General features: G+C 68.3%; 51 protein-coding genes and 5 pseudogenes (1 of these 56 running past the window's edge). 26 read left to right on the forward strand and 30 right to left on the reverse strand.

Annotated elements, in window-relative coordinates:
• Positions 1-128, forward strand: a pseudogene (locus EPN51_RS22250) (hypothetical protein); the annotation flags it as partial.
• A 138-nt stretch (positions 129-266) separates the two neighbouring features.
• A pseudogene (locus EPN51_RS22255) lies at positions 267-1,337 on the forward strand (MFS transporter); the annotation flags it as partial.
• A 133-nt stretch (positions 1,338-1,470) separates the two neighbouring features.
• On the opposite strand, the gene EPN51_RS22260 reads toward EPN51_RS22255, so the two are convergent.
• Both EPN51_RS22260 and serA read right to left on the reverse strand, forming a co-directional pair.
• Positions 1,471-2,481: a 3-isopropylmalate dehydrogenase gene (locus tag EPN51_RS22260; RefSeq protein WP_293047008.1), complete on the reverse strand. Its 1,011-nt coding sequence runs from the start codon at positions 2,479-2,481 to the stop codon at positions 1,471-1,473.
• 34 nt (positions 2,482-2,515) lie between these two features.
• Complete coding sequence (serA, locus tag EPN51_RS22265) at positions 2,516-4,102, reverse strand: phosphoglycerate dehydrogenase (protein WP_293047010.1); 1,587 nt, start codon at positions 4,100-4,102, stop codon at positions 2,516-2,518.
• A gap of 29 nt (positions 4,103-4,131) precedes the next feature.
• Here serA and EPN51_RS22270 point away from each other — a divergent pair.
• Positions 4,132-4,248 (forward strand): annotated as a pseudogene (locus EPN51_RS22270) (FAD-dependent oxidoreductase); the annotation flags it as partial.
• A 19-nt stretch (positions 4,249-4,267) separates the two neighbouring features.
• Complete coding sequence (gene wrbA / locus EPN51_RS22275) at positions 4,268-4,870, forward strand: NAD(P)H:quinone oxidoreductase (RefSeq protein WP_293047012.1); 603 nt, start codon at positions 4,268-4,270, stop codon at positions 4,868-4,870.
• 74 nt (positions 4,871-4,944) lie between these two features.
• Here wrbA and ilvC read toward each other — a convergent pair whose 3' ends face one another.
• From ilvC to EPN51_RS22290, 3 genes are all read right to left on the reverse strand, one after another.
• Positions 4,945-5,946 (reverse strand): ketol-acid reductoisomerase, encoded by a 1,002-nt coding sequence (gene ilvC / locus EPN51_RS22280; protein WP_293047265.1) that lies wholly within the window; start codon positions 5,944-5,946, stop codon positions 4,945-4,947.
• 62 nt (positions 5,947-6,008) lie between these two features.
• Complete coding sequence (ilvN, locus tag EPN51_RS22285) at positions 6,009-6,515, reverse strand: acetolactate synthase small subunit (protein ID WP_293047014.1); 507 nt, start codon at positions 6,513-6,515, stop codon at positions 6,009-6,011.
• Positions 6,515-8,371, reverse strand: coding sequence for an acetolactate synthase large subunit (locus tag EPN51_RS22290; protein WP_293047016.1), 1,857 nt, complete (start codon positions 8,369-8,371; stop codon positions 6,515-6,517). The genes ilvN and EPN51_RS22290 overlap by 1 nt, the downstream gene beginning before the upstream one ends.
• A 348-nt stretch (positions 8,372-8,719) precedes the next feature.
• Between EPN51_RS22290 and EPN51_RS22295 the strand changes: the two genes are divergently transcribed.
• Positions 8,720-9,079, forward strand: coding sequence for a PH domain-containing protein (locus EPN51_RS22295; RefSeq protein ID WP_293047267.1), 360 nt, complete (start codon positions 8,720-8,722; stop codon positions 9,077-9,079).
• A gap of 13 nt (positions 9,080-9,092) precedes the next feature.
• Here the strand turns inward: EPN51_RS22295 and EPN51_RS22300 are convergent, their stop codons facing one another.
• Complete coding sequence (locus tag EPN51_RS22300; protein ID WP_293047018.1) at positions 9,093-9,953, reverse strand: DoxX family protein; 861 nt, start codon at positions 9,951-9,953, stop codon at positions 9,093-9,095.
• 252 nt (positions 9,954-10,205) lie between these two features.
• Between EPN51_RS22300 and EPN51_RS22305 the strand changes: the two genes are divergently transcribed.
• Positions 10,206-11,336: a PQQ-dependent sugar dehydrogenase gene (locus EPN51_RS22305; RefSeq protein ID WP_293047020.1), complete on the forward strand. Its 1,131-nt coding sequence runs from the start codon at positions 10,206-10,208 to the stop codon at positions 11,334-11,336.
• Between the two features lie 3 nt (positions 11,337-11,339).
• On the opposite strand, the gene gatB is transcribed toward EPN51_RS22305, so the two are convergent.
• From gatB to gatC, 8 genes and pseudogenes are all read right to left on the reverse strand, one after another.
• On the reverse strand, positions 11,340-12,851 hold the full coding sequence (gene gatB, locus EPN51_RS22310; protein ID WP_293047022.1) for an Asp-tRNA(Asn)/Glu-tRNA(Gln) amidotransferase subunit GatB: 1,512 nt from the start codon (positions 12,849-12,851) through the stop codon (positions 11,340-11,342).
• Between the two features lie 10 nt (positions 12,852-12,861).
• Positions 12,862-14,022, reverse strand: coding sequence for a MinD/ParA family protein (locus EPN51_RS22315; RefSeq protein WP_293047024.1), 1,161 nt, complete (start codon positions 14,020-14,022; stop codon positions 12,862-12,864).
• A gap of 130 nt (positions 14,023-14,152) precedes the next feature.
• A pseudogene (locus EPN51_RS22320) lies at positions 14,153-14,592 on the reverse strand (6-phosphofructokinase); the annotation flags it as partial.
• A gap of 109 nt (positions 14,593-14,701) precedes the next feature.
• On the reverse strand, positions 14,702-15,007 hold the full coding sequence (locus EPN51_RS22325; protein ID WP_366509469.1) for a hypothetical protein: 306 nt from the start codon (positions 15,005-15,007) through the stop codon (positions 14,702-14,704).
• Positions 15,008-15,035: 28 nt separating this feature from the next.
• Positions 15,036-16,388 carry a PPE family protein gene (locus EPN51_RS22330; RefSeq protein ID WP_293047026.1) on the reverse strand — a complete coding sequence of 451 codons (1,353 nt, stop codon included), beginning with the start codon at positions 16,386-16,388 and terminating at the stop codon, positions 15,036-15,038.
• Between the two features lie 174 nt (positions 16,389-16,562).
• The gene (locus EPN51_RS22335; protein WP_293047028.1) at positions 16,563-17,594 is read right to left on the reverse strand and encodes an ATP-dependent 6-phosphofructokinase; all 1,032 of its coding nucleotides are present in this window, start codon (positions 17,592-17,594) and stop codon (positions 16,563-16,565) included.
• Positions 17,595-17,679: 85 nt separating this feature from the next.
• Positions 17,680-19,161, reverse strand: coding sequence for an Asp-tRNA(Asn)/Glu-tRNA(Gln) amidotransferase subunit GatA (gatA, locus tag EPN51_RS22340; RefSeq protein WP_293047029.1), 1,482 nt, complete (start codon positions 19,159-19,161; stop codon positions 17,680-17,682).
• On the reverse strand, positions 19,158-19,457 hold the full coding sequence (gatC, locus tag EPN51_RS22345) for an Asp-tRNA(Asn)/Glu-tRNA(Gln) amidotransferase subunit GatC (RefSeq protein WP_293047031.1): 300 nt from the start codon (positions 19,455-19,457) through the stop codon (positions 19,158-19,160). The genes gatA and gatC overlap by 4 nt, the downstream gene beginning before the upstream one ends.
• Positions 19,458-19,612: 155 nt before the next feature.
• Here gatC and EPN51_RS22350 point away from each other — a divergent pair, with 155 nt between their 5' ends.
• Positions 19,613-20,269, forward strand: a complete 657-nt coding sequence (locus EPN51_RS22350) for an amino acid-binding protein (RefSeq protein ID WP_293047271.1) — start codon at positions 19,613-19,615, stop codon at positions 20,267-20,269.
• On the opposite strand, the gene EPN51_RS22355 is transcribed toward EPN51_RS22350, so the two are convergent.
• The 6 genes from EPN51_RS22355 to EPN51_RS22380 all read right to left on the reverse strand — a co-directional run bounded on the left by EPN51_RS22355 (position 20,266) and on the right by EPN51_RS22380 (position 28,709).
• Entirely contained in the window at positions 20,266-23,175 is a 2,910-nt protein-coding gene (locus EPN51_RS22355; protein WP_293047032.1) for an MMPL family transporter, read from the reverse strand. The two genes, EPN51_RS22350 and EPN51_RS22355, sit on opposite strands and share 4 nt — an antisense overlap.
• Complete coding sequence (locus EPN51_RS22360; protein WP_293047034.1) at positions 23,172-23,603, reverse strand: MmpS family transport accessory protein; 432 nt, start codon at positions 23,601-23,603, stop codon at positions 23,172-23,174. The genes EPN51_RS22355 and EPN51_RS22360 overlap by 4 nt, the downstream gene beginning before the upstream one ends.
• 184 nt (positions 23,604-23,787) lie before the next feature.
• Positions 23,788-24,384, reverse strand: coding sequence for a TetR/AcrR family transcriptional regulator (locus EPN51_RS22365; protein WP_293047036.1), 597 nt, complete (start codon positions 24,382-24,384; stop codon positions 23,788-23,790).
• 47 nt (positions 24,385-24,431) lie between these two features.
• Positions 24,432-25,544 carry a cystathionine gamma-lyase gene (locus tag EPN51_RS22370; RefSeq protein ID WP_293047038.1) on the reverse strand — a complete coding sequence of 371 codons (1,113 nt, stop codon included), beginning with the start codon at positions 25,542-25,544 and terminating at the stop codon, positions 24,432-24,434.
• A 4-nt stretch (positions 25,545-25,548) separates the two neighbouring features.
• Positions 25,549-27,630, reverse strand: coding sequence for an NAD-dependent DNA ligase LigA (ligA, locus tag EPN51_RS22375; protein ID WP_293047040.1), 2,082 nt, complete (start codon positions 27,628-27,630; stop codon positions 25,549-25,551).
• A gap of 50 nt (positions 27,631-27,680) precedes the next feature.
• A complete protein-coding gene (locus tag EPN51_RS22380; RefSeq protein WP_293047042.1) occupies positions 27,681-28,709 on the reverse strand; it encodes a methionine synthase in 1,029 nt (342 codons plus the stop codon).
• A gap of 99 nt (positions 28,710-28,808) precedes the next feature.
• Here EPN51_RS22380 and EPN51_RS22385 point away from each other — a divergent pair, with 99 nt between their 5' ends.
• Positions 28,809-29,453, forward strand: a complete 645-nt coding sequence (locus tag EPN51_RS22385) for a sensor domain-containing protein (protein WP_293047044.1) — start codon at positions 28,809-28,811, stop codon at positions 29,451-29,453.
• A 7-nt stretch (positions 29,454-29,460) separates the two neighbouring features.
• On the opposite strand, the gene mnmA is transcribed toward EPN51_RS22385, so the two are convergent.
• From mnmA to EPN51_RS22415, 6 genes are all read right to left on the reverse strand, one after another.
• Positions 29,461-30,537, reverse strand: coding sequence for a tRNA 2-thiouridine(34) synthase MnmA (mnmA, locus tag EPN51_RS22390; RefSeq protein ID WP_293047046.1), 1,077 nt, complete (start codon positions 30,535-30,537; stop codon positions 29,461-29,463).
• The gene (locus EPN51_RS22395) at positions 30,537-31,715 is read right to left on the reverse strand and encodes a cysteine desulfurase family protein (protein WP_293047048.1); all 1,179 of its coding nucleotides are present in this window, start codon (positions 31,713-31,715) and stop codon (positions 30,537-30,539) included. Before EPN51_RS22395 ends, mnmA begins: the two co-directional genes overlap by 1 nt.
• A 33-nt stretch (positions 31,716-31,748) precedes the next feature.
• On the reverse strand, positions 31,749-32,594 hold the full coding sequence (locus EPN51_RS22400; RefSeq protein WP_293047050.1) for a lysophospholipid acyltransferase family protein: 846 nt from the start codon (positions 32,592-32,594) through the stop codon (positions 31,749-31,751).
• Positions 32,591-33,466 (reverse strand): GNAT family N-acyltransferase, encoded by an 876-nt coding sequence (locus EPN51_RS22405; RefSeq protein ID WP_293047052.1) that lies wholly within the window; start codon positions 33,464-33,466, stop codon positions 32,591-32,593. Before EPN51_RS22405 ends, EPN51_RS22400 begins: the two co-directional genes overlap by 4 nt.
• Positions 33,467-33,728: 262 nt before the next feature.
• Positions 33,729-34,685, reverse strand: coding sequence for an electron transfer flavoprotein subunit alpha/FixB family protein (locus EPN51_RS22410; RefSeq protein WP_293047054.1), 957 nt, complete (start codon positions 34,683-34,685; stop codon positions 33,729-33,731).
• Between the two features lie 52 nt (positions 34,686-34,737).
• A complete protein-coding gene (locus EPN51_RS22415) occupies positions 34,738-35,538 on the reverse strand; it encodes an electron transfer flavoprotein subunit beta/FixA family protein (RefSeq protein WP_293047056.1) in 801 nt (266 codons plus the stop codon).
• A gap of 229 nt (positions 35,539-35,767) precedes the next feature.
• On the opposite strand from EPN51_RS22415, the gene EPN51_RS22420 reads away from it, so the two are divergent.
• From EPN51_RS22420 to EPN51_RS22435, 4 genes are read left to right on the forward strand one after another with little or no spacing between them, the layout of a single operon-like run.
• Positions 35,768-36,601: a class I SAM-dependent methyltransferase gene (locus tag EPN51_RS22420; protein ID WP_293047058.1), complete on the forward strand. Its 834-nt coding sequence runs from the start codon at positions 35,768-35,770 to the stop codon at positions 36,599-36,601.
• Complete coding sequence (locus EPN51_RS22425) at positions 36,598-38,190, forward strand: glycoside hydrolase family 57 protein (protein WP_293047060.1); 1,593 nt, start codon at positions 36,598-36,600, stop codon at positions 38,188-38,190. The genes EPN51_RS22420 and EPN51_RS22425 overlap by 4 nt, the downstream gene beginning before the upstream one ends.
• A gap of 13 nt (positions 38,191-38,203) precedes the next feature.
• On the forward strand, positions 38,204-39,448 hold the full coding sequence (locus EPN51_RS22430; RefSeq protein WP_293047273.1) for a glycosyltransferase family 4 protein: 1,245 nt from the start codon (positions 38,204-38,206) through the stop codon (positions 39,446-39,448).
• A 21-nt stretch (positions 39,449-39,469) separates the two neighbouring features.
• Positions 39,470-40,825: a TIGR01777 family oxidoreductase gene (locus EPN51_RS22435; RefSeq protein WP_293047061.1), complete on the forward strand. Its 1,356-nt coding sequence runs from the start codon at positions 39,470-39,472 to the stop codon at positions 40,823-40,825.
• 3 nt (positions 40,826-40,828) lie between these two features.
• Here the strand turns inward: EPN51_RS22435 and EPN51_RS22440 are convergent, their stop codons facing one another.
• Entirely contained in the window at positions 40,829-41,512 is a 684-nt protein-coding gene (locus EPN51_RS22440; protein WP_293047063.1) for a phosphodiesterase, read from the reverse strand.
• A gap of 437 nt (positions 41,513-41,949) precedes the next feature.
• Here EPN51_RS22440 and EPN51_RS22445 point away from each other — a divergent pair, with 437 nt between their 5' ends.
• From EPN51_RS22445 to EPN51_RS22490, 10 genes are all read left to right on the forward strand, one after another.
• Positions 41,950-43,074 carry a polyprenyl synthetase family protein gene (locus tag EPN51_RS22445; protein WP_293047065.1) on the forward strand — a complete coding sequence of 375 codons (1,125 nt, stop codon included), beginning with the start codon at positions 41,950-41,952 and terminating at the stop codon, positions 43,072-43,074.
• A gap of 28 nt (positions 43,075-43,102) precedes the next feature.
• Positions 43,103-44,623, forward strand: coding sequence for a phytoene desaturase family protein (crtI, locus tag EPN51_RS22450; RefSeq protein ID WP_293047067.1), 1,521 nt, complete (start codon positions 43,103-43,105; stop codon positions 44,621-44,623).
• On the forward strand, positions 44,623-45,573 hold the full coding sequence (locus EPN51_RS22455) for a phytoene/squalene synthase family protein (RefSeq protein WP_293047069.1): 951 nt from the start codon (positions 44,623-44,625) through the stop codon (positions 45,571-45,573). The genes crtI and EPN51_RS22455 overlap by 1 nt, the downstream gene beginning before the upstream one ends.
• Complete coding sequence (locus tag EPN51_RS22460; protein ID WP_293047071.1) at positions 45,570-45,893, forward strand: lycopene cyclase domain-containing protein; 324 nt, start codon at positions 45,570-45,572, stop codon at positions 45,891-45,893. Before EPN51_RS22455 ends, EPN51_RS22460 begins: the two co-directional genes overlap by 4 nt.
• Positions 45,890-46,201, forward strand: coding sequence for a lycopene cyclase domain-containing protein (locus EPN51_RS22465; protein WP_293047073.1), 312 nt, complete (start codon positions 45,890-45,892; stop codon positions 46,199-46,201). Before EPN51_RS22460 ends, EPN51_RS22465 begins: the two co-directional genes overlap by 4 nt.
• Positions 46,188-46,907, forward strand: a complete 720-nt coding sequence (locus EPN51_RS22470; protein ID WP_293047075.1) for a class I SAM-dependent methyltransferase — start codon at positions 46,188-46,190, stop codon at positions 46,905-46,907. Before EPN51_RS22465 ends, EPN51_RS22470 begins: the two co-directional genes overlap by 14 nt.
• Positions 46,904-48,430 (forward strand): FAD-dependent oxidoreductase, encoded by a 1,527-nt coding sequence (locus EPN51_RS22475; RefSeq protein ID WP_293047077.1) that lies wholly within the window; start codon positions 46,904-46,906, stop codon positions 48,428-48,430. Before EPN51_RS22470 ends, EPN51_RS22475 begins: the two co-directional genes overlap by 4 nt.
• Complete coding sequence (locus EPN51_RS22480) at positions 48,427-49,437, forward strand: DUF5914 domain-containing protein (RefSeq protein ID WP_293047079.1); 1,011 nt, start codon at positions 48,427-48,429, stop codon at positions 49,435-49,437. Before EPN51_RS22475 ends, EPN51_RS22480 begins: the two co-directional genes overlap by 4 nt.
• 378 nt (positions 49,438-49,815) lie before the next feature.
• Complete coding sequence (locus EPN51_RS22485; protein ID WP_293047081.1) at positions 49,816-50,001, forward strand: hypothetical protein; 186 nt, start codon at positions 49,816-49,818, stop codon at positions 49,999-50,001.
• Between the two features lie 94 nt (positions 50,002-50,095).
• A complete protein-coding gene (locus tag EPN51_RS22490; protein ID WP_293047083.1) occupies positions 50,096-50,668 on the forward strand; it encodes a MarR family transcriptional regulator in 573 nt (190 codons plus the stop codon).
• On the opposite strand, the pseudogene EPN51_RS22495 reads toward EPN51_RS22490, so the two are convergent.
• Positions 50,665-50,883, reverse strand: a pseudogene (locus tag EPN51_RS22495) (glycosyltransferase); the annotation flags it as partial. The gene EPN51_RS22490 and the pseudogene EPN51_RS22495 sit on opposite strands and share 4 nt — an antisense overlap.
• Before the next feature lie 152 nt (positions 50,884-51,035).
• Positions 51,036-52,058: a type 2 isopentenyl-diphosphate Delta-isomerase gene (fni, locus tag EPN51_RS22500; RefSeq protein ID WP_293047275.1), complete on the reverse strand. Its 1,023-nt coding sequence runs from the start codon at positions 52,056-52,058 to the stop codon at positions 51,036-51,038.
• 142 nt (positions 52,059-52,200) lie between these two features.
• On the opposite strand from fni, the gene EPN51_RS22505 reads away from it, so the two are divergent.
• From EPN51_RS22505 to EPN51_RS22515, 3 genes are read left to right on the forward strand one after another with little or no spacing between them, the layout of a single operon-like run.
• Positions 52,201-54,309 (forward strand): MMPL family transporter, encoded by a 2,109-nt coding sequence (locus tag EPN51_RS22505; protein WP_293047085.1) that lies wholly within the window; start codon positions 52,201-52,203, stop codon positions 54,307-54,309.
• A complete protein-coding gene (locus EPN51_RS22510) occupies positions 54,306-54,785 on the forward strand; it encodes a TspO/MBR family protein (protein WP_293047086.1) in 480 nt (159 codons plus the stop codon). The genes EPN51_RS22505 and EPN51_RS22510 overlap by 4 nt, the downstream gene beginning before the upstream one ends.
• A gap of 12 nt (positions 54,786-54,797) precedes the next feature.
• Positions 54,798-56,126, forward strand: coding sequence for a deoxyribodipyrimidine photo-lyase (locus EPN51_RS22515; RefSeq protein WP_293047088.1), 1,329 nt, complete (start codon positions 54,798-54,800; stop codon positions 56,124-56,126).
• Positions 56,127-56,296: 170 nt separating this feature from the next.
• On the opposite strand, the gene EPN51_RS22520 is transcribed toward EPN51_RS22515, so the two are convergent.
• The gene (locus tag EPN51_RS22520; protein WP_293047090.1) at positions 56,297-57,034 is read right to left on the reverse strand and encodes an acetyltransferase; all 738 of its coding nucleotides are present in this window, start codon (positions 57,032-57,034) and stop codon (positions 56,297-56,299) included.
• A gap of 273 nt (positions 57,035-57,307) precedes the next feature.
• Between EPN51_RS22520 and EPN51_RS22525 the strand changes: the two genes are divergently transcribed.
• Positions 57,308-57,671, forward strand: the beginning of a protein-coding gene (locus tag EPN51_RS22525; protein WP_293047092.1) for a PQQ-binding-like beta-propeller repeat protein. The gene runs 914 nt beyond the window's last position; 364 of the gene's 1,278 nt are visible here — the first part of the coding sequence; the start codon lies at positions 57,308-57,310; its stop codon lies beyond the right edge, outside the window.

The raw sequence follows: 57,671 nt of genomic DNA on the forward strand, positions 1-57,671 counted from the left end.
CGCGGCGGGCCGTCACCATCAGACCCCGTGACGGTCGCGAGCGCGGCGCAGCCGGGCGCGGCGGGCCGTCACCATCAGACCCCGTGACGGTCGCGAGCGCGGCGCAGCCGGGCGCGGCGGACCGTCACCATCAGACCCCGTGACGGTCGCGAGCGCGGCGCAGCCGGGCGCGGCGGACCGAAACTGCCCGAGCAGGAAGCCAGGCATTCACCGGTAGCGGCACAAGTCCTACCACGAAATTTCCCGGCGGTATGCAAGCATGGGGAATGCAGACCGACCCGGCCGCTACGCCCGAAATCGGCGAGGGCGTGCGCTGGTGGATCATGGTCGTTTCGCTGCTGACAACGGCAAGTTCGTTCCTCTTCATCAACGGCGTCGCGTTTTTGATCCCGTCGCTGCAAGCCTCACGCGGCATCCGGCTGGACGAAGCCGGTCTGCTGGCCTCGATGCCCAGCTGGGGCATGGTGGTGACGCTGGTGCTGTGGGGCTATGTACTGGACCGGGTGGGCGAACGGGTGGTGATGGCCACGGGCTCGGCACTGACCGCGGGAGCGGCCTACGCTGCGGCGTCGGCGCATTCGATGGTGCTGATCGCCATGTATCTGTTTTTCGGTGGTATGGCCGCCGCCAGTTGCAACACTGCGGGCGGGCGGCTGGTGTCCTCCTGGTTTCCGCCCCACCAGCGCGGTCTTGCCATGGGTATCCGCCAGACCGCGCAACCGCTGGGAATCGCCGTGGGCGCCATGGTGATTCCCGAGCTCGCCGAACACGGACCGCAGAACGGACTCAAATTCACCGCGCTGGCATGCACGGTCGGGGCGATAGCGAGCGTGGTCGGAATCGTCGATCCGCCGCGGAAACCGCGCGCGAGTGCAAGCCATCAGGAACTCGCCAGCCCGTATCGAAGGTCGTTGACGCTGTGGCGGATTCATGCGGTGGCGGGCCTGATGATGATGCCCCAGACGGTGACGGTGACGTTCATGCTGGTATGGCTGATCAGGAACCTGCACTGGTCGGTTGCGGCCGCCGGCGGGTTGGTCACGCTTTCACAGCTGCTGGGCGCGCTCGGCCGGGTCGCCGTGGGCCGCTTGTCCGATCGGCTCGGCTCACGGATGCGGCCCGTCCGCTACCTCGCGGCCGCCGCCGTGTTGGCGCTTCTCTTGCTGGCGTGGGCCGATTACTCGAATTCGCGGTGGCAGGCGTGGCTCATGGTCGCCGTCGCGGTGATCGCAGTGCTCGACAACGGGCTGGAGGCCACTGCCATCACCGAATTCGCCGGGCCTTACTGGAGCGGACGCGCCCTGGGCATCCAGAACACCACCCAGCGCATGATGGCGGCCGCCGGCCCCCCGCTGTTCGGTGCCTTGATTTCGGCCGCGAAATATCCATCGGCATGGCTGCTGTGCGCTTTGTTCCCGCTGGCGGCGATGCCGCTGGTGCCGACGCGGTTGCTCCCGCCCGGCTTGGAGACTAAAGCCCGGCGGCAATCCGTTCGCCGACTTCGCTGGTGGCGAGCCGTCCGTTCCCACGCGTCGCCAGATGCCGCTCGACGGCACGGTCCACCCGGGCGGCGGCAGCGTCCTCACCGAGATGGGCGAGCAGCAACGCCACCGACATGATCGCCGCCGTCGGATCCGCGATGCCCTGCCCGGCGATATCCGGCGCGCTACCGTGAACGGGCTCGAACATCGAGGGATTGGCCCGGGTGGCGTCGATATTTCCACTGGCGGCCAAGCCAATTCCGCCACATACCGCCGCTGAGAGGTCGGTGATGATGTCGCCGAACAGGTTGTCGGTGACGATCACATCGAAGCGGCCCGGGTCGGTGACCATGAAGATGGTGGCCGCGTCGATGTGTTGATACGCCACCTCGACGTCCGGATAGTCCTGGCCGACCTCGGCCACGATGCGCGACCACAACCTGCCGGCGAAGGTCAACACGTTGGTTTTGTGCACCAGTGTCAGGTGCTTTCGGCGCCGCCGAGCGCGCTCGAACGCGTCGGCGACCACGCGGCGCACACCGAAAGCGGTGTTCTGGCTTACCTCGGTGGCGACTTCGTTGGGCGTCCCGACGCGGATGGCGCCGCCGGTGCCGGTGTAGGGACCTTCCGTCCCCTCGCGCACCACCACGAAGTCGATCTCGGGATTGCCGGCCAGTGGGCTGTTCACTCCCGGATACAGGCGGCCGGGCCGCAAGTTGATGTGATGATCCAGCTCGAAACGCAGGCGCAGCAACAAACCTCGCTCCAGTACCCCGCTGGGCACCGACGGGTCACCGATGGCCCCGAGCAGGATGGCGTCATGCGCCCGCAACTCGTCGACCACCGAGTCCGGTAGGAGCTCACCGGTGGCGTGGTAGCGTCGCGCACCCAGGTCGTAGCTGGTCTTCTCCACGCCGGGCAGCACCGCATCCAAGACTTTGACGGCCTCGGACACGACTTCCGGCCCGATACCGTCGCCCTCGATCACCGCCAGCTTCATCGGCGTCGCTCCTCCTCATCGCGTTGCTCTGCGGTCACGAGAGATCAACCACCTCAAGCTTGTTGGCGCCGACGGCTGCGCCGATTTCCGAGCGCACCTCGCCCGGCACGTCTCGGTCCAGCCGCAGCAGGATCGTCGCACCCGGGCCCTCGGCGTCCTCGGAGAGTTGCGCGGCTTGGATATTCACCCCAGCCGAGCCCAGCAGCGTGCCGATCTTGCCCAGCGCGCCCGGCTGGTCGGCGTAGTTGATCACCAGGTTGATGCCCTGGGCGCGCAGGTCGAAGTTGCGGCCGTTGATCTGGACGATCTTTTCGACCAGTTGCGGCTCGGTCAGCGTGCCCGCGACGTTGACGACCGTGCCGTCCGCACCGACGGCACGCACGTCGACCACACTACGGTGGCTGGGGCTTTCCGAAGCCGTGCTGATTTCGGCGGTGATGCCGCGTTCCTCGGCCAGCGCCGGCGCGTTGACGAACGTCACCGGACCCTCGACGACGGCCGAGAACAACCCGCGTAGAGCCGAAAGTTTCAGCACCCCAACATCTTCGGAGGCCAGCTCGCCGCGCACCTGCACCGACAGCGACACCGGCGGGCCGTCGGACAGCGTGGCGGCCAGCACGCCGAGCTTGCGCACCAGATCCAGCCACGGCGCCACCTCTTCGTTGACCGCCCCGCCGCCGACGTTGACGGCGTCGGGAACGAATTCCCCGGCCAGGGCGAGCTTCACGCTTGCCGCGACGTCGGTGCCGGCCCGGTCCTGCGCCTCCTCGGTGGATGCGCCCAGATGCGGTGTGACCACCACCTGCGACAGGTCGAACAGCGGGCTGTCGGTGCACGGCTCGGTGGCGAACACATCGATACCGGCGGCCCGGACGTGGCCGCTGGTGATGGCTTCGGCCAGCGCCGCCTCGTCCACCAGGCCGCCGCGGGCGGCGTTGACGATGATGACGCCCGGTTTGGTCTTGGCCAGCGTCTCCTTGCCGATAAGGCCCGCTGTCTCGGGTGTTTTGGGCAGATGCACCGAGATGAAGTCGGCGCGGCCCAGCAGGTCGTCGAGGGACAGCAGCTCGATACCCAGCTGAGCGGCCCGCGCCGGCACCACGTACGGGTCGTAGGCAATGACGTGGGCGCCGAAAGCGGCCAGCCGCTGGGCGACCAGTTGCCCGATCCGGCCCAGCCCCACCACCCCGACGGTATGCCCGAAGATCTCCGTGCCGGAGAACGACGAGCGCTTCCACTCGTGGGCATGCAGCGAGGCGTCGGCCACGGTGATCTGGCGGGCCGCGGCCAGCAGCAGCGCGATCGCGTGTTCGGCGGCGCTGTGAATGTTCGACGTCGGCGCGTTGACCACCAGCACACCGCGCTCGGTGGCGGCGTTCACGTCGACGTTGTCCAGGCCCACCCCGGCGCGGGCGACGATCTTCAGCTTGGTCGCCGCTGCCAGCACCTCGGCGTCGACGGTGGTGGCCGAGCGCACCAGCAGCGCGTCGGCCTCCGGCACGGCCGCCAGCAGCTTCTCCCGGTCGGGCCCGTCCACCCAGCGCACCTCGACCTGGTCGCCCAGGGCCGCGACGGTTGATTCGGAGAGTTTGTCGGCAATGAGTACCACAGGCAGATTCACCCGGCCAGCCTATCGGCTGCCATTGAGGCGTCGACGTCACCGTCGTCGGCGGCGGCCTCAGCGGGTTGACCGCTGCGATCGTCTGCGCCCGGGCCGGCCTGAAAGTGCAGGTCGCCGAGGCTCAACCGGCCTTTGGGGCCCGCACTCGGGACCTACGATGACGTCGTGACCAAACTTGCGATCATCTATTATTCGGCCACCGGCCATGGCACCACGATGGCGCGGCGCGTCGCCGCCGCGGCCGAGTCGGCGGGGGCCGAAGTCCGCCTGCGCCACGTCGCCGAAACCCATGACGCCGAATCGTTCGCCCACAATCCGGCCTGGACGGCGAACTATGAGGCGACGAAGGATCTTCCGGCGGCAACCGGTGACGACATCGTCTGGGCCGACGCGGTGATCTTCGGCTCACCGACTCGGTTCGGCTGTCCGGCAGCGCAATTGCGCACGTTCCTCGACTCGCTGGGCGGGCTGTGGGCGCAAGGCAAGCTCGCCGACAAGGTGTATGCGGCGTTCACGTCGTCCAACACCGTGCACGGCGGTCAGGAAACCACCCTGGTCTCGCTGTACATCACGCTGATGCATTTCGGCGGCATCATCGTGCCCCCGGGATATACGGATCCGTGCAAATTCGTCGACGGCAATCCGTACGGGGTCAGCCTGGTCAGCACCCACGACAACATCACCGAATTCGACGAGCCCACCGAAAACGCGCTGGAGCACCTGGCCCGCCGGGTGGTCGCCACGGCGGAGCGCCTCGCGGCGTCCTGAGCCACCGAACGTGCACTCACCACTTGACAATGCCGCGGAAAGTTCGCCCTGAGTACACGTTCGGCGCGAAGGAGCTATGCCGTCTCGGTGATCGGCCGGTCGACCCAGCTCATCAGGTCGCGCAGCTTCTTGCCGGTGACCTCGATGGGGTGCTCGGCGTTCTCCTTGCGCAGCTGCTCGAGCTGTTTGTTGCCGCCCTCGACGTTGGCGACCAGCTTCTTGACGAAGTCACCGTTCTGGATGTCACGCAGGATCTCACGCATCCGCTCCTTGGTGCCGGCGTCGATGACGCGCGGCCCCGACAGGTACCCGCCGAACTCGGCGGTGTCGGACACCGAGTAGTTCATCCGGGCGATGCCACCCTCATACATCAGGTCGACGATCAGCTTGAGTTCGTGCAGCACCTCGAAGTACGCCATCTCCGGCGGGTAGCCCGCCTCGACCATCACGTCGAAACCGGTCTTCACCAGTTCCTCTGTGCCACCGCACAAGACGGCCTGCTCACCGAAGAGGTCGGTTTCGGTCTCGTCCTTGAAGGTGGTCTTGATGACGCCGGCCCGGGTGCCGCCGATGGCCTTGGCGTACGACAGCGCCAGCGCCTCGCCGTTCCCGGTCGGGTCCTGGTCGACGGCGATCAGACACGGCACACCCTTGCCGTCGACGAACTGCCGGCGCACCAGATGGCCGGGGCCCTTGGGGGCGACCATCGCGACGGTGACGTCGGCTGGCGGTTTGATCAGGTCGAAGTGGATGTTGAGCCCGTGACCGAAAAACAAAGCGTCACCGGGCTTCAGGTTGGGCTCGATGTCGTTCTTGAAGATGTCGGCCTGCGCGGTGTCGGGCGCCAGCAGCATGATGACGTCGGCCCACTTGGCGACCTCGGCCGGGGTGTCGACGTCCAGGCCCTGCTCGGAAACCTTGGCGCGGGACTTCGACCCCTCCTGCAGCCCCACCTTCACCTGCACGCCGGAGTCGCGCAGGCTCAGCGAGTGCGCGTGCCCTTGGCTGCCGTATCCGATGACCCCGACTTTGCGACCCTGGATGACGGTCAGGTCCGCATCGTCGTCGTAGAACATCGGCAATGTCTCCCCAGACGGGTTAGCCACTTCACTATCTCCTTCTCGTTTGCACTGAAAACTTACTTGGCCGTGCCGATTCCGCGCGGACCGCGGGACAACGACACCACTCCCGATTGAACGAGTTCACGGATACCGAACGGCTCCAGGACCCGCAGTAATGCCTCGATCTTGCCGCGGTCGCCCGTGGCCTCGATCGTCAGCGCTTCGGGTGAGACGTCAATCACCTTGGCGCGGAACAGGTTCACCGCTTCGATCACCTGACTGCGGATTCCGGCGTCGGCGCGCACCTTGATCAACGCCAATTCCCGCGACACCGAGTTGTCGTCGTCCAGTTCGACGATCTTGATGACATTGATCAGCTTGTTGAGCTGCTTGGTGATCTGTTCGAGCGGGGTCTCCTCGGCGGAGACCACGATGGTCATCCGCGACATGTCCTTCTGCTCGGTCGCGCCGACCGCCAGCGACTCGATGTTGAAGCCGCGCCGCGAGAACAGCGCCGCCACGCGGGCGAGCACACCGGGTTTGTCTTCGACCAGCACCGAGAGCGTGTGGGTTTGCGGACTCATCAGGCGTGCCCTTCACTCTCGTCGTCGAACAGCGGGCGGATCCCGCGGGCCGCCTGAATCTCGTCATTGCTGGTGCCGGCGGCCACCATCGGCCACACCTGCGCATCCGCGCCGACGATGAAGTCGATCACCACCGGACGGTCGTTGATCGCCCGCGCCGCATTGATCACGTCGGCGACGTCTTCCTCACGCTCGCAACGCAATCCGACGCAGCCCAGCGCCTCGGCCAGCTTCACGAAGTCCGGGATGCGATGCGAATGCGTGGCCAGATCCGTTTGCGAGTAGCGCTCTTGGTAGAACAGCGTCTGCCACTGGCGGACCATGCCCAGGTTGCCGTTGTTGATCAGGGCCACCTTGATCGGCACGCCTTCGACCGCGCAGGTGGCCAATTCCTGGTTGGTCATCTGGAAACAGCCGTCGCCGTCGATCGCCCACACCTCCGCGTCCGGGCGGCCCATCTTGGCGCCCATCGCGGCCGGAACGGCAAACCCCATGGTGCCCAGGCCGCCGGAGTTGAGCCAGGTGCGCGGCTTCTCGTAGGAGATGAATTGAGCCGCCCACATCTGGTGCTGGCCGACGCCGGCGACATACACGGCGTCCGGGCCGGCGATCTGACCCAGCTTCTCGATGACGTACTCCGGGCCGAGGCTGCCGTCGCTCTGCGGCCCGTAGCTCAACGGATAGGTGGACCGAACTTCTTCCAGGTAGGCCCACCACTCGGTCATATCGATCTTGCCGGGCACCCCGTCGTGCCGCAGCGTCTCGAGCAGCTCGACGATGACGGCCTTGACGTCGCCGACGATCGGCACGTCGGCATGGCGGTTCTTGCCGATCTCGGCCGGGTCGATATCGGCGTGGATGACCTTGGCTTCCGGCGCGAACGTGTCGAGCTTCCCGGTCACCCGGTCATCGAAGCGGGTTCCCAGCGCGATCAGCAGGTCGCTGCGCTGCAGCGCCCCCACCGCGGCGACGGTGCCGTGCATGCCGGGCATGCCCATGTGCTGACGATGGCTGTCCGGGAATGCGCCGCGCGCCATCAGGGTGGTCACCACCGGGATGCCGGTCAACTCGGCCAGCTCGCGCAGCTCCTCGGTCGCATCCCCGCGGATCACGCCACCGCCCACGTACAGCACCGGTTTGCGGGCGGCCGCGATCAGCTTGGCGGCCTCACGGATCTGCCGGTTGTGCGGCTTGGTGTTCGGCTTGTATCCGGGCAGATCGATGCGCGGCGGCCAGCTGAACGTGCACTGGCCCTGCAGCACGTCCTTGGGGATATCCACCAGCACGGCGCCGGGGCGGCCCGAGGAGGCGATGTGGAATGCCTCGGCGAGCACCTGCGGGATCTCGTTACCGGAGCGGACCAGGAAGTTGTGCTTGGTGATCGGCATCGTGATGCCCGAGATGTCGGCTTCCTGGAAGGCGTCGGTGCCGATCAGCGCGCGCCCGACCTGGCCGGTGACGGCGACAACGGGTATCGAGTCCATCTGGGCGTCGGCCAGGGCGGTGACCAGGTTGGTGGCTCCGGGGCCGGACGTCGCCATGCAGACACCGACCCTGCCGGTGGCGTGCGCGTAGCCGCTGGCGGCGTGGCCGGCGCCCTGCTCATGGCGGACCAGCACGTGGCGCAGCTTCTTCGAGTCGAACAGCGGGTCATAGACCGGCAGCACCGCGCCGCCGGGAATGCCGAAGATCACCTCGACGTCGAGTTCCTCCAGCGAACGGATCACCGACTGCGCGCCGGTAAGTTGCTCGGGCCCAATGCGTTTCGGCTTGCCGTTGGCAGACCTCGGGGCCGGGGTCGCCGCGTCGGCGGCGCCCGGTGTGTCGGGTGCGGGCGGCCTGGTGGGAGCGCTCACTGTCGATCAGTCCTTATTCACTCTGGGAGTCTCGCGGGGGCAACAAAAAACCCCCGACAGCTCATCTGCTGCACGAGGGTTGCGCGTTGGTGCTGGATTGCTTCAAATGCTGACGGGCAAGTCAGGCACCAACGCGCCTAATTACTACGAGCATCCCGGGCTTTCCGGCGGTATCCATAGCGTCCGACGGTAGTCTTCGCACAGCTCAGCAGTCAAATCCGTCACCGTCGGCACCCGGTCACCAGGTGGGTCGGGCGCTACGCCACCGCGAGGGCGCTCGAGGAATTGACCTGGCGTGCCGGGTGAAATGATGGTCGGGTGGCTACCGGTCCGTCTTCTCACACACCTCTGGTGATCAGGGTGTCCCCCGTCGCGCACCTGGCCGTCGGATTCTTGGTCTTGGGGTTGCTGATCCCGGTGCTGTTGTGGCCGCCGTCCGCACCACTGCTGATCCTCCCGGTGGTGCTGTCGGCGATGATCATCCGGTTACGCACCGTGGCCGACGACCGCGGCGTCACCGTTCGGACCCTGCTGGGCAGCCAGACGGTGCGCTGGGACGACATCGACGGGCTGCGTTTCCACCGCGGTTCCTGGGCGCGCGCGCACCTCAAGAGCGGCGCCGAGCTGCGATTGCCGGCGGTCACCTTCTCGACGCTGCCGGAGCTGACCGAAGCCAGCTCGGGGCGGATTCCCAACCCCTACCGGTGAAGGGGTCCCGGGTTCAGCCGATCGGGTTCACGCCGTTGAGCGCCGCCCATACCCCGACGCCGGCGGCGATGCCGGCCAGCAGGGCGACGAAGGACCCGATGAAGGGTCGATGAGCCCAGCCCCGGCGCGCATCGAGACCGTAGCGGCCGGGCCCGCACAAGATGACCGCGGCGGCCATGGCGATGAGGGTGATCTGGTATTCGTGCCCCTCGGGCAGGAAGAACGAGAAGTTGTGTGTGTGCGGCCGCACCGAGACGGTCGCCAGCAGGCCATTGATCAGGAACGCGAGCGCACCGGCCGCGGCCACCGGCGTGAACAAGCCCAGCACCAGCAGCACACCCGCCACGAGCTCACCACCGGCGCTCACGTAGGCGAGGATGTCGGCGTGCTGGTAGCCGACGTCGGACAGTGAGTTCCTGAATCCGGTCACCCCCGAGCCGCCCCACCAGCCGAACAGCTTCTGCAGCCCGTGGGCGCCGAGCACCACTCCGAGCCCGACCCGCAACACCAGCAATCCCAGATGCTGCGTTCCGCGCCGCCCGACGTCGTGCAACCGGTCGTCGCGTTCGTCCTCGTCGACCTCCGCGGACTCCGGCGCCGCGTGCCGGGCGACCGCATGCGGCTGGACATAGGGCAGGGGCTCCTGGTGCTCGAGCAGGTTGTACGCTGCGGCACCGGAGCCGGCCATCGCCGCGGCGGCGCCGTAGGGGATGACGGTGGTGGTCCCCGTGGACGGGTTGAAGTCGCCGGGGTATCCGACCGGCGTCAGATCGTCTTCGGGATCAACCAGGCGCGCCGAGGCCGGGCGTCCCGGGGCCGACTCCGGGGATTCTCCGGGGCGCTGCCAATCTGCGTCATTCGGTTGACTGGTCACGGGTGTCAGGGTAAGGGCAGTTGGCCCCGAATTGGGGATTTGAGCGGCGCTTTCGCCAGGCAATCGGTGGTTTGCGCGCCGAACACGCCCGGATCGGTCCCAAATCGGCCCGCGCGCCGGTTCGGGAGGCCCGCAACGGACATCCCGGGCCCGCCGGGCCCCGGACGGGAAGTGGCCCCGGTCGAGTTTTCGGCGGCGGGCAAGCGGGACGTGTGTGGCGGCGGCGCCGGCGGTGTCCGTAGCCTGACGGTCATGCGACTAGGGCGATCGGGGCGGTCGGTTCGACGCGGGCTCGCCGCGCTGTGTGCCCTCGCGCTGGTGACGAGCGGGTGCGCGCGCTTCAACGACACGCAATCGCAACCGTTCACCACCGCCCCGGAATTGAAGCCGCAGCCCAGCTCGACGCCTCCCCCGCCGCCACCGCTGCCGCCCACCCCATTCCCCAAGGCCTGCCCCGCTCCCGGGGTGATGCAGGGCTGCCTGGAGAGCACCAGCGGCCTGATCATGGGCCCCGACAGCAAAACCGCTCTGGTCGCCGAGCGCACCACCGGCGCGGTCAAGGAGATCTCGGTCAGCGCCGAGCCGAAGGTGAAGATGGTCATCCCGGTCGACCCGTCCGGGGATGGCGGGTTGATGGACATCGTGATGTCACCCACCTACACGCAGGACCGCCTGATGTACGCCTACGTCAGCACGCCGACCGACAACCGGGTCATCCGGATCGCCGACGGCGACATCCCGAAGGACATCCTGACCGGAATCCCCAAGGGCGCCACCGGCAACACCGGGGCGCTGGTCTTCACCAGCCCCACCACACTGGTCGTGCTGACCGGCGACGCGGGCAATCCGGCGATGGCCGCCGATCCCAAATCGCTGGCCGGCAAGGTGCTGCGCATCGAGCAGCCGACCACCCTCAATCAGGCGCCACCCACCACGGCGCTGTCCGGCGTGGGTTCGGGGGGCGGCCTGTGCATCGACCCGGTCGACGGCTCACTGTATGTCGCCGACCGGACCCCGACGGCGGATCGGTTGCAGCGCATCACCAAAACCTCGGACGTCACCACGGTGTGGACCTGGCCGGACAAACCCGGCGTGGCCGGATGCGCGGCAATGGACGGTACCGTGCTGGTCAACCTGATCAACACCAAGCTGACGGTTGCCCTCCGGCTGGCGCCGACCACCGGCGCGGTCACCGGTGAACCCGACGTCGTGCGCAAGGACACCCACGCGCACGCCTGGGCACTGCGCATGTCACCCGATGGAAACGTCTGGGGCGCAACCGTTAACAAGACGGCGGGTGACGCCGAGAAGCTTGACGACGTCGTGTTTCCGCTCTTCCCGCAGGGCGGCGGATTCCCGCGCAACAGCGACGACAAGACCTAACGGCTAGCCCTGGCCGCAGGAGGCCAGGACCAGTTCGCGCACCCGCGCGGCGTCGGCCTGCCCGCGGGTGGCCTTCATCACCGCCCCGACGATCGCGCCCGCCGCGGCCACCTTGCCGCCCCGAATCTTTTCTGCCACATCGGGATTGGCGGACAGCGCCTCGTCGACGGCGGCCTGGGTGACGGAGTCGTCACGCACCAGCGCCAGCCCGCGGGCGGTCATGACCGCCTCGGGTTCGCCCTCCCCGGCCAGCACACCCTCGACGACCTGGCGCGCCAGTTTGGTGGACAGCTTGCCCTCGTCGACCAACGCCACCACCGCGGCAACCTGCGCGGGCGTGATGGCCAGCTCATCCAGCGCGACGTTGGCCTCGTTGGCCTTCTGCATCAGGAAATTTCCCCACCAGGCGCGCGCCTGTTCGCTGGACGCGCCCTGTTCGACGGTGGCAGTGACCAATTCGATCGCGCCGGCGTTGACCAGGTCGCGCATCACCTCGTCGGAGATTCCCCACTCTTCCTGAATGCGCTTGCGGCTCAGCCACGGCAGCTCGGGGATCGTCTGCCGCAGCCGCTCGACCAGTTCGCGGCTGGGCGCGACGGGTTCCAGATCGGGCTCGGGGAAGTAGCGGTAATCCTCAGCGGTCTCTTTGACGCGCCCCGGGCTGGTGTGGCCCGCCTCGTGAAAGTGCCTGGTTTCCTGGGTGATCTGGCCGCCCGAGGCCAGGACAGCGGCCTGGCGCTGCATTTCGTAACGCACGGCCACCTCAACGCTTTTCAGCGAGTTGACGTTCTTGGTTTCGGTACGGGTTCCGAACTCGGCCCTGCCGGTCGGCTTCAGGGACACGTTGGTGTCACAGCGCATGGAACCCTGGTCCATCCGGACATCGGATACATCCAAGCCGCGCAACAGGTCCCGTAATGCCGTCACATACGCCCGGGCGATCGTCGGGGCCCGGTCCCCGGCCCCGACGATGGGCTTGGTGACGATCTCTATCAAGGGCACACCGGCGCGGTTGTAGTCGATCAACGACGTCGTCGCGCCATGAATGCGGCCGGTCTCACTGCCGATGTGGGTGAGCTTGCCGGTGTCCTCCTCCATGTGCGCGCGCTCGATCTCGACCCGCCAGGTGGTGCCATCTTCCAGTGGCGCCTCGAGGTAACCGTTGACGGCGATGGGCTCGTCGTACTGCGAAATCTGGTAGTTCTTCGGCATGTCCGGGTAGAAGTAGTTCTTCCGGGCGAAGCGGCACCACGGCACGATCTCGCAATTCAGCGCCAGCCCGATCCGGATGGCCGACTCCACTGCGGTCCGGTTGAGCACCGGCAGCGAGCCGGGCAGCCCCAGGCACACCGGGCACACCTGGGTGTTGGGTTCCGCGCCGAATACGGTGGTGCAGCCGCAGAACATCTTGGTGACGGTGGACAGCTCGACGTGTACCTCGAGGCCGAGTACCGGATCAAAACGCGCGATGACGTCGTCGTACTCCATAAGATCGGCGCTGGCGGCAACACTCATGCGCTCGATCCTAATGGTGGGGGCGGTCGCGCTCTCCTCCCCGGCCCGGGAACATCCCGGCCAGCACGGCGGCCATCTCCAGGTAGCTGCGCCGGCTCTCCTTGCTCATTCGGTCCAGCGCGATCTTGCGGCCCTGGTGCACGTGCCGGTCGAAGGGCAGCACCACCGTGGCGGCGACCCGGGCGGACAAGCGGTCGAGCTCCGTGACGGCCACACCTTCCACCTTGGCCGGCTCGATGTGGTTGACGGCGAGCACGGTCGACATCATCAGTCGTTGATACCCGTTGTGGCACAGCCACTCCAGGGTCGTCTGGGTCTTGCGTATCGCATCGATGGAGGTGCTCGTGACCACCACAAGGGCCCGCGACTCCGGCAGAACAGCCTCCATCACACTGGAATTGAGCGCCTTGACGCAATCGACCAGCACCACCGAATACTGATTTCTCAGCATCGAGAAAGCCCGCAGCACATCACGGCGCTCCAGCCGCCAGTCGGTGCGTGCGTATTCCGGCAATCCGAGCACTTCCAGCCCGAAACCGTTCATGTAGGTCAGCGCCCGGATGTCCTCATATTGCGTCGCCGGGTTGCCGTCGAGAAGGTCGGCCATGCTGTGCGGGTTATGGCGGCCGTGGCGCTCCGCCAGGTCCCCCGCGTCGATGTCGAGGGCGAGCACTCGGTCGTTGCGCACGGCGGCGAAGGTCGAGCCGAGGGCCTCGACCACCGCGGTCTTGCCGACGCCACCTTTGAGGTTGAGGACGGCGATGGGAAAGGCACCTCCCACGGCCGCGCGGATGCGATCCCGCAGCTCATTTTCGTAGGCGGTGTCTTTGCCGGGGCCCAGATCGATCCCGGTAACGCGATGGATCAGCCCTCGCCAGTTGAGCCTGGCGGAGTCGGCGTCGTGCTGGTCGAAGCGGTCCAGCGCCGTCTCGCCCAGCGGCGGCGCGGGGGGAGGCGGTGGCGGCACCCGCTGCGGCGGCCCCGGTGGCGGGGGCTGAGACGGTCCGGGCGGCCGACGACCGGGACCGTGGGGTTGCGGCACCGTGGTGCCCGCCGGGTCGACGCCGGCGTCCCACCCGGGTGGGCGCGGGTCGTGGTGCGGTGGGCCGGGCGGCCCCGCCGATCCCACGGATTGGCGGACGACTCCGCGACTCGCACCACGGTTGCGCATACCCCGGGTATAGCCGCTTTGTACGGGTTCGGAAACCACAAGATCCGGTGATCGCCCACCACATCAGCCATTTGCCGGCAAGTTCAGGCCGCGGTTGACTCCGAGCCACCGGATGTTTGCCCGGCCGGGCCTACCCGAAGAACGCGGCGGCGTCGTCAAGCGGCTGTCGGGCACCAACTTGAGCTGGCGTACCGCGTCTGCCAGCGGCACCCGGCCGATATCCTGGCCGCGCAGCGACACCATCTGGCCGTATTCGCCGGCATGCGCCGCGTCGGCGGCGTTCACGCCGAACCGGGTGGCCAGCACCCGGTCGTAGGCCGTCGGCGTGCCACCGCGCTGGACGTGGCCCAGCACGGTCACCCGGACATCCTTGTTGATACGCTTCTCCACTTCGGCGCCCAGCTGGGCGGCCACACCGGTGAATTTCTCATGGCCGAATTCGTCAATCCCGCCTTCCCGCAACGCAATCGAGCCGGGGACGGGTTTGGCACCCTCGGCGACCACGCAGATGAAGTGCGAATCTCCGCGCTGGAAGCGGCGTTTGACGAGCCGGCAGACTTCCTCGACATCTCCTCCATCGCAACCGAATTTAGCGCCTTGGGGCAGTCAACCAACACGATCGAATAGTGGTTGCGCGGAATCGAAAATGTTTTGACGACTAACTAGCGGTTACGTGCGCTTATGCCTTATCGCCGCATTTCGCGTCGTTGCCGCCTTTTTCGGCTGTGTTGTTCTCAGTGGCGCAAGTCGTTGCGCCGCACCCGTTCATCATTGCTATCAGCCCCTGTCCGAATGTGTGTCCATGTGGCCCATCCGCGGCGACCTGCGCGGTGGTGTTAGGGCGGGCAGTCGATGACCAACCCGCCATCGCCCCGGTCTGGGGTGCGCTCATTGCCCAGCTCGACGGCACCGACAACGACCCCAGCGAGCCCGCCGTGCCGACTTCCGCAGACACCACCCCCGCACCGATCACCGGGCCCTCCACCGCAGCACGTTTGACCGACGTCGCTACCTCAACCGGGCACCCCGACCAGGTTGGTGGCTACGCCATCAGCCCATTCCAACAGCAGATCCGCATTGAGCTGAGGCTGAATTCCCGAAGTACCCGCCAGACCGCCCGCCGCAGGCAATGCCGCTCCCCACCCGCTCGCGCTCGTGCTGGGAGTGGCGGCGGGGGGGAAGACGAAGCTGGAGCCGGCGGGGACGGAACCGAGGGTGCTGACGGTGCCGCTGTTGACCGCGGTGACCATGCCGCTGGCGTTGATGGAGACCATAGCGCCGCCGCTGCTGGGGGTGCCGGAGAAGCCCCCTAACACGGCAGTCCCCGCGGGAAGGGTCGGACTGACGTCCGGGATGACGAAAGGGGAGAGGGTTCCGGAGAAATGCACGGTGATGACGCCCTCGTAAAAGGAGCCCAAACCGAGGGTGCTCATGTTGTATGTTGCGGGACTAGGGAGTTCGATGTACGCCGCGGCGTTGAACGGGTTGGCGGTGGCCGGTAGGAAATAGGTCAGGCGGTCGACTTCGACGGTGGCTGCACCGCCTAAATACTGGAGGGGGAATCCGTTCAAATAGTTGTAGTTCGGCGGTCCCAGAAGGATATCGACGGTCACACCTGAGGCGACGTGAGCGCCACCGGGCGCTACGTTGGCGATCTGGTCATACGGTAAGTAAGGGTCGATGGTGGCGGTGGAGTTGAGGGTGTGCGCTATGGCATTGGTCGTGCTGGCCTGCTGAGTGGCTGTGGGTGAGCCCACCTGCACCAGGGATTGGGTGTGGGTGCTGGCGGTGTTGGCGGTGACCTGGGCCAGTGCATTGGCCTGGGTATCCTGCCCCACCGGGTTGGTGATCTGCGGCGGCGGGCTAAACGGGGTCAAGGTGCTCGCGGCCGCCGAGGCGGCAGCATAGCCATACATTGCGGCGGCGTCTTGGGCCCACATCTCCGTGTAGTGGGCTTCGGTGGCAGCGATCGCCGGGGTGTTCTGGCCAAAGAAATTGGTCGCCACCAATGCCGCCAACTGCGCCCGATTGGCGGCGATCACCGGCGGGGGCACCGTGGCCACGAACGCCGCCTCGTAGGCCGCCGCCGCCGCGTAGGCCTGAGCGGCGGTGTGCTGTGCCTGACCGGCCGTGGTAGCCAGCCACTGCACATAGGGCATCACCGCGGCCGTCATCAGCGCCGCAGTCGGGCCCGACCACACCTGCCCGGCCAGCCCGGAAACCACCGACGTGTAACCGCCCGCGGCGGACTCGAGCGCGACCGCTAGGGCTTGCCAGCCCGCCGCCGCTGCCAGCATCGGCCCCGCTCCAGGCCCGGTATACATCAGAGCGGAATTGACCTCCGGGGGCAGCGACGCAAAATCCATGGTCTTCCTTACCGTTGCAAATCCGCGATGGAGTTTTTACAATAGCAACTGGAAGAACTGAAAAACCATACGTAGAACGGCAATTGCCAACCGCGGCCCATTTCAGGTTAGCGACACGACGCTATCGCCGAGATCAATCCCCCCTCGCCCACATTCCATATCCGGAACAGCCGCCTACCCGAAGAACGCGGCGGCGTCGTCGTAGCGGCTTTCGGGCACCAGCTTGAGCTGGCGTACCGCATCGGCCAGCGGCACCCGGCCGATGTCCTGGCCACGTAGCGACACCATCTGGCCGTATTCGCCGGCATGCGCCGCGTCGGCGGCGTTCACGCCGAACCGAGTGGCCAGCACCCGGTCGTAGGCCGTCGGCGTGCCGCCCCGCTGGACGTGGCCCAGCACGGTCACCCGGACCTCCTTGTTGATCCGCTTCTCGACCTCGGCGCCCAGCTGCGCGGCGACGCCGGTGAACCGTTCGTGCCCGAACTCGTCAATCCCGCCCTCGCGCAACGCAATCGAACCGGGAACGGGTTTGGCACCCTCGGCGACCACGCAGATGAAGTGCGAATCTCCGCGCTGGAAGCGGCGTTTGACCAGCCTGCAGACTTCCTCGACGTCGAAGGGCTGCTCGGGGATCAGCGTCATGTGCGCACCCGAGGCCAGGCCCGCGTTCAGCGCGATCCAGCCCGCGTGCCGGCCCATCACCTCCACCAGCATCACGCGCTGGTGGGACTCGGCGGTGCTGTGCAATCGATCGATCGCCTCGGTGGCGACCGTCAATGCGGTGTCGTGACCGAAAGTCACGTCGGTGCAATCGATGTCGTTATCGATGGTCTTCGGCACGCCGACGATGGGAACGTTCTCCTCCGAGAGCCAGTGCGCGGCCGTCAGCGTGCCTTCCCCGCCGATGGGGATGAGGACGTCGATCCCGTTGTCGTCGAGGGTCTGCTTGACCTGGTTGAGCCCGGCCCGCAGTTTGTCGGGATTCACCCGGGCGGTGCCCAGCATCGTTCCGCCCTTGGCCAGCAGGCGGTCGTTGCGGTCGTCGTTCTGCAGCTGGACGCGCCGATTTTCCAGCAGCCCGCGCCACCCGTCCTGGAATCCGACCACCGAGGAGCCGTACCGGGAGTCGCATGTACGCACCACTGCCCGGATGACCGCGTTGAGCCCGGGGCAGTCGCCGCCTCCGGTGAGCACTCCGATCCGCATAGTCCCATCTTGCCGGGCGGCGGCCTACTGGCGCGAGCAGACACAGCATCGCATCAAACGGATGCGATGCTGTGTCTGCTCGCCGTCAGATCGCGCTCGGCAGCGGCCCGCGGGCCGCTTCGTAGGCGGCGCCGACCCGGTACAGGCGGTCGTCGGCCAGCGCGGGCGCCATGATCTGCAACCCGACCGGCAGGCCGTCGTCCGGCGACAGCCCGGCCGGCACCGACATGCCGCAGTGGCCGGCCAGGTTCAGCGGCAGCGTGCACAGGTCGAACAGGTACATCGCCAACGGGTCGTCGACCTTTTCACCGAGCGCGAACGCGGTGGTCGGGGTCGCCGGCGACACCACCACGTCCACCGATCGGTAAGCCTCGTCCAGATCGCGGGCGATCAGGGTGCGCACCTTCTGAGCCTGGTTGTAGTAGGCGTCGTAGTAGCCGGCCGAGAGCGCGTAGGTGCCGATCATGATGCGCCGCTTGACCTCCGGCCCGAAGCCGGCGGCGCGGGTCAGCGCCATGACTTCCTCGGCGCTGTGGCTACCGTCATCGCCGACGCGCAGCCCGTAGCGCATGGCGTCGAAGCGCGCCAGGTTGCTCGACACCTCCGACGGCAGGATCAGGTAGTAGGCGGCCAGCGCGTACTCGAAATGCGGGCAGTCGACTTCGCTCACCTCGGCGCCCAACGCGGTGAGCTGCTCGACGGCGGCCTCGAACGCGCTCAGCACTCCGGGCTGATATCCCTCGCCGCGCAGCTGCTTGACCACGCCGACGCGCACACCCTTGAGGTCGCCGGCCGCGCCGGACCTGGCCGCGCCGACGACGTCGGGCACCGCCGCGTCGACCGACGTGGAGTCGCAGGAGTCGTGTCCGGCGATCACCTGATGCAGTAGCGCGGTGTCCAGCACGGTGCGCGCGCACGGGCCGCCCTGATCCAGCGACGACGCGCACGCCACCAGGCCGTAGCGGGACACCGTGCCGTAGGTCGGCTTCACCCCCACGGTCGCGGTCAGCGCGGCCGGCTGCCGGATGGAGCCGCCGGTGTCGGTCCCGATGGCCAGCGGCGCCTGGAACGCCGCCAGGGCCGCCGCGCTGCCGCCGCCGGAGCCGCCGGGCACCCGGTCGATGTTCCACGGGTTGCGGGTGGGGCCGTAGGCGGAGTTCTCGGTGGAGGAGCCCATCGCGAACTCGTCCATGTTGGTCTTGCCCAGGATCGGGATGCCCGCGGCGCGCAACCGCGAGGTGACGGTGGCGTCGTAGGGGGAACGCCAGCCCTCGAGGATCTTGGACCCGCAGGTGGTGGGCATGTCGACCGTGGTGAAGACGTCCTTGAGCGCCAGCGGCACCCCGGCCAGCGGTGACGGCAGCCGCTCCCCCGCGGCCACGGCCTCGTCGACGACGGCGGCCGCACCCAGCGCCTCGTCGGCCGCCACGTGCAGGAACGCGTGGTAGCGATCGTCGGTGGCCGCGATCTGGTCCAGGCAGGCCTGGGTGACCTCGACCGACGACAGCTCCTTGGCGGCAATGCGGGCTGCCAGCGTCGCGGCGTCGGATCGGATGATCTCGTTCACTCGCTGTCTCCCAGGATCTGCGGGACCGCGAAGCGGCCGTCGACGGCGGCGGGCGCCTCGGCCAGCGCTTCGGCCTGCGTCAGGCAGGGTGCCGGCTCGTCGGGGCGGGTGACGTTCACATCCTTGAGCGGGTTGTCGGTCGGTTCGACGCCGGCGACATCGACCGCCTGCACCTGGCTGACGTGGGTCAGGATGGCGTCGAGTTGGCCGGCGAAGCTGTCGAGTTCGCCGTCGGTCAACGCCAGCCGGGACAACCGGGCCAGGTGCGCTACCTCGTCGCGGGAGATCTGGGGCACGACTGGCAAGCCTAGCCGCGAGTGTGCGGCCGGCTGCACGCCCGTTGCCGATCGTGCGGCGGGCTTCACATTCGCCAGTGATGAGCGGCCCCAACCGGGTCCAGCCGGGTCAAGCCGAAATGCCGCCGACACGTCGCTGTGCGACAGTGTTGGCCGTGCCCTCCTATCTGTTGCGCATCGAGCTGGCCGACCGTCCGGGCAGCCTGGGGTCGCTGGCGGTGGCGCTCGGTTCGGTGGGAGCCGACATCTTGTCGCTCGACGTCGTGGAGCGAAGCTCGGGTTATGCGATCGACGATCTGGTCATCGAGCTGCCGCCGGGAGCGATGCCGGACACGCTGATCACCGCCGCCGAGTCGCTGTCCGGGGTCCGGGTGGACAGCGTGCGTCCGCACACCGGTCTGCTGGAGGCGCATCGCGAGCTGGAGCTGCTCGACCACGTCGCCGCGGCCCGCGACACGGCCTCGAGGCTGCAGGTGCTGGCCGACGAGGCGCCCCGGGTCTTGCGCGTCAGCTGGTGTGCGGTGTTGCGCGGTTCGGGCGGCGAGCTACAGCGCCTGGCCCGCAGTCCAGGCGCCCCGGAGACCAAGGCCGACTCGGCCCCCTGGCTGCCGCTGGAACGCGCCGTGCCGCTGGACAGCAACGCCGAGTGGGTGCCGAAGGCGTGGCGCGACATGGACATGACGATGGTCGCGGCCCCGCTGGGAGACCCGCACACCGCGGTGGTGCTCGGCCGCCCGGGTCCCGAATTCCGTCCGTCGGAAGTCGCTCGGCTCGGCTACCTCGCCGGGATCGTCGCCACCATGCTGCGCTAGCGCGGGTGCGACTTCGCCCCGGACATCGCCACCGGGTCGTCGTCGTCCCACAGCAGCAGCTGACGCACCGCCGGGCGCGGACCGTAGGGCCGAAGCATCGTGCTGGCCGGACGCGGACGCACCCGCTGCGGCCACCAGAACCAGCGCCCGAGAATCCTTGCGACAGATGGCGTCATGAATGAACGCACGATCAGGGTGTCGAACAGCAAGCCGAGGCCGATCGTGGTGCCGATCTGACCGAGAACCTGAAAACCGCTGAACACGAACGCACACATGGTGACGGCGAAAACGATGCCGGCCGAGGTGACCACCGATCCGGAGCCCGCCATCGCCCGGATGATTCCGGTGTTCAAGCCGGCATGAATTTCTTCCTTGAACCGGGAGATCAACAGCAGGTTGTAGTCGGACCCCACCGCGAGAAGCAGGATTACGGCCAGTGCGAGCACCACCCAGTACAGCTGAATGCCGAATATGTACTGCCAGACCAGAACCGAGAGCCCGAACGAGGCGCCCAGCGACAGGGCCACCGTGCCCACGATGACCAGCGCGGCGATCAGGCTGCGCGTGATGATCATCATGATCAGCAGGATCAGGCTCAGCGCCGCGAACGCCACGATCATCAGGTCGTACTTGGCGCCGTCCTGGATGTCCTTGTAGGTCGCGGCGGTCCCGCCGAGATAGATTCCCGCGCCCGCCATCGGCGTACCCTTCAGGGCCTCGTGCGCGGCCTTGGCCATCGGATCGATGTGCGAAATGCCTTGGGGTGTCGCTGGATCGCCTTCGTGTGTGACGATCATGCGGGCGGCCTTACCGTCGGGTGAGAGGAACAATCTCAGCCCGCGCTTGAAGTCGGGGTTGTTGAAGACCTCGGGCGGTAGGTAAAAAGTGTCGTCGTTCTTGGCCGCGTCGAACGCCCGGCCCAGCGCCGTCGCGTTGTCGATCGCGGCCGCGGTCTGCGCGTAAATGCCGGACAGCGTGGCGTAATTGGCCAGCGTCAGATCGCGATTGGTCTGCTGACTGTCGATCTGCGGCGGTATCAGCGCCACCAGCTTTGGCTGCAGCGCGTCGAGTTTGTCCAGCGTCGCAACAAGGTCGGTGAACTTTTCGCTGAGCTGGTCGGTGGCGTCGAGGGCCTCGAAAGTGGACCGCATCGCATAGCAGGCGGGGATGTCGTAGCAATGCTTCTCCCAATAGAAGTAGCTGCGAACCGGCCGCAGGAAGTCATCGAGATTGGCGAGCTTGTCGCGCAGTTCGTTGATCGTGGTGATCGTGTCGTGAAAGCTCTGGGTCTCGCTGTGCGTGGCTTCGGCGAGCTGTTGCTGCAGCGCGTACTGCTGCTTCAAAATGTTGATCGTCTTGGTCAGTTCATTGGCCTGCTTGAGGGCATCGTCGGCCCGATCTCGTTGGTAGGTCAGGTTTTGCTGCTGCGCCGCGCTGGAATTGCTGACCACGAACGCCAGCGAGCTGTGCACGAGCGGGGTGCCCAACGGCCTGGTGATGGTCTGCACCTGCGCGACGCCGGGGACGTGAAACACCGCCTTGGCCACCTTGTCCAGGACGAGCATGCTCTCCGGGTTGCGCATGTCATGATCGGTTTCGACCATCAGTAATTCGGGCTCCAGCCGGGCCCGCGAGAAATGCTTCTCGGCGGCGGCGTACCCGATGTTGGCCGGCGCGCTGGCGGGCATGTAGGGACGGGTGTCGAAACTGGTCTTGTATCCGGGCAGGGCGAGCAGACCCACCAGCACCAGCGCGCAGGCCGCCGCGAGAACGGCCCCGGGCCAGCGGACGATGGCCGTGCCGATCCGCCGCCAACCGCGCGTTCTCATCGCACGTTTGGGGTCGAAGATGCCCACCTTGGCGCCCAGGGTGAGGATCGCGGGCCCCAGGGTCAACGCGGCGAACAGCGCGACGAGGACGCCCAATGCGGCTGGAATGCCCAGGCTTTGGAAGTAGGGCAGCCGGGTGAAGCTCAGACACGCCACCGCGCCGGCAACCGTGAGCCCGGAACCCAGCACGACGTGGGTGGTGCCGTGATACATGGTGTAGAAAGCTTTTTCGCGGTCCTCACCGGTCACACGCGCTTCTTGGTAGCGGCCCACGAAAAATATCGCGTAGTCCGTGCCCGCGGCGATCACCAGCAGCGTCAGGATATTCGTCGCATAGGTCGACAACCCGATGACCCCGGCGTTTCCGAGAAACGCGACAAGGCCTCGGGCGGCCGACATTTCGATCAATACCGTGGCGAGCACCAGCAGCGTGGTGAGTACCGATCGGTAGACGAAGAACAACATCAGCGCGATCACCCCGACGGTTATCCCGGTGACCTTGGCGGTCCCCTTGCTACCGACGTCGAACTGATCGGAAATCAGTGGCGCCGCGCCGGTCACATAGGCCCGGACACCCGGCGGTGGCTTCATGTGCTCGACAATGTCGCGCACGGCCCCGACGCCCTCGTTGGCCAACGCCGAGCCCTGATTACCCGCCAGGAACAGCTGGACGTAGGCGGCCTTGCCGTCGCCGCTTTGGGATCCCGCAGCGGTCAGGGTGTCGCCCCAGAAATCCTGAACGTGCTCGACGTGCTTTTTGTCCCGCTCGAGCTTTCCGACCATCTCGTCGTAGAACCGGTGGGCGTCGGCGCCGAGCGGCTTGTCACCTTCGAGCACGATCATGGCCGAGCTGTCGGTGTCGAACTCTGCGAACTTTTCGCCGATGCGCTTGATCGCCTTGAGCGACGGCGCGTCCGGAGAGTTCAGCGCCACATTGTGGGTCTTCCCAACCTCTTCCAGCTGCGGCACCGCGATGTTCGTGATGGCTGCCAGTGCCACCCAGAACAGCAGGATCGGCAGCGCGAACCGGCGGATGGTGCGCGGCGCAAAGGACCGCGGCTGTTGATCGTTGCTCATCCGGATTTATCCAGACAGAAGGTGTAGGCGTCGACTTTGTCAACCGTGCGTTGGTCTTTGACTTCACCGTTGACGATGATGCGGCAGCCGAGGGTGTCTCCGTTGCCCTGCGCCACGACGTTGCCGATGACCGCGGGCTCCGTGGTGGTGATGGTGAACGACCACGGCAACGGGGCGTCTTTGACTTGCTGCGGCTGGGCGTTGACGTCCAGGTAGTTGATGGTCGCCACCGCGCCCGGAGCGCCGAAGACCTCGAGCACCACCTGCTTGGGGTTGAAGGGGACGATCTCGCCCGCCAGACCGCTGTTGGCCGACGTGTTGTTGTGCGAGCCGAATATTCCGTGCAGGCGATAGATCCCAAATCCCGCGAACGTGAGGACGAGCACGGCGACGATCACCATCCACCCTCGCTTGACCAGAGATGCCATCGAAAAGCTTTTCACCCGTTAGCCTTTCGAATATCGGGCGACACGAACGCGCCCAAGCCGAGCGCGGCTGCCAACATCATAAGCGTCATCGACAGCTACGACAGTACGGTACGGGACCGTACTGTACAAGAGACGCGCGCGTACATATTTCCCAATCGCGGGTTAATTCGAAAGGCCGGCGTCGTTACCCGGTGGTCCTGGTCAGGCCCGGGATCAGGAACCCGTCCACGAACGCCTGCACGGTGGCGCGGGTGGGTGGGCGACCGGGGATGATCGACCGGAAGATGAGATAGCCGGGCAACAAGTCCCAGAGTTCGTCGGTGACGACGTCTTCGGCGATCTCGCCCCGGTCGACGGCCTGGTGCAGCACGTGCTGGATCATGGCTTTGCGCTGGTCGAGAAATTGATGCTGCATCGCCTCGTTGAGCGCGGGGTGGCGCGACACCTCGACCATCACCGCGCGGATGGTGCCGGCGTGCTGCCCGCACTCCTGGCTGATGATCTCCCCCAGGCTCAGCAGATCGCCGCGCAACGTACCGGTATTCGGCGGGACGGCCACCTGGCGGACGCCTTCGATGAACGCGGCCAACACGAGTTGGGCCTTGGACGGCCAGCGCCGGTACACCGTGGCCTTGCTGGCGCGGGCGGCGTTGGCCACCGCGTCCACCGTCAGCTGGTCATAGCCGTGTTCCTGCAACAGCCGCAGGGTCACCGCCAGGATCTCGGCCTCGCGCGGCGACCACGGCGATGCCTGCCCGCACTCCGCGGCCGTTTGGGTCATACAGCCCACGATAGAGCCGCCCGGTGCGTGCGGCGTCGGTATGTCCCTTATCGGGAGGTCATGAGCGCACGTTCGATATCGGCGACAAGGTCTTCGGTGTCTTCGATGCCCAGCGAGATGCGCGCGAACCCGTCGGCGACGGCGTCACCCCAGCGCGCCCGCCGGTCCACCGACGTGTGCAGGCCGCCGAAGCTGGTGGTCGCGATCAGCAGCTCGCTGGCGTCGACGAGTGCGTGCACCGCGGCGGCGTCCGCCAGTTCGACGGCGAGCAGGCCCCCGAAACGCCGCATCTGCGCCATGGCCACTGGATGGGCCGGGTCCTGTGCCAGCCCCGGGTAGCGCACGGCTCGCACCGCCGGATGGCGGGCCAGCATCGTCGCCACCGCCCGGGCGTTCTGGCATTGGCGCTCGAATCGCAGTCCGGCGGTTCCCAGGCTGCGCAACAGAAGCCAGGCCTCGAACCCGCCCAGGATCGCGCCGGCGAGCAGTCGTTGGCGCTGCGCGGCGGCGAGCAACTCGGGCCGATTGGTGGCGACGTAGCCGGCCAGCAGGTCGCTGTGGCCGGACAGGGACTTGGTGGCGCTGGCCACCACCGCATCGGCGCCCAACGACAGCGGCTGCTGCCCCAGCGGCGTGGCGGCGGTGTTGTCGACGACCAGACGGGCGCCGCGCGCGTGGCAGATGGTGGCCAGCCGGTGCAGGTCGACCACATCCAGCGCGGGATTGGTGGGGGTCTCGGCCAGCACCACGTCGGCTCCCGCCGCTGCGTCATAGATCTGCCCACTGGACGCCTCGATGACCGTCACCCCCGCGGGCGCCAGGTCGTCGGCGGCGTAGCGGCGCACTTGGTAATAACCGTCAGCCGGCACCACCACGGTCGACCCGGGTGTCACCGATGCCCGCAGCACGGCGCTGACGGCCGCCATCCCCGAGCCGAACACCAGCGCGCCGGCGGCGCCCTCCAGCTCGGCGAGCGCCGATTCCAGTTGCCGCCAGGTCGGATTCGAGATGCGGCCGTAGTCATCCAAGGCAGCGGATTCGTCGCTGGCGAGGTGGTACGTGGCGGCGAGCACCGCCTGAGGCGCGACCGGTTGACCCGAAACCGCTTGAGAATTAACGGCTTTGAGGCTGCGGGTGGAATCACCGTACCGACCGCTCATCGGCTTACTCCGCCGGAGTTTCCGGCGGTCCGTCGGCCAGCAGCGTCCGGAAGCCGCCCTCGTCGAGGACGGGCACGCCCAGCTCGACGGCCTTGTCGTACTTCGAACCCGGCGCATCCCCGGCCACGACATAGTCGGTCTTCTTCGACACCGACCCGGCGGCCTTTCCCCCGCGCGCCAGGATCGCCTCCTTGGCGTCGTCGCGGGAAAAGCCGGCGAGCGACCCGGTGACCACGACCGTCAACCCCTCCAGTGTGCGCGCCACGCTGGTGTCGCGTTCGTCGGCCATCCGCACGCCCGCGGCCCGCCACTTGTCGACGATCGCACGGTGCCAGTCGACGGTGAACCACTCGGTGAGCGCCGCGGCGATCGTCGGCCCCACACCCTCGACCGCGGCGAGCCGCTCGGTCGAGGCCGTCATGATCGCGTCCAGGTCGCCGAACTCGGTGGCCAGGGCACGCGCGGCGGTCGGCCCGACATGGCGGATCGACAACGCCACCAAAACCCGCCACAACCCCACCTTGGTGGCCTTGTCGAGGTTGTCGAGCAGCCGTTTGCCGTTGGCGGACAGGGCGCCCGCCTTCGTCCGGAAAAGCTCGGTGCGCAACAGGTCGTCCTCGGTCAGCGCGAACAGGTCGCCCTCGTCGGCAATCACCCCGGCCTTCAGCAGGGCGATGGCCGCCTCGTAGCCCAGCCCCTCGATGTCGAATGCGCCGCGGCCGGCGACGTGGAACACGCGCTCCCGCAGCTGAGCCGGGCAGGACCGCGCATTCGGGCAGCGGATGTCGGCGTCGCCTTCCTTGGCGGGTGCCAGCGGAGTGCCGCATTCGGGACACGTCGTGGGCATGACGAATTCGCGCTCGGAGCCGTCGCGTAGGTCAACGACCGGGCCCAGCACCTCCGGGATCACGTCGCCGGCCTTGCGGATCATCACCGTGTCGCCGATCAGCACGCCCTTGCGCTTGACCTCGGCGGCGTTGTGCAGGGTGGCCAGCCCGACGGTGCTCCCGGCCACCTTCACCGGGGTCATGAACGCGAACGGTGTGACGCGCCCGGTGCGCCCGACGTTGACGCGGATGTCGAGCAGCTTGGTCTGCGCCTCCTGGGGCGGGTATTTGTAGGCGACGGCCCAGCGCGGCGCGCGCGACGTGCTCCCGAGCCGGCGCTGCAGCGCGACGTCGTCGACTTTGACCACCACGCCGTCGATTTCGTGATCGATGTCGTAGCGGTGCTCGCCCCAGTAACCGATCCGCTCCTCGACCGCGGCGAGGCCGCGCACACGCGCCGTTTGCGCGGCCACCGGCAGCCCCCAGGCCTTCAGCGCGGTGTAGGCCGCGTGCTGGGTCTTGGGCGCGAACCCCTCGGTGCGGCCGATGCCGTGACAGATCATCCGCAGCTTGCGCCGGGCGGTGACGGCCGGGTTTTTCTGGCGCAGCGACCCGGCCGCGCTGTTGCGGGGATTGGCGAACGGCGCCTTGCCGTCCTCGACCAGGCTGGCGTTGAGCGCCTCGAAATCGGCGAGCAGGAAAAACGCCTCGCCGCGCACCTCCAGCAGGGCCGGCGTCGGGAAGTCCTCGGCGGCGGACAGGCGCTCGGGCACGTCCTCGATGGTGCGCGCGTTGAGCGTCACGTCCTCGCCGACGCGGCCGTCACCCCGGGTCGCGGCGCGTTCCAGCCGGCCGTCGCGGTACACCAGCGACAGCGCCACCCCGTCGATCTTGAGTTCACACAGGTAGTGAGGCTGTTTGCCGACCTCGTTCTCGACGCGGTTGTTCCAGGCGACCAGCTCGTCGCGGTCGAACACGTCGTCGAGGCTCAGCATCCGCTCCAGGTGCTCGGCCTCGGCGAAGTCGGTGGCGAAGCCCGCCCCGCCCACCAGCTGAGTCGGCGAATCGGGAACCCGAAGCTCCGGGTGGCGCTCCTCCAGCGCGAGGAGCTCGTTGAACATCGTGTCGAATTCCGCGTCCGAGACGATCGGCGCGTCCTTGATGTAGTAGCGGAACTGGTGCTCGCGGACCGTTTCGGCCAGGTCCTGCCACTGCCGACGAACCTCGGGGGTTACCGAATCAGCCTCTGCTGAGCTCACCTTGGCAGGCTATCCGAGGACGCCGACGTAAAACCCGCCACACCGGTTCCCTATTCGATGGCGTCGGGATCCTCGGCGAACATCTGGGCCGCCTTGCAGGTGAGTTCGATCGCGGTGCGGGCCCACTCGGGTGTGGCGCCCGCCAGGCCACACGCCGGGGTGACGCCGATGCGTTCACGCAGTGCCACGCGGGGAAACCCGAGGCGATCGGTCACCGCTACCACCGCGGCCGCGACCTCCTCCGCCGAAGGCCGCCGCGGCGGGGGCCTGATGGCGACGACGCCCAACATGACGGTGCGGTCCGATTCGACGAATGCGGCGATACCGTCGAGATCCGCCGCGCGCAATGTTCCGGTATCCACCGATACCGCGCTGAACATGCTGCGCTGCAACAGGCCCCATGGAATGCCGGGGGCGCAGCAGTGCAGCAGCACCGCACCGCCCACCGCGTGGGCGCAGGTGTCGAGCAGGCTGCCGGCCACCGCCTCGTCGAGCGGCGCCACCGAGCTGAGCGCGGTCACGCCTTTCAGCCCACCGCCCAACGCCTTTGGCAGCGACGGCTCATCGAACTGAACCACCACCGGTGTCTCGAGACGCCGCGACATCTGCGCACGGTGTGCGGCCACGCCTTCGGCCAGCGACGCCGTCAGGTCGCGCAGCGCCCCGGGGTCGGTGATCGCCCGGTGCCCGTTGGCCAGCTCGATCTCGGCGGCCAGTGTGACGGGCCCCGGTGCCTGCACCTTGACCACGCGACCCTCATTGCGCAGGCCGGCGGCTTCCCAGGCCTCTTCCAATGCGTCCATGTCCTCGTCGAGAAGGCTGATGGCACGGCGGGTGACCGCGCCCGGCCGGGAGGCGAGGCGGTAGCCGCGCGGCACCGTGTCGATGGCGACGTCGACCAGCAGCGCACCGGCCCGGCCGAGCAGGTCGGCGCCCACCCCCCGAGCGGGCAGCTCGACGATGTGGGCCAGTTCGCCCGCCAATTCGCCGACGACAACCGCGGCGGCCTCCCGCGCGGCGATGCCGGGCCACGAACCGACACCGCTGGCCCTAGCAAACCGATGGGCGAAAACACTCACCGGCCAACCGTATTCGACGTCACCTGAGCAGTCGGGCGGCAGGGGTCCGTGCGCCCGGGGGGTGCGGGGTAGGTTCAATCCCGGAGGGGTGCAAATACGGTGTCGCAGAAGGCGAAGTTGGCGAGGCTACCGCTGTGGTGCGGGGCGGTGCTGCTGGCGGTGTCGTGTACCCGGGTGGTGGACGGCGCGGCCATGGCGGGGCCCGACGCCAACCGCAGGATGGTGCACGGTTTTAGTGTCGACACGATCCTGCTGGACCAGTCGCGGATGCGCGCGATCACCGGCGCCGGTGAACACCTGACCATCATTCCCTCGATGGACGGCACCAGCCCGGTGGACATCGACGCATTGGCCCAGACCGCGCCGCGGGAGTGCCGGTTCATCTACGACGAGACGGCAACCTTTGGGCACGATCTCGAGGCGTTTCACAAGACGACCTTTCAGGACCCACCCGACGGCGCGTTGATCTCGGAGGGTGCGGGGGCCTATCGCGACACCGACACCGCGCGGGCCGCGTTCGACGCCCTGGTGGGCACCGTCGGGGACTGCGCGAACGGCACGGGCGGGCAGCTTTACGTCGGCGATTGGAGCACCGATGGCACCTCGCTGCACCTGCGACCCGGCGGCTGCGGCCGCGACTACCGGATCCTGTCGGTGGCCATGCTGGAGGTCACCTTCTGCGGTTTCGCGCAATCGGTGTCCGACATCGTGATGACGAACATGGCCGCGAACGTCCCGCGTTAACCCGGGATCAGCGCGAAGTTCCGGCGATGGTGGCGCTGCCGAGTACCTCGTCACCGTCGGGGTCGGGCCGATACAGCACCAGCGTCTGACCCCGCGCGACACCGCGCAGGGGATCGCGCAGCCGCACGACGAGTTCTTCGTCGACGAGTTGGGCTACGGCGTCAGCCGTTTCACCGTGCGCGCGCACCTGAACCGCACACTCCACGGGTCCTGACGGCGCCACGCCCGAGGTGAATATCGTTGCCCGCCCGACCAGTTCGCGCACGTCGAGATCGGCCGCCTCCCCCACCCGCACGGTCGCGGTGTCGGCATCGATCTCGGTCACGTAGCGCGGGCGACCGTCGGGGCCCGGCCCGGCGATGCCGAGCCCTTTGCGCTGGCCGATGGTGAAACCGTGCACCCCGTCGTGCTCGGCGAGCACCGTCCCGTCCGCGTTGACCACGGCGCCGCGGCGAACCCCGATGCGCGCACCCAGGAAGGCGCGGGTGTCGCCCGACGGGATGAAGCAGATGTCGTGGCTGTCCGGCTTCTCGGCGACGGCCAGCCCGCGCCGGGCGGCTTCGGCGCGGATCTGCGACTTGGGGGTGTCACCGATCGGGAACGCCGCGTGCCGCAACTGCTCGGCGCTCAGCACGGCCAGCACATAGGACTGATCCTTGTCCTGGTCCACGGCGCGGCGCAGCCGCCCGCCGGACAGCCGGGCGTAGTGGCCGGTGGCCACCGTGTCGAACCCGAGCGCAAGGGCTTTGACCGACAGCGCCGAGAACTTGATCTTCTGGTTGCACACCACGCACGGGTTGGGTGTTTCGCCCCGCGCATAGGCCGACACGAATTCGTCGATGACGTCCACCTGGAACTTTTCCGCGAAATCCCAGACATAGAACGGTATTCCGAGCACATCGGCGACCCGGCGCGCATCCGAGGCGTCTTCCTTCGAGCAGCATCCCCGCGAGCCGGTGCGCAGCGTGCCGGGCGACTTCGACAGCGCCAGGTGCACGCCCACCACGTCATGTCCGGCGTCGACCATCCGGGCGGCGGCGACCGAGGAGTCGACGCCACCGCTCATGGCAGCAAGCACTTTCACTAGGAAGCCCCCGCGGCGGCCAGCGCCGCTCGACGCGCACGGTCCACCGCCGCGGGCAGCACCCGCAGCACCGTGTCGACATCAGCGTCAACACTGGTGTGTCCCAACGAGAGTCGCAACGATCCGCGGGCGCTGGTCGGGTCGGCGCCCATGGCGATCAGCACATGCGACGGCTGCGCGACACCAGCGGTACACGCCGAACCGGTCGAGCACTCGATCCCGTTGGCGTCCAAGAGCATCAACAGTGCGTCGCCTTCGCAACCACGGAACGTGAAGTGCGCGTTGCCGGGAAGGCGCAACGGGTCGTGGGCGCCGTTGAGGCTGACGTCCTCGATGCCACCCAGCACCCCGTCGACCAGCCGATCCCGCAACACCCGCAGCCGGGCGCTGTTGACCTCGAGCCCGTCGACCGAGATCCGGGCCGCCGCGGCCATTCCGACCGCACCGGCCACATCGGCGGTGCCCGAACGGATGTCCCGCTCCTGCCCACCGCCGTGCGCCAGCGGCACGCACGCGACGTCGCGGCGTAGCAGCAGCGCGCCCACGGCCGCAGGACCGCCGAACTTGTGCGCGGTCACGCTCATCGCCGACAACCCGCTGGCGGCGAAGTCGACGGGCAGCTGCCCCACCGCCTGAATCGCGTCGCTGTGCATCGGCACTTCGAATTCCGCTGCGACGGCGGCGAGCTCGGCGGTCGGCATGACGGTGCCGACCTCGTTGTTGGCCCACATGACGGACACCAGCGCGACATCGTCGTGGTTCCGCAGCACCTCGCGCAGCGCGGCCGCCGACACCGAGCCGTCGGCCGCGGTCGGTAGCCAGGTCACCTCGGCGCCCTCGTGCTCGACGAGCCAGTTCACCGAGTCCAGCACGGCGTGGTGCTCGACCTCGCTGGTGACGATGCGACGGCGGCGCGGCTCGGCTCCCCGACGGGCCCAGTAGATGCCCTTGATCGCCAGGTTGTCGCTCTCGGTGCCGCCCGCGGTGAAGATGACCTCCGAGGGACGCGCCCCCAGCCTGTCGGCGATCAGCTCACGGGATTCCTCGATGCGGCGCCGCGCCGCCCGGCCACTGGTGTGCAGCGAGGAGGCGTTGCCCACCGTGCCCAGCACACCCGTCATCGCCTCGACGGCGGCGGGGTGCATCGGGGTGGTGGCGGCGTGATCCAGGTAGACCATGACGCGCCCCACGATACCGGCCCACCGGTTGGCTCAGGCCACCAGCATGTGGCCATGACCAGCGCACCGGGGCGTTCCGACGCCCACCGCGGACTGGCAGCGGCCGGCCAGGCCGCGTCGATCGGTCCCCGGGAGCTGCAGAGACTCGACGTGCACCCGCGCCAGCGTGCGCCGCACGGCGAGCAACCGGCGGATCGAGCCCAGCAGGGTCTCGTCGCCGACGAAGGCCGGCACCGTCGACGGGCTGCCGTCGACGTGGTGATAGGTCAGCCGCAGGGGCTGCACCGGCCGGCAGGCATCGATCGCGGCCTGGAACATGGCCGGATAAAACACCCCCCGGTCCCGACCACACCAGGTGGTGCCCTCCGGAAACGCCACGACCGTCTGGCCGGCGCGCAACCGGCGGGCGACGTCGTCCACCACGCCGGGCAGCCGCCGCAAACTGGCTCGCTCGATCGGGATGATTTTCAGGGTGCGGGCCACGATCCCGGTCGCCGGCCCGGTGAACATGTCGGCGCGGGCGACGAACGACCCGGGCAGCACCGAACCGATGGCGAAGACGTCCAGCCATGACATGTGCGGGCTGACCACCAGCACGCCGCGCAGGTTACGAATCGGGTTGCCCGACACCGTTATCCGGATCCCGAAACAGCGCAGCACCAACCGGCAATAGATGCGCTGCACGCGGGTGCGACCCGGCAGTGGCACCGCCAGCAGCGGCAGCCCCGGCGCCAGCAGCAGCGCCAGCAGGAGGCGAAGGGTTACCCGCAGCGCCACCAGCAGCGGCCGGGAGGCGACCGCGCCGCCGGTCCGCACGCAGCCGGCATCACACGACGCGCGCGGTAGCCAGGAATGTCCGGTGCCGGCGGGGGTGCTCATCGCCGGGCGCCCGCCGTTGTGTGGGTCGTCGCCCCCGCCATGTCCGAGGCGGCCGACACCGATCGGAGTCGCTTCAGATATCGGGTGTCGGCGTGCTGTTTGTCCAGCAGGACGCAGAAGTCGCCGACACCGAAATCCGGGTCGTGCGCCGGTTCCCCGCACACCTGGGCGCCCAGCCGCAGGTAACCGCGCAGCAGCGCCGGAACCGACGGCCGCGCGGGCGGCGGGATGTCGTCGAGGGGCGTCCCGTCGACGACGACCGGCCGGTGTGGAAGAACCCGATACCGCGGCGGTGCGGCATGCCGGCTCAGGATGAAATCGCGGACGCCGCGCAGCTGGCTGCCCGGGACCTGATCGTCGGGCTCGCCGCCGATGGGCACCGATACGCACCCGGTCACGTGGTCGTAGCCGTAGCGGTCCAGATAGGCCAGGATGCCCGCCCACATCAGCAGCACCACGCCGCCGTTGCGATGCCCGTCGCGCACCACGGCGCGTCCCATTTCCACCAGGGACGGCCGCAGCGGATCGAACGCGCCGATGTCGAACTCCGTGGCGGTGTAGAGCCCACCGGCCGCGATGGCGCCCGCCGGTGCCAGCATGCGGTAGCAACCCACGAGCTCACCGGTGTCGTCGTCGCGGACCAGTAGGTGATCGCAGAACTCATCGAACCTGTCGACGTCCCGTCGCTGTCCGTCGGCCGCCGGCAGCGCAAAGCCGGGCGTGCCCGTGAACACGTCGTACCGGAGTCGCTGCGCCGCCTCGATCATGCCGGGGTCGGTGGACAGCAACAGGGAGTAGCGCGGCGCGGCGGCTGCGTTGCCTGCCGCACCGCTCGGCTTGTCACTGGGGATGAGGACCGAAGCAATGCTCATGAGACCCAACGTGGCGTAACCGATGAGCTAGTCGGCATCGACGCTGTGACGTGTCGGTGCACGTCAGATGACGAAATGTCGCGAAATCAACGGCCCGAGCCGCAGCGGAACCGATGGGTGAGTCGGGGAACAGCCAGCACATGCGCTAGCTGGTTGGGAGATCGCTCACTGGTGTCGCCACGGTACAGATGTGACACAAGTAACCACGGCGTAGGCAAAAGCCCCCGACACCGCGGTGCCGGGGGCTTAAGGACCGAGAAACTCAGCCCTTGCGTGCCTTGATCGCGTCGGTCAGCTGCGGAGCGACCTTGAACAGGTCGCCCACCACGCCGAAGTCGGCGATCTCGAAGATGGGCGCCTCTTCGTCCTTGTTGACCGCGACGATGGTCTTGGAGGTCTGCATCCCCGCGCGGTGCTGGATGGCACCGGAGATGCCCAGCGCGATGTAGAGCTGCGGCGAGACCGTCTTGCCTGTCTGGCCCACCTGGAACTGGCCCGGGTAGTAGCCGGAGTCGACGGCGGCACGCGACGCGCCGACGGCCGCACCCAGCGAGTCGGCCAGCGCCTCGACCACGCTGAAGTTCTCCGCGCTGCCCACGCCGCGACCACCGGACACCACGATGGTGGCCTCGGACAACTCCGGGCGGTCACCGGCGACCGCGGGCTCGCGGGCGGTGATCTTGGTGGCGTTCTCGGCGGGAGCCGGGACCTCGACGGTGACCTGCTCGCCCGCACCGGCCGACGGCTCCGCCTCGACGGCGCCGGCCCGCAGGGTGATCACCGCGCTGTCTCCGTTGGCCTGCGCCTCCACGGTGAACGCACCACCGAAGATGGAGTGGACGGCCTTGGGGCCCTCCTTGACCTCGACCACGTCGACCAGCAAACCGGATCCGATCCGGGCCGCGAGGCGGCCGGCGATTTCCTTGCCGTCGGCGCTGGCGGCCAGCAGCACCGCCGCCGGCGCGTTCGATTCGGCCAGCGCGGCCAGCACGTCGACCACGGGGGTGACCAGGTACTTGTCCACATCGTCGGACTCGGCGACGTAGATCTTGGCGGCGCCGGCCTCCTTCAGCCCGTCCGCCAGCGGGGCGGCCGTGCCCGGCGCCCCGACCACGACGGCGGAGGGCTCGCCCAGCACGCGGGCGGCGGTGATCAATTCGGAGGTGACCTTCTTCAGCGCACCTTCGGCGTGCTCCACGAGCACCAATACTTCAGCCATGGGTTATCTCGCTCTTCTCGTGATTCGGGGGACCGTTGCAGACAGATGGGTGTCAGATGATCTTCTCGGCGACCAGATACTTGGCCACCTCGTTGCCGCCCTCACCCTCGTCGGTGACCTTCTCACCCGCGGTCTTCGGCGGCTTCGGCGTCGACGACAGCACGGTGGATCCGGCGTTGGCCAGCCCGACCTCGTCGCTTTCGACCCCGATGTCGGCCAAGGTCAGCACCGTCACCTCTTTCTTCTTGGCGGCCATGATGCCCTTGAACGAAGGGAAACGGGGCTCGTTGATCTTCTCCGTGACACTGATCACGGCGGGCAGCGTGGCCTCCAGGTTGAAGACGCCGTCGTCGGTCTCGCGCTCGCCGGTGACCTTGCCGCCCTCCAGGGACAGCTTGCGCAGGTGGGTGAGCTGCGGCAGGCCCAGGTACTCGGCGATGATGGCCGGCACCGCGCCGCCGGTGCCGTCGGTCGCTTCGTTACCGGCGATCACCAGCTCGGTGCCCTCGATGGTGCCCAGCGCACGGGCCAGGGCCCACCCGGTCTGCACCACGTCGGAGCCGTGCATGCCGTCGTCCTTGAGGTGGACGGCCTTGTCGGCGCCCATCGACAGGGCCTTGCGGATCGCCTCGGTGGCGCGCTCGGGTCCGGCGGTCAGCACGGTCACCGACCCCTCGACGCCGTCGGCGGCTTCCTTCTCCCGGATCTGCAGGGCTTCTTCCACCGCGCGCTCGTTGATCTCATCCAGGACCGCGTCGGCGGCCTCGCGGTCCAGCGTGAAATCGCCGTCTGTCAGCTTGCGCTCTGACCAAGTGTCTGGGACCTGCTTAATCAGGACCACGATGTTCGTCATGAGTGTGGTTCGTCCTCCTCGAAGGGGTCCGCAGCGATCGACTGCGAGACCTCGGTACGCGTTTTTCGCAACGCACAGCCGTGTTACTACCCGGTAACTTTGTGCGGTATGCATTCACACCATAGCGGGTGGTACTGCACGTTCTTGCGGCGCGCCTCCCCCTGCGAACACGGGGCCACCCACTTTCGTGGTTCGCGAATCCGACACTTCGCGTTAGCCTGCCTATGCAATGAGCGCACTGGTCCCTGACGTTCCCCCACGCGCCCCCGGCGATCCCGCGTCGGCGGGTGACACGGTGTTGACGCTGACCGGTGAGCGCACCATCCCGGGTTTGGATATCGAAAACTACTGGTTTCGCCGCCACGAGGTCGTTTACCAGCGGCTCGCCGAGCACTGCGTGGGGGCCGACGTGCTCGAGGCGGGCTGCGGCGAGGGATACGGCGCCGATCTGATCGCCGACGTCGCCCGCCGCGTCATCGCCGTGGACTACGACGAGTCCGCGGTGGCCCACGTCCGCGCCCGCTACCCCCGGGTGGACGTCATGCAGGCGAACCTTGCGCAGCTGCCGCTGCCCGATTCGTCGGTGGATATTGTGGTCAACTTCCAGGTGATCGAGCATCTGTGGGATCAAACACAATTCGTTGTCGAGTGCGCGCGGGTGCTGCGGCCGTCCGGGCTGCTGATGATGTCCACCCCCAACCGGATCACGTTCTCACCCGGTCGCGACACCCCGATCAACCCGTTCCACACCCGCGAACTCAACGCCGGCGAGCTGGCCGAGCTGCTCGTCGGCGGGGGTTTCTCCGACGTGTCGATCACCGGGTTGTTCCACGGTCCGCGGCTTCGGCAGATGGACGCCCGGCACGGCGGCTCGATCATCGACGCGCAGATCCAGCGCGCAACGGCCGCTGACCCCGGGGCGCCGTGGCCGCCCGATCTGGCGGCGGATGTCGCGGCGGTCACCACCGATGACTTCGAACTCGTCGCGAGCGGATCCGGCGCGGCCACCGGCCAGCACATCGACGACAGTCTCGATCTGATCGCGATCGCGGTAGCACGGTGAACTCCAGGCAAGACCGGGTTCCCGGCCTCTTCACCCTGGTTTTGCACACCCACCTCCCGTGGCTTGCCCACCATGGCCGCTGGCCGGTCGGTGAGGAATGGCTCTACCAATCCTGGGCGGCGGCCTACCTGCCGCTGATGCGAGTGCTGAACACGTTGGCCGGCGAAAACCGCCGGGGGCTGATCACGCTCGGTGTCACACCGGTGGTGAACGCGCAGCTTGACGACCCGTATTGCCTTGACGGCATGCATCATTGGCTGGCGAACTGGCGGCTGCGCGCGGCCGAAGCGGCCAGTGTGCGGTCGGTCCCCCGGTCGAAGTCGGCCGGCTATCAGTCATGCACACCGGAAGCCTTGCGCACCTTGGGAGTTCGTGAATCGGCTGAGGCCCAGCGGGCTCTCGACGACTTCGCCACCCTGTGGCGGCACGGCGCCAGCCCGATGCTGCGCAGCCTGCTCGACGCCGGCACCGTGGAGCTGCTCGGCGGACCGCTGGCCCATCCGTTCCAACCGCTGCTCGCCCCCCGGCTGCGCGAGTTCGCCCTGCGCGAGGGTCTGGCCGACGCGCAGCATCGCCTGGGGACGCGCAAAGGGCAAAGCCTGGGCGGGATCTGGGCACCCGAATGCGCTTACGCGCCAGGCCTGGAACACGACTACTCCGCCGCGGGCGTCACGCATTTCATGGTCGACGGCCCGTCGCTGCACGGCGACACCGCGCTGGGCCGGCCCGTCGGCGACACCGACGTGGTGGCGTTCGGGCGCGATCTGCAGGTCAGCTACCGGGTGTGGTCACCGAAGTCCGGCTACCCCGGCCATGCCGCCTATCGCGATTTCCACACCTATGACCACCTCACCGGGCTGAAGCCGGCCAGGGTCACGGGCCGCAACGTGTCCTCGGAGGGCAAGGCGCCCTACGATCCCGAGCGCGCCGGCCACACGGTCGACATCCACGTCGCCGACTTCGTCGACATGGTCCGCAACCGCCTGCTGTCGGAATCCGCGCGCATCGGGCGGCCCGCCCATGTGGTCGCGGCCTTCGACACCGAGCTGTTCGGCCACTGGTGGTACGAAGGCCCGACGTGGCTGGAGCGGGTGCTGCGCGCCCTGCCCGAGGCCGGTGTGCGGGTGGGCACGCTGCGCGACGCGATCGCCGACGGCTTCGTCGGTAACCCGGTGGCGCTGCCGCCCAGCTCGTGGGGTTCGGGCAAGGACTGGCAGGTGTGGGCCGGCGACCAGGTCGCCGATCTGGTCCAGCTCAACAACGAAGTGGTCGACACCGCGCTGAGCACCGTCGACAAGGCGCTGTCCCAAACCGCGACGCTGGACGGGCCGATCCCCCGCGACCACGTCGCCGATCAGATCCTGCGCGAAACGTTGCTCACGGTCTCCAGCGACTGGCCGTTCATGGTGAGCAAGGACTCGGCCGCCGACTACGCGCGGTATCGCGCCCACCTGCATGCGCACGCCACCCGCGAAATCGCGGGGGCCCTGGCGTCCGGGCGGCGCGACACCGCGCAGCGGCTGGCCGACGGGTGGAACCGCGCCGACGGACTCTTCGGCTCCCTCGATGCGCGCAGGCTGCCCCGATGAGGCGGACCACGACGTGAAAATCCTGATGGTGTCGTGGGAGTACCCGCCGGTCGTCATCGGCGGGCTCGGCCGGCACGTCCATCACCTGTCGACCGCGCTGGCCGCCGCCGGCCACGACGTCGTCGTGCTGTCGCGGCGTCCCACCGGAACCGATCCCCGCAGCCATCCGTCGTCCGACCAGGTCAGCGAGGGCGTTCGGGTGGTCGCGGCCGCGCAGGATCCGCACGAGTTCACCTTCGGCACCGACATGATGGCCTGGACGCTCGCGATGGGGCATTCCATGGTCCGCGCCGGGCTGTCCCTCAAGAAGCGGGGCGGCAACCACACGTGGCGTCCCGACGTCGTGCACGCCCACGACTGGCTGGTGGCCCACCCCGCGATCGCGTTAGCCCAATTTTATGATGTGCCAATGGTTTCCACGATCCACGCCACCGAGGCCGGCCGGCATTCCGGTTGGGTCAGCGGCACGCTCAGCCGTCAGGTGCACGCGGTGGAGTCGTGGCTGGTGCGTGAATCCGATTCGCTGATCACCTGTTCGGGCTCGATGGCCGACGAGATCACCGAACTGTTCGGACCCGGGCTGGCCGAGATCACCGTGATCCGCAACGGCATCGAGACGGCGCGGTGGCCGTTCGCGGCGCGCCGGCCCCGCGGCGGGCCGGCCGAACTGCTCTACCTGGGACGGCTCGAGTACGAGAAGGGTGTCCACGACGTCATCGCCGCGCTGCCGCGGATCAGACGCAGCCACGCCGGTACCACACTGACCATCGCCGGCGAGGGCACCCAGCAGGGCTGGCTCGTCGAACAAGCCCGTAAACACCGGGTGCTCAAGGCGATCCGGTTCGTAGGACACCTGGAACACGCGGAGCTGTTGGCCGTCCTGCATCGCGCCGACGCCGCGGTGTTGCCCAGTCACTACGAGCCGTTCGGCATCGTGGCCCTGGAGGCGGCCGCGGCCGGCACTCCCCTGGTGACCTCCAACATCGGCGGTCTGGGCGAGGCGGTGATCAACGGTCAGACCGGCGTATCGTATCCGCCCCGCGACGTGGCCCGGCTGGCCGCGGCGATACGAACCGTGCTCGACGATCCGCAAGCCGCGCAACAACGCGCCCACGCCGCCCGCGAGCGACTCACGTCGGACTTCGATTGGCATACGGTGGCCGACAAGACCGCGCAGGTGTACCTGTCGGCCAAGCGTGGAGAGCGGCAGCCGCAGGCGCGGCTACCCATCATCGAACACGCCTTGCCGGACCGGTAGCGAGCTTTCTAACGTCGAGGCATGAGCCTGGACTATTCGAGCGTGGTGCACGCTTCGATCACGGACGTTTTCGATTGGCATGCCAGGCCGGGGGCGTTCCACCGGCTCTCGCCGCCCTGGCAGCCGATGCGCCTGGTCTCCGAGGCGTCCTCACTCGAGGACGGACGGGCCACGCTGGCCCTACCCGGCGGCCTGCGCTGGGTGGCCGTCCATCAGCCGGACGGCTACGACCCACCGCGCCGGTTCGTCGACACCCTGGGTGGCGACGGCCTGGCCACACTGCCGGTGCGAATCGCGGTTCGCTGGCGCCACACCCACGAGTTCGAAGACGTCGGAGCTGACCGCACCCGGGTGACCGACCGGGTCGACACCGGAGTGCCCGGCTCGCTGTTGCGGCCCATGTTCGACTACCGGCACCGCCAGCTGGCCGATGATTTGGCCGCCCACCGGCTGGCCGCCGAGAACGGTCTGAAGCCACTGACGATCGCCGTCACCGGGTCGTCAGGGCTGGTCGGTTCGGCGCTGACCGCGTTTCTGCGCACCGGCGGGCATCGTGTCATCCAGCTGGTCCGGCACGCGCCACGCGGCGACGACGAGCGACGGTGGAACACCGACGATCCCGACCCGCGGCTGTTCGACGGCGTCAACGCGGTGATCCATCTGGCGGGAGCATCGATCGCCGGCCGGTTCACCGACGAACACCGGCGGGCCGTCCGCGACAGCAGGATTGGGCCCACTCGGCGGCTGGCCGAACTGCTGAGCCGCACCGACCCCCGGCCGGCCGTGCTGATCTCGGCCTCGGCGATCGGCTACTACGGATACGACCGCGGCGATGAGACGCTCCCCGAGGACAGCGATCGCGGTGACGGATTTCTGGCCGACGTGGTGGCGGACTGGGAGGGGGCGACCACAGCCGCGCAACAGGCGGGGCTGCGGGTGGTGCTGGTGCGCACGGGCATCGTCCAATCGCCGCGCGGCGGCACGCTACGGCTGATGCGCCCGCTGTTCAGCGCCGGACTGGGGGGCCGGCTGGGCGACGGGAGGCAATGGCTGTCCTGGATCGGGATCGATGACCTGGTCGATGTGTATCACCGCGCTCTGTGGGACACGACGCTCGCGGGTCCCGTGAATGCCGTTGCGCCACAACCGGTCCGCAACAGCGAATACACGTCGGTCTTGGCTGCGGTGCTGCACCGGCCGGCGATGTTGCCGGTGCCGTCCCTGGGGCTTCGCCTCCTGCTCGGCGGGCAGGGCGCCCGCGAACTGGCCTGCGCGAGTCAACGAGTGGCTCCCCGCAAACTCGTCGCGGCCGGACACCGGTTCCGTCAGCCGGACCTCGACGCGGCGCTGCGCCACCTGTTGGGGCGCACCGGCTGACGGCTACTCTTGCGCATCTCTGCCGTCGCGGCTGTGCTGATAAGCACGGGCGCGCAGATCGGCCAGCCACCGGGGGTACAGGCTTAGGCCGGGCGCCGTGTTGAGCACCGGGTCGAACGACACGTCGTGGTCGCGCTCGGGATCCAGGGCGGTGGTCAGCGTGATGCGGGCCAGGAGCGTGAAATCGCCTCTGCCACAGGCCTGGTCGAGTGTCACCTCGATGTTGCCGCGCTCGAGCTTGGACCGGACAGCGTCCAGGGACAGACCCGGGCCGGCGATCTCGCGCGAGGTCCGGGCCCGCAACCACCAATTGTTGCCCTGATAGTGCAACGGCATCAGCGTGGTCAGGGTCTGGCCGTTCCACGATGTGGCCGGCCGTAGCGCCAGGGCGCGCGACAGCACGCCCGACCCGGACGAGACGAGCAGGATGTCCCACGGCTTGTCCGCCGGCTGGGGGGTGGGCAGCCGGACGGCCAGTCCGATGAAGTCGGGCAGCGCCCCCGGCGTACCGGTGGCTTTCGACACGCGCGCAACAATCTCCGATGATGCGATCGGCAAGCCCTGCGCCGCAGGGGCAACGCGTTCGATGTAGCCCTGCGCCAGCACCCCGGCCGGATGGAAGAACCGTTTGCCCCGGATCGCGGAACCCCACTGAAAGGGCAATGCCACAAGTTCGAAAATGTTCACCGGCGGCGAATTCCCCTTCTCCGCCGGGGGAAACAGGGCGCGCGACACCGCCACCGCTGCCGCGGTGCGTGAAAATCACCGTGACGCGAAACCGCTGGTGCGCCAGCCGATCATTCGCAGGCTAGGCGGGGGCTGCTGCGGGCATATGCCCGATCGGGGTGACATTTCAGATACTCAATGGTTCAGGGCAGGCGCGCGCCGGGCACCCGACGGCCGCCACGACCGTCTGTCCGCCCCGGCTGGCGTCCACCGGTGAAGTTCATTAAATTAATGTTTAAGTTACTGAACAAGATGGTAGGTGGTACCGGCCGACGCAAGGGCGCGTCTGACGGCCAGCACCGTGGTTTCGCCCGCCTCATCGGCGGGTATGAGGCGGGTGTTCGGGCCGGACAGGGGCTGGGCATGCCAAGCCGTCCGGGAGGGAGCGCTTGGACACTATGGGAGCTTTGTCGTTTTCACCGGCCACGGCGTCCCCGCCGGTGGCGATCGGTTGGCTGAGCGCTGACGATTTCGAGGCATGGCGGTCGAACGTACGGCGCATGGTGTTGGGCGATGTCGCCGATTTCATCGTCGCGCGACGTGCCGGCGAATTGGACGATGCGCGCATCGATGCGGCCGGCGACATCCTGGTGCAGTTCGTCTCCGGCGGTAAATGCCTGCGGTCGACGTTCGTGTACCTGGGCTGGCTTTGCGGCGCTCCGCCCGACGACGCCGCCCTGCGGGCGGCGGCCAGTTTCGAGTTGGTGCACGCCTTTGCGTTGCTGCAGGACGACGTCATGGACGGTTCCGACCAACGGCGCGGTCGCCCGTCGGCGCATCGGCAATTCGGTCAGTGGCACCGCGAGCGCGGATTGTGCGGCTCGTCGCGGCGATTCGGTGAATCCGCTGCCATTCTGCTGGGCGACCTTTGCCTCATCTGGGCCGAACAGATGTTGCGCGACAGCGGCGTCGAACCCCGGCGTCTGCAACGCGCTTGGCCACGCTATGACGCCATGCGCACCGAGCTTGCGGTCGGGCAATTCGCCGACCTGATCAACGATGCGCGCCAGATGCCCGGGCTGGAAGTCGTGCTCGACGTGGCGCGGCGCAAGTCGGGGAACTACACGGTGCGCCGGCCGCTGGAGATCGGCGCGGCCATGGGCGAGTGCGACGATCGGACGCTGTCCCAGCTGGGCCGCTATGGCGCCGCGGTCGGCGAGGCATTCCAGCTTCGCGACGACGTTCTCGGCGTTTTCGGGTCGCCGGCGGTGACGGGCAAGCCCAGCGCCGGTGATCTGCTGGAGCGCAAGGCGACCAGCGTCGTGGTGGCCGCCCACCAGTTGGCCGATGGGCCGACCCGGCGTGAACTCATCGAGCTCGCGCATCGTGAAACCCTCGACGACAGCGGGATCGACCGGTGGAAAGCACTGATCGTCGAGACGGGAGCGGTGCAGCTCATCGAGGAGATGATCGGCGACCGCGTAGCTTCCGCGCGGGATCACCTCAGCGACCTGCCGATCGATGAGCCCGTTCGCACCGCCCTGGCCGAAATGGCGGACGTCTGCACGGATCGCGCCGAATGAGTAGCACCGACCGGGGAGCCTGTTGACCATGCGGACCATCGAGGGGCGCGGCGATCACGTGGTGGTGGTCGGCGCAGGGCTGGCCGGGCTTTCCGCGGCACTGCACCTGGCCGGCCGCGGTCGCACCGTGACGGTGGTGGAGCGCGAGCCGTGGCCGGGCGGGCGGGCCGGCCGTCTCGACATCGACGGCTACCGGATCGACACCGGCCCGACGGTGCTCACCATGCCGGACATCATCGACGAGACGTTCGCGGCCGTGGGCGAGCGATTGAACGACCGCATGGAGCTGTTGACGGTCGACCCGGCCTATCGCGCCATGTTCGCCGACGGCAGTGCGCTGGACGTGCACAGCGACGAGGATCGGATGGCCGACGCCGTCGCCGAGTTCGCCGGCTTCGGGCAGGCAGCGGGCTACCGGCGGCTCCGGAAGTGGTTGACGCGGTTGTACCGCACCGAATTCGAGGGCTTCATCGCCGCGAACTTCGATTCCCCGCTGTCGCTGCTCACCCCGCAGCTGGCACAGCTGACCGCGATCGGCGGTTTCCGCAAGTGGGACCGGATGGTCAGGCACTACATCAGCGACCCACGGTTGCGGCGGATCTTCACCTTCCAGTCGCTGTATGCCGGCGTGGCGCCGCGCGACGCGCTGGCGGTGTACGCGGTGATCGCCTACATGGACACCATCTCGGGTGTGGTGTTTCCACGCGGGGGCGTGCGCGCGCTGCCCGACGCACTGGCCGCGGCCGCCGCCGACGCCGGTGTCCGATTCCGTTACGGCACAACCGTTACCGCCCTCGAACGCACCGGCGGTCGGGTCAGCGCGGTGGTGACCGAGCAGGCCGGGCGCATCGCCTGCGATGCGGTGGTACTGACCACCGAGCTGCCGCAGACCTACGCGCTGCTGGGCCGCACGCCGCGTCGTGCGGTGCGGCTGCTGCCTTCACCCTCGGCCGTCGTCGCGCACTTGGGTTGTCCCGCCGTCGCATCCGGGACGGCCCACCACACCATCCTGTTCGGCGAGGCATGGGATCAGACCTTCACCGACATCGTCGACGACGGACGGCTCATGCGCGACCCGTCCCTGTTGGTCACCCGGCCGACGGCCAGCGACCCCACCCTCGCTCCCGAGGGACGCGACCTGCTCTACGTGCTCGCTCCGGCGCCGAACCTTCAGCGGGGCACCATCGATTGGGCCGGTACCGGCGGCGCCTACGTCGAGGACATGATCGCGCACGTCGGCGATCGGCTGCTGCCCGGTCTGCCGCACGACGCAACGGTTTTGGCTGTCGTCACACCGGCCGACTGGGCGCGGCGAGGCATGGCGGCCGGCAGCCCGTTCGCGCTCGCCCACACGTTCGGTCAGACCGGCCCATTCCGGCCGGGCAACATGGTGCGCGGCATCGACAACGCGGTGCTCGCCGGCTCTTCCACGGTGCCCGGCGTCGGCGTACCGACCACGCTGATCTCCGGGCGGCTGGCCGCCGACCGCATTACCGGCATCCGCACGCGATCGGCCGCGCACGTCGACATGAAAGCGGGGCTGCCGTGATGGGCGGCGAATTGACCGCGGCCGGAATCGACGATCCGCGGCTGCGCGACGGATACCGCCGATGCCGCGAACTCAATGCCGCGCATGGCCGCACGTTCTTCCTCGCCACCCGGCTGCTCGCGCCCGACCAGCGGCCGCCCGTGCACGCGCTGTACGGCTTTGCCCGTTACGTCGACGACATCCTCGACGACCTCGACCCGCAGGTCGGCGCCGACACCCGCGGCCGGCGGCTGCAACAGCTGTCGGAGCGCTTCTTCTCCGACGGAGCCCATCTGGAGGATCCGCTGGTCGCCGCCGTCACCGACACCGTTCGGCGCTACCGGATCAGCGCGGGTCTGTTCGAGGACTTTCTGGCGTCGATGCGGATGGACCTCACGGTCACCGACTATCCCGACCGCGACGCCCTCAACCACTACATGCGGGGTTCCGCGGAAGCCATTGGGCTGCAAGTCCTTCCGATATTGGGAACCGTGACGCCGGCGCAGGAGGCCGCGCCGTACGCCGCGGCGCTGGGCCGGGCGTTTCAGCTGACCAATTTTCTGCGTGACGTCGACGAGGATCTGCGGCGCGGCCGGGTCTACCTGCCCGCCGACGAACTGGCCGCCGACGGTGTCGACCGAGAGCTGCTGATGTGGTGCCACGCGCAGCGCCGCACCGACCCGCGGGTGCGCCGGGCCCTGATCGCCCAGCACGAAATCACCCGGCAGACCTACCAATTCGCCGCGGGCGGAATCGCCACGCTCGCCCGCCGCTCGCGACCGTGCGTGGCGACCGCGGCGGCGCTGTATTCAGAGATCTTGGACTGCATCGAAAGAAGCGACTTCGCGGTGTTCGATCACCGGGCCACCATCGGCACGGCGCGACGGCTTCGAGCCGCCGGCGCGGGACTGATACGGTCGTGGCGGGCGCGGAACAGCGCGCGGGGCGTTCGTCAATCGGGGGCCGCATGAGCGATCGGTGGCAATACCTGGCGGTGCTCGCCGCATGCCTGGTGATCACCGCGCCGCTGGAACTCTTCGGCCCCGGCGTCTATCGGCAGTGGCGGCGGGCCATCAAGGCAGTCGCGCCGGTGGCCGTGGTCTTTTTGGTCTGGGATGCGATCGCGGTGGCCGCGCACGTGTGGACCTACGACCGCACCTATCTGTGCGGACTGAACATCCCGTTTCGGGTGCCGATCGAAGAGGTGCTGTTCTTCCTCGTCATCCCGGTGTGCGCGTTGCTGACCTACAACGCCGTGACCACCATCCTTGAGAGGGTGCATCGCCGATGACCGGCCTCGGCTACACCCTGCCGGCCGTGCTGGCGGTATTCCTGGTCTGCGCACTGGAATTGGCGGTGCTGCGCACCGGGCTCTTCCGGCGGCCGGCGTACTGGCTCTCGATGCTGATCGTGCTCGGGTTTCAGATCCCGGTGGACGGGTGGCTGACCAAGCTCAGCTCCCCCATCGTCGTCTACAACGAACGGCAGCTCAGCGGCGCGCGTTTCCCGTTCGACATCCCGGTCGAAGATTTTCTGTTCGGCTTCGCGTTGGTCACCGCGGTGCTGCTGCTGTGGGAGCGGCAACGTGCGCGTCGGTGATGCGGGTCCCGGCGAGTTGGCGGCCGCGTTCGACGCGGGAGCGCCGGCCTACGATCGCCTGGTCGGAGCAAGCCCCGGCTACCACGCGCAGCTGTCCCTGTCGGCCCGACGGATGCGTATTCCCAACCGCGGCAAGGGGTTACGGTTGCTCGACGCCGGGTGCGGCACGGGCGCCTCGACGGCCGCGCTGCTCGCCGTCGCGCCCGAGGCCGACGTCGTCGCCGTCGACGCGTCGCGGGGCATGCTCGACGCTGCCCGCGCCAAGGACTGGCCGGGCTCGGTGCGCTTCGTCCACACCCCGGTCGAGCAGCTGGCCGAGCACGGCATCGCCGGACCGTTCGACGGCATCCTGGCCGCCTACCTGATCCGCAACGTCACCGACCGCGACGCCCAGCTGCGCAGGTTCCGCGAGCTGTTGCGGCCGGGCGGCACGCTGGCGGTGCACGAATACTCGGTGCGCGACTCCCCCGCGGCCACCCGCATCTGGCACACCGTGTGCTGGGGCATCATCATCCCCGCCGGGTGGTGGCGCACCCGCGACACCGGGCTGTACCGTTACCTGTGGCGCAGCGTGCTGGCATTCGACGGCGCCGCGCGATTTCGGGCTCGGCTCACCGATGCCGGCTTCACCGCGGTGCACAGCGAGACGATGCCCGGCTGGGAAGCCAACATCGTGCACACCTTCCTGGCGGATGCGCCGCGATGAGCCTCGACCGGCGTCGCCGAACATTCCCCGCGCCAACGGGATTGCCGAACGCGGACGCCCTGGAATCGCGCCCGCGGGTGACCGTCGTCGGCGGCGGGATCGCCGGGCTGAGCGCCGCCACCGGGCTGGCCGAGCGCGGCGTCGCCGTCGAGGTCATCGAAAGCGAGCATTACCTCGGCGGCCGGGTGGGGGGCTGGACCGAGCGGGACGGCGGCGTCGAGCTCGCAATGAACCGCGGCTTCCACGCGTTCTTCCGCCAGTACTACAACCTGCGCGCCCTGCTGGGCCGAATCGACCCGCAATTGCGGATGCTCACTCCCGTCGAGGATTACCCGCTGATCGACGGGGCCGGCCGGCGCGACAGCTTCCGCGGGCTGCCGCGCACCCCACCGTGGAACGCCGTGGTGTTCGCGGCGCGCAGTCCCACGTTCCGGCTTAGCGACTTCACCCGCATCGACGCCCGCGCGGCCGCACCGCTGGCCGCCGTATCGGTGCCCGGCATCTACCAGCGGCTGGACCGCACCGACGCCGCGAAGTTTCTCGAGGACATCCGATTCCCCGAGGCGGCACGGCATCTGGCGTTCGAGGTGTTCTCCCGCAGCTTCTTCGCCGACCCCGCCAACCTTTCCGCGGCCGAGTTGGCGACGATGTTTCACATCTACTTCCTGGGGTCGTCGGAAGGCCTGATCTTCGATGTGCCGTCGGCGAACTACGACAGCGCGCTGTGGCGGCCGTTGCGCGGCTACCTCGAAGGGCACGGCGTGCGGTTCCGGCTCGCCACCAAAGTCCTGCGCATCGACACGGAGTCGGCGAACACCTTCCGGGTGCACACCGATTCCGATGACCACTGCGACGTCGACGCCGTCGTATTGGCCACCGACACCGCGGGTTTGCAGCGGATCGTTGCGGCATCCAGCGACCTGGGCACCGACGACTGGCGCGCCCGAATAGCCCGGCTGCGTACCGCGCCGCCGTTCGCCGTGCATCGGCTGTGGCTCGACCGCCCCGTGGCGGCGCACCGGCCGGCATTCCTGGGCACGGCCGGCCACGAACCGCTCGACAACATCAGCGTGCTGGAGCGCTACGAATGCGAGGCGCGCAATTGGGCCGCCGCACACCGCGGTTCGGTCGTCGAATTGCACTCGTACGCATTGGATTCCGCGCCATCGCGGGGCGCCGCGCTGCGACAGCTGCACAGGGTGTATCCCGAAACCGCCGCGGCACAGATCGTTCACGAGAAGCTGCTGCATCGCAACGACTGCCCGCTGTTCTCGCCCGGCTCCCATCCCCACCGCCCCCCGATCATGACGCCCACGCCGGGATTGCTGCTGGCCGGCGACGCCATCCGCATCGACCTGCCGGTGGCTCTGATGGAGCGGGCCGCCACCACCGGCTGGTGCGCCGCCAACCGACTCCTGCAGCGCTGGGGACTGGCCGGACACCCGTTGGCCACGGTGCCCACCCAAGGCCGGTCACCACTGCTGCGATGGCTTGCCACCCGCGAAAGAGCCACCCGATCATGAGGATTCGCGAACAGCTTCAGCAACGCCTGTCGGCCGCCCGGGTCAAAGGCTGGCCGCTGCAGGCGATCCCGCGCACGTCATGGGCCGATCAGCGCCCGACGTATCGCGACGCCCAGCCCGCCATCATCGCGGGCGCGTTGCAGCGCTCCCAGCGCAGGCGCACCGGCAACTGGTACGCGTTCGCGGCCAGCGACCGGGTGCCCGGCGGGCGGCCCTTCGGCACCCGCGTGGCCGGTGTCGGCGTCGTCGCCTGGCGTGACGAACAGGGCCGGCTGTGTGTGGGGCCGCGCAGCTGTCCCCATTTGGGCGCCGACCTCGCCACCGGCACCGTGCACCGGGGCACACTCATCTGCCGCTGGCACGGGCTGACGCTGGACGGGCGTGCCCGCGAGTTCGGCTGGAGCCCGCTGCCCAGTCACGACGACGGCGTGCTCGCGTGGGTGCGGCTCGACGCGGCCGGCGGGGAGGAACCGCTGGACCGGCCGGTGCTTCCGCAACGCCCGGCCGGTGACACCCTGAGCGCGGTTGCCCGCATGGAGGGTGTGTGCGAGCCGAGTGACATCATCGCCAACCGGCTCGATCCCTGGCACGGCGCGTGGTTTCACCCCTACTCATTCACCCGACTCGACGTGCTGACGACGCCCACCGAACAGGTCGACCGATTCCTGGTGGCGGTGACATTCCGGATGGGACGCCTGGGGGTGCCCGTCGTCGCGGAATTCAGTTGCCCGGAGGCACGCACCATCGTGATGCGCATCGTGGACGGAGAGGGAACCGGCAGCGTCGTCGAAACCCACGCGACGCCAATGGGTTCAGGCCCCGACGGCCGTCCGCGCACCGCCGTCCTGGAAGCCACCATCGCGCATTCGGACCGGCCCGGCTTCGCGCGCGCCTCCCGGGTGGCGCCTCTGATCGCACCCTTTATGCGCTATGCCGCCACCAAACTCTGGCGCGACGACCTCGCCTACGCCGAACGCCGCTACCAGGTGCGCGCCGGACTCGGCTGACCCGGCGCCGGCGCCGCGCGTGGAACAATTCAACCGTGCGCACGCCGCCCACAGCACACCACCCACGAGCAGGACCGCCAGGACGATCGCGGTGCGCCAGATGGCCCGCTGCGCGAACCACAAACGTCGTTGCAGGCGCAGCACTTTGCGCTCCGCGCGCCCGAGGCGCCGGGAAGTCTCGATCACAGTCATCGTCACACCAGATACCCGGGGCGCACTCGTTCAAACCGCCTGGCGGCACGGCGCGCAACTCAGTCAGATTCTTAACTATTCAGTTGGTGAATAGCCGAATCCGACGATTCGGTCACCTCGCGGCGGGGAATGCCATGGGCCGTCGAGCAAAGTGATGCGCGTGAACAGGATCCACGAGGACCGGCCATGTCCGACGGCCGAGACACCACCTGGGATCGCTTCCGGGACACCGCCAAACGCCACCTGGCGCAACGTCCGGACGGAACGATCGACCGGAGCCCGTGGCGATACTCGTTGATGAACCGGGGCCACGACTCCGCGAAGTCCCGACAGGGCCCGCCGGCCGCGGCTGAGCCGCCGCGCGTGCCGTAGGCTGAGGGCCACAGAAAAGCTCGGGCGTTCGCCTGCCGCCGATAGCGGTCACCGATACGCTGGCTGGCGGATTTTGCAAGAAGGATGCGGGTAAGTGACCAAGCACGCCGCCGCCGACCGGCGACCAGGCCGAGCCGAACTCGAGAAATTGATGTCGGCCGATATGCGCGCGATCACGGCGCAGTCCGACCGCATAGGCCGACACTTCGCCCGCCAGAACGATGTCAGCGGCACGGATTTTCACGCGTTGCTGCACATCATGGTCGCCGAAACCGCCGGAGAACCGTTGACGGCGGCACAGCTGCGACGGCGGATGGACGTGTCACCGGCCGCGATCACCTATCTCGTCGATCGCATGATCGACGCCGGCCACGTCCGGCGTGAACCCGATCCCCAGGACCGGCGCAAGACCCTGCTCCGCTACGAGAAACCGGGGATGGCCCTAGCCCGGTCGTTTTTCACTCCCCTTGGTGCCGAACTACATACCGCGCTCGCCGACCTACCCGATCGCGACTTGGCGGCGGCACATCGGGTGTTCATGTCGATGATCGAGGCGATGGCCAGCTTCGAATCCCGACTCGCAGCACCAAGTCCCAAGGCTCCCGCGACCGAACCGAGGCGCGCGACGGCCAAGGGCCGTCGCAGCCCGGTGAAACGCGGCGTCTAGTGCACCGGCCTCTCGTCCGCGCAGCCCAGTAACCGCCGCTCGATCAGGTCCACACCGCGGGCCACGCCCCCCGTCGCCGCGAGGCCCGCGGCCACCCGGTGCGCGCCACGGTGAGCTTGGCGGGCAGGCGGGTCCGTACCCATCCCCCCATGCGTGATCGCGCAGCCGGCCTTGTCGAGGATGGCGGCGTGCGGCACGAACCGGCACACGGTCGCGGCCCCAACGGTTCCCATCGACGATGAGGCATCCGGTCGGATCGCGCCCACCGCACGCCGAAGGTCGTCGACTTCCAGCGGTGCCCCGGTCGGCAGCAGATGCCCCAGGAACGGTGAGCCGCACGCCAAGGTGACGGCCACGTCGCGCGAAACTACGTCACGGGGACGAGGTCGACGTCGCGCAGACCTGCAAGGCTTGCGGCGCCGCAGCCGTGCAGGCAGACCCGAAGCTCGTCGATGAATGGCTGCAGCCAATCCACAACGGCGGCGGTGGATTCGATCGCGGCCGGCAGCAGCGGCCGGGCCATCGCCACGACATCGGCGCCCAGCGCGATCGCCTTGGCCGCGTCCATCCCGGTGCGAATGCCACCGGAAGCCACCAACGGGATCTGCGGTAGCACCTCGCGCACCTCCACGACCGCGCGCGCGGTGGGGATCCCCCAGTCGGCCAGATCCGGATAGCGCAGTTCGCCGTAGCGCACGAACTGTTCGACCCGTGACCACGACGTGCCGCCGGCGCCCGCCACGTCAATTCCGGAGACCGGAGGTTTGCCTTCGGCCCCAAGAAGTTCCGCGGCCGCGCGACCGATCCCATGGCCGACCTCTTTGAGCAACACCGGATAGCCGATGGCGTCGGCCGACTCTCGCAGCCGGACCAGCGAACCGGAGAAGTCGGTGTCGCCGTCGTGCTGCATCGCTTCCTGCAGCGGATTGGTATGCACGGCCAGCGCGTCCGCACCCACCCGATCGAGGGCCTTCGCCAGGTCCGGTACGGCCGTCTTCGCCAGTTGAGACAGACCGATGTTGCCGAACAGCAAGACATCTGGCGCGACATCGCGAACCGTGAAGCTGCCCGCGGCGCGCTCCCCCAGCGCGTCGTCCAGCATGATGCGCTGGGAGCCGAGCATCATGCCGATGCCCAGCTGTTGCGCGGCCGCGGCCAAATTCCGGTTGATCGTCCCGGACAACTCGGCGCCTCCGGTCATCGCGCCGATGAGTATCGGATACCGCAGGTTGACACCGAAAAACGTGGTGGACAAGTCGATATCACCCAGGCTCGTCTGAGTGAGGGCGTTATACGGCAATCGGTAGCCGTCCAGGCCCGTGGTGACACGGTCATAGCCGACCGGCTCGCTGAGACAGACATCGATGTGCCGTCGTTTGCGGTCCTTCATCGCGCCCCGGTCAGCGGTCACCGCCGGTAAGCCCTCGCGTACATAATGTCCATAGTGCCCCCTGTGCGCACCGCCAGCGCGACCACGTTGCGATGCGTTATTTCAGTTGATTAATGTTTAACAAACTGAAAGGCTTGTGTTCGTGGTGTGGGAACCATTGGCCAGCGCTGTGACCGGTCGGCGTTCGTGGCTGCTCGCACTGGTCACGGCCCTGTTGGGCATCGGCTTCATGGTGCTCATCGGCGGGAATGCCGCAGCAGGCCAGGCGCCGCAACCGCTTCCCAACGACTCCCAATCCGCACAGGTGAACACGCTCGCCCGACAGTTTCCCGGCGGTGACCGCGCCCCGCTGATCGTGGTGGTCAGCCGCGCCGATGGTGCGGTGCTCGGCCCTCCCGACATCGGCGCCGCGAAAGCGGCCCGCGATCGGACACAGGCCGCCGCGCAACCCGGCGCGAACGCCGGCGCCGCGCCGATCCTGTCGTCGAAGGACGGGAAGGCCGCCCTGGGCGTCGTGCCGATCAGCGCCGGCCTGTCGGGGCTCGCCCTGGGCGACACGGTCACCGCGCTGCGTACGACCGCGGCGACGGGGCTGCCTGCGGAGCTGCGGGTTCACATCACCGGCGGCCCGGCGTTCGGCGCCGACATTGCCAGCGCCTTCACCAACGCCAACGCCACCTTGCTCGCGGTGACGACGTCGGTCGTGGCGCTCCTGCTGATCGCCACCTACCGGTCCCCGGTGCTGTGGCTGGCCCCATTGCTCGTCGTCGGATTCGCCGATCGGGTCGCCGCCGCGGTCGGCACGGCGGTGGCGTCGTTGACCGGATTGAGCTTCGACGGCGCCACGTCCGGGATCACCAGCGTGCTGGTGTTCGGGGCGGGCACCAACTACGCGCTGCTGTTGATCTCTCGATATCGCCAAGAGCTTCGGCGCCATTCCGGGCACCGGGCCGCGTTGCGTCACGCCGTGCGCAGGGCGGGGCCGGCCATCGTTGCCAGCAATGCCACCGTGGTGCTGGCGCTGCTCACGCTGCTGTTCGCCGCCACCCCGAGCACGCGCAGTCTGGGCGCGCTGGCGGCGTGCGGCCTCGTGGTCGCCGCGGTTTCGGTGTTGGTGATCCTGCCGCCGTTGCTCGCCGCGGGCGGCCGGCGGTTGTTTTGGCCGTTCATTCCGCACGCAGGGGACGACGCAACCCTGGATTCCGGCGCCTGGCATCGGATCGCGGAATGGGTGGTCCGCCGTCCCGCGCTGGTTGCGGTGGCCGCGATTGCGGTCCTGGGGGCCCTGGGCGCCGGCTTGTGGGGAACCCGGATCGGGTTGTCGCAGACCGAGCAGTTCCGCGTGCACGCGGATTCGGTGTCCGGTTACGACGTTGTGGCCGAACACTTTCCGGCCGGTTTGGCCAACCCGACACTGGTCGTCGCCCCCACCGCCCACGCCTCGTCCGTACAGCGGGCAATCGGGGCCACTCCCGGCGTTGCCTCGGTGACCGAGTCCGGCCGATCGGCATCGGGGCTGACGAAGTGGTCGGTGGTGATCGACGCACCGCCGTCGTCGAATCAGGCCTTCGGTATCATTGCCGCACTGCGGGATTCGACGCGGGCCGCCGACTCCAGCGCGCTGGTGGGCGGCGCCGACGCGCAGGCGCTCGACATTCGGGATGCGGCCACGCATGATCGCGTGCTGCTGATCCCGGCGATCCTGGCGGTCATCCTGGTCGTCCTCACCGTGTTGCTACGGTCCGCCCTTGCGCCACCGACCCTGCTGGCCGCAACGATCCTGGGCGCGCTGGCCGCGCTGGGCATGGGCGCCTGGGCGAGCATCCACGTCTTCGGCTTTCCGGCGCTGGACAACACCACCCCGTTGTTCGCCTTCCTGTTCTTGGCCGCCCTCGGCGTGGACTACACCATCTTTCTGGTCACCCGCGCCCGCGAGGAGGCCGCACCGCACGGGGCCCGCGATGGGATGGTGCGTGCCGTCTCGGCGACCGGCGGTGTAATCACCAGCGCGGGAATCGTTTTGGCCGCCGTGTTCTGCGTACTCGGGGTGTTGCCGTTGATCGTCCTGACCCAGTTGGGGATCATCGTCGGCCTGGGCATCCTGCTCGACACCTTCGTGGTGCGCACGCTGGTCATCCCGGCGTTGTTCGCCCTCATCGGCGACCGGATCTGGTGGCCCGGCAGCCCCGTACACACCGAAACCGTTGAGCGACAAGCGGATCACGACCAACACGAACGGAGTACACCGTGAACAAGTCGATATTGGGCGCGAGCGCCCTGGCCGTCGCCGCAGCCGCCGGCGCAGGCAGCGTCGCCAGCGCCAACGCCGCCTCGCGCTGGTATTCACGGCTTCGCAAGCCCGCATACCAGCCGCCCCGCGCCGCCTTTCCCACCGTGTGGACCGGGCTCTACGTGGACATCGCGGCCACGTCGGCGGTGGCTATCGACCGGTTGCGCACAACCGGGCGGCATGACAGGGCGCGTAGCTACGCCGCGGCACTGGCGGTGAATCTGCTCCTCAACGCGGGGTGGAGTTGGCTTTTCTTTCGGTACCACAAGCTCGGCGCGGCCGCGGTCGGTGCCGCGGCGCTGACGGCCTCCAGCGCCGACCTGGTCAGGCGCACCGCCGAAGCCACCCCGCGGGGCGGGCTGGCGCTCCTGCCTTACCCGGTGTGGTGCGGCTTTGCGACCGTCCTGTCCGCCCACATCTGGCGGCTCAATCGTTAGGGGGGTCGAATAATGCCCGCGCTGTTGTGGTTTCGCCGCGATCTGCGGTTGCGTGATCACCCGGCGTTGGTCGCCGCGGCCGAGAGCGACGAAGTGCTCGCCTGCTTTGTGCTCGATCCGCGTCTGGAAAGGTCGTCGGGACGGCGTCGGCTGCAGTTCTTGGGTGACTCACTGCGGCGGGTACGCGACGATCTGGACGGTCGGCTGCTCGTCGTCCGCGGGCGGCCCGACACACAAATTCCGCGCATCGCCAAGGAGATCGGCGCGTCGTCGGTGCACATCTCGCAGGACTTCGCACCGTTCGGCAAGCGCCGGGACGAACGGGTGCGGGCCGCATTGGGCGCGGTCCCGCTGGTGGCGACGGGGTCGCCCTATCTCGTGTCGCCCGGGCGCATCACCAAGCCGGATGGCTCGCCCTACAAGGTGTTCACGCCGTTTCTGCGGCAGTGGCACAAGGCCGGTTGGCGGGCACCGGCGAAATCCAGCGCCGCCTCCGCGCGCTGGCTCGATCCGGCAGGGCTACGGATCAAACACTGCGAAATCCCCGACCCCGGCGCCCCACTCGAAGTGGCCGCCGGTGAGGCGGCGGCGCACAAACAGTGGAGCTCGTTCGTGCACAACGCATTGAGAAGCTACGACGACGACCGCGACAGGCCTGACCTTCAGGGCACCAGCCGGATGTCGGCGCACCTGAAGTTCGGCACCATCCACCCCCGCACCCTCGCTGCCGACCTGGACCTACGCGGTGGTGGGGCGCAAGCGTACCTGCGGGAGTTGGCTTTTCGCGATTTCTACGCCGATGTGCTGCACCACTGGCCGGCGAGCGCGTGGCGCAACTGGAACGGCGATTTCGACGGTATCCGCACCGACTCCGGCGCCGAGGCCAAGCGCCGCTTCGAGGCGTGGAAGGCCGGCGAAACCGGATTTCCCTTCGTCGACGCCGGGATGCGTCAGCTGCGCGAGACCGGATTCATGCATAACCGGGTGCGGATGATCGTCGCGTCATTTCTGGTCAAGGACCTTCATCTGCCATGGCAGTGGGGCGCCGAATGGTTTTTGGACCAGCTCGTGGACGGGGACATGGCGAACAACCAGCATGGTTGGCAGTGGTGCGCGGGCTGCGGCACCGATGCCGCGCCCTACTTCCGGGTGTTCAACCCGAACACGCAGGGCGAAAAGTTCGACCCCACAGGCGATTACATCCGCCGTTGGGTGCCCGAATTGCGCTCGGCCGACGACGCACACCTGCGCAGGGGCGAGCGGCCGGACGGCTACCCGGCGCCGATCGTCGACCACGCCGCCGAGCGCGCCGAGGCGCTGCGGCGTTATCAAAGCATCTGAGCCGACAGGTTGCCGGTGACCGCGTCCGAGAACCCACGTGCACCGTGCAAATCCGCTAGCAGATCCTCAAGCAGAGTCATGGTGCCGCCAGGGTGCCGATGCGGCACGAACGTCGATGCGGGCGACGTCAATTTCCATTTCAAGTTCGACGAGCACCCGCTACCAAATAGCTAGCGGGAAGCCTTTTTACGTTCGATGTCGGCCAGGGCCGCGGCCAGTTCGGCGCGCTGCGCGGCCGAGCTCTCCCAGGAGAGCTGGCGGTTCTTGACCACCTTGGCCGGCGCGCCGACCGCGATCGAGTAGTCCGGAATCACACCGCGGACCACCGCATGCGATCCCAGCACGCAGCCGCGTCCGACGGACGTGCCGCGCAGCACCGACACCTTGACGCCCACCCAGGTGTCCGGGCCGATCCGCACCGGGGACTTGACGATGCCCTGGTCCTTGATCGGCAAGTCGATGTTGTCCATGCGGTGGTCGAAATCGCAGACATAGCACCAGTCGGCCATCAACACCGAATCGCCGAGCTCGATGTCGAGGTAGGCGTTGATGACGTTGTCGCGACCCAGCACCACCTTGTCGCCGAACCGCAGCGAGCCCTCGTGCGCCCGGATGGTGTTCTTGTCGCCGATGTGGACCCAGCGACCGATCTCGAGCTGCGCGAGCTCAGGCGTGGCGTGGATCTCTACGCCCTTGCCGAGAAACACCATCCCGCGGGTGATGATGTGCGGGTTGGCCAGCTTGAACTTCAGCAGCCGCCAGTAGCGCACCAGATACCAGGGGGTGTACGCGCGGTTGCGCAGCACCCATTTCAGCGAGGCCACCGTGAGGAATTTGGCCTGGCGCGGGTCGCGCAGGTTCGATCCACGCCAGCGGCGGTGGACCGGGGCGCCCCACATGCTCGTCATGGCCGGAAAGCCTAACCCGGCGACGATGCACGCCGGTACGGCGGGCTGAGGAGCCGGGCAATCCAACACAGCCGGCGACGATGCGCGCCGGTACGGCGGCCTGAGGAGCGGCCGATCGGACGCGCATAGATCGGGACGGGTTACCCTCACCTGTACTCAATCGCCGCTCATGCCGCACGGCCGGGTCACCCCGGGCGGACCGCGTCGGAAGAAGGATTTGGGAACCAGGTGCTGGCCGGACATCTCCCGCGTGGGCTTCGGCGTTGCTCATCTGTGCTGCTGGCGGCGGTGATCACGGCCGGGGTCAACGCGTGCGGCAACACCGACTCGTGGGTCGACGCGTCGGCCGCGCAGGGATGGCCGGCGCAATTCGCCGACGCCGCCAACAGCAGCTACACCGCCACCGGCGGGGCCGCCAAGCTGTCGTTGCAGTGGACCCGGTCGGTCAAGGGAAGCCTGGGGGCCGGGCCGGCGCTCAGTGCGCGCGGCTATCTGGCACTCAACGCCCAGACGTCGGCGGGTTGCTCGCTGATGGAGTGGGAAAACAACAACAACGGGCGGCAGCGCTGGTGTGTGCGGTTGTTCCAGGGCGGCGGCTTCGGCGGTCCCCTGCTCGACGGTTTCGACAACCTGTACG

Origin of the sequence: Mycobacterium sp. (genome assembly GCF_004298145.1) — a bacterium.
Lineage (GTDB): Bacteria > Actinomycetota > Actinomycetes > Mycobacteriales > Mycobacteriaceae > Mycobacterium.

Bases quoted from the DNA above. Each gene is read 5' to 3' on its own strand.
- ilvC (WP_293047265.1), bottom strand. From the start codon at position 5,946: ATGTTCTACGACGACGATGCGGACCTGACCGTCATCCAGGGTCGCAAA.
- EPN51_RS22485 (WP_293047081.1), top strand. From the start codon at position 49,816: ATGTCCGACGGCCGAGACACCACCTGGGATCGCTTCCGGGACACCGCC.
- EPN51_RS22335 (WP_293047028.1), bottom strand. From the start codon at position 17,594: ATGCGGATCGGAGTGCTCACCGGAGGCGGCGACTGCCCCGGGCTCAAC.
- EPN51_RS22395 (WP_293047048.1), bottom strand. From the start codon at position 31,715: ATGGTCTACCTGGATCACGCCGCCACCACCCCGATGCACCCCGCCGCC.
- EPN51_RS22415 (WP_293047056.1), bottom strand. From the start codon at position 35,538: ATGACGAACATCGTGGTCCTGATTAAGCAGGTCCCAGACACTTGGTCA.
- EPN51_RS22365 (WP_293047036.1), bottom strand. From the start codon at position 24,384: ATGACCCAAACGGCCGCGGAGTGCGGGCAGGCATCGCCGTGGTCGCCG.
- gatB (WP_293047022.1), bottom strand. From the start codon at position 12,851: ATGAGTGTTGCCGCCAGCGCCGATCTTATGGAGTACGACGACGTCATC.
- EPN51_RS22405 (WP_293047052.1), bottom strand. From the start codon at position 33,466: ATGAGCATTGCTTCGGTCCTCATCCCCAGTGACAAGCCGAGCGGTGCG.
- fni (WP_293047275.1), bottom strand. From the start codon at position 52,058: ATGAAGGACCGCAAACGACGGCACATCGATGTCTGTCTCAGCGAGCCG.
- ilvN (WP_293047014.1), bottom strand. From the start codon at position 6,515: ATGAGTCCGCAAACCCACACGCTCTCGGTGCTGGTCGAAGACAAACCC.
- EPN51_RS22465 (WP_293047073.1), top strand. From the start codon at position 45,890: ATGACCGGCCTCGGCTACACCCTGCCGGCCGTGCTGGCGGTATTCCTG.
- EPN51_RS22315 (WP_293047024.1), bottom strand. From the start codon at position 14,022: ATGCGCAACCGTGGTGCGAGTCGCGGAGTCGTCCGCCAATCCGTGGGA.
- EPN51_RS22420 (WP_293047058.1), top strand. From the start codon at position 35,768: ATGAGCGCACTGGTCCCTGACGTTCCCCCACGCGCCCCCGGCGATCCC.
- EPN51_RS22475 (WP_293047077.1), top strand. From the start codon at position 46,904: ATGAGCCTCGACCGGCGTCGCCGAACATTCCCCGCGCCAACGGGATTG.
- EPN51_RS22260 (WP_293047008.1), bottom strand. From the start codon at position 2,481: ATGAAGCTGGCGGTGATCGAGGGCGACGGTATCGGGCCGGAAGTCGTG.
- EPN51_RS22460 (WP_293047071.1), top strand. From the start codon at position 45,570: ATGAGCGATCGGTGGCAATACCTGGCGGTGCTCGCCGCATGCCTGGTG.
- EPN51_RS22400 (WP_293047050.1), bottom strand. From the start codon at position 32,594: ATGAGCACCCCCGCCGGCACCGGACATTCCTGGCTACCGCGCGCGTCG.
- EPN51_RS22435 (WP_293047061.1), top strand. From the start codon at position 39,470: ATGAGCCTGGACTATTCGAGCGTGGTGCACGCTTCGATCACGGACGTT.
- EPN51_RS22305 (WP_293047020.1), top strand. From the start codon at position 10,206: ATGCGACTAGGGCGATCGGGGCGGTCGGTTCGACGCGGGCTCGCCGCG.
- EPN51_RS22455 (WP_293047069.1), top strand. From the start codon at position 44,623: ATGGGCGGCGAATTGACCGCGGCCGGAATCGACGATCCGCGGCTGCGC.
- EPN51_RS22370 (WP_293047038.1), bottom strand. From the start codon at position 25,544: ATGAGCGGTCGGTACGGTGATTCCACCCGCAGCCTCAAAGCCGTTAAT.
- EPN51_RS22410 (WP_293047054.1), bottom strand. From the start codon at position 34,685: ATGGCTGAAGTATTGGTGCTCGTGGAGCACGCCGAAGGTGCGCTGAAG.
- EPN51_RS22355 (WP_293047032.1), bottom strand. From the start codon at position 23,175: ATGAGCAACGATCAACAGCCGCGGTCCTTTGCGCCGCGCACCATCCGC.
- EPN51_RS22445 (WP_293047065.1), top strand. From the start codon at position 41,950: ATGGGAGCTTTGTCGTTTTCACCGGCCACGGCGTCCCCGCCGGTGGCG.
- EPN51_RS22480 (WP_293047079.1), top strand. From the start codon at position 48,427: ATGAGGATTCGCGAACAGCTTCAGCAACGCCTGTCGGCCGCCCGGGTC.
- EPN51_RS22515 (WP_293047088.1), top strand. From the start codon at position 54,798: ATGCCCGCGCTGTTGTGGTTTCGCCGCGATCTGCGGTTGCGTGATCAC.
- crtI (WP_293047067.1), top strand. From the start codon at position 43,103: ATGCGGACCATCGAGGGGCGCGGCGATCACGTGGTGGTGGTCGGCGCA.
- EPN51_RS22520 (WP_293047090.1), bottom strand. From the start codon at position 57,034: ATGACGAGCATGTGGGGCGCCCCGGTCCACCGCCGCTGGCGTGGATCG.
- EPN51_RS22360 (WP_293047034.1), bottom strand. From the start codon at position 23,603: ATGGCATCTCTGGTCAAGCGAGGGTGGATGGTGATCGTCGCCGTGCTC.
- EPN51_RS22330 (WP_293047026.1), bottom strand. From the start codon at position 16,388: ATGGATTTTGCGTCGCTGCCCCCGGAGGTCAATTCCGCTCTGATGTAT.